Source organism: Variovorax sp. J22G73 (genome assembly GCF_030317035.1).
Classification (GTDB): domain Bacteria; phylum Pseudomonadota; class Gammaproteobacteria; order Burkholderiales; family Burkholderiaceae_C; genus Variovorax.
Genome location: NZ_JASZYK010000019.1, coordinates 55,170 through 111,128 on the forward strand (window position 1 = coordinate 55,170; position 55,959 = coordinate 111,128).

Annotated in this window: 54 protein-coding genes (2 of these 54 running past the window's edge); 23 read left to right on the top strand and 31 right to left on the bottom strand. The window is 69.4% G+C overall.

The genetic code is table 11. The annotated features are described in order from the left end of the window. On the bottom strand, positions 1–551 hold the 5' portion of the coding sequence (locus QTI51_RS36295) for a hypothetical protein (protein WP_286518059.1). It extends 250 nt beyond the left edge of the window; the window shows 551 of its 801 coding nt (coding positions 1–551); its start codon is at positions 549–551; the stop codon falls past the left edge of the window. 152 nt (positions 552–703) lie between these two features. On the opposite strand from QTI51_RS36295, the gene QTI51_RS36300 reads away from it, so the two are divergent. Genes QTI51_RS36300 through QTI51_RS36310 form a run of 3 tightly spaced genes read left to right on the top strand, consistent with a single transcriptional unit; the run spans position 704 to position 2,776 of the window. Next, entirely contained in the window at positions 704–1,303 is a 600-nt protein-coding gene (locus QTI51_RS36300; protein ID WP_207786841.1) for a LemA family protein, read from the top strand. Between the two features lie 12 nt (positions 1,304–1,315). Next, complete coding sequence (locus QTI51_RS36305; RefSeq protein ID WP_116913514.1) at positions 1,316–2,236, top strand: TPM domain-containing protein; 921 nt, start codon at positions 1,316–1,318, stop codon at positions 2,234–2,236. A 12-nt stretch (positions 2,237–2,248) separates the two neighbouring features. Beyond that, positions 2,249–2,776: a TPM domain-containing protein gene (locus QTI51_RS36310; protein ID WP_116913515.1), complete on the top strand. Its 528-nt coding sequence runs from the start codon at positions 2,249–2,251 to the stop codon at positions 2,774–2,776. Between the two features lie 135 nt (positions 2,777–2,911). On the opposite strand, the gene pdeM is transcribed toward QTI51_RS36310, so the two are convergent. Next, a complete protein-coding gene (pdeM, locus tag QTI51_RS36315) occupies positions 2,912–3,601 on the bottom strand; it encodes a ligase-associated DNA damage response endonuclease PdeM (RefSeq protein ID WP_286518061.1) in 690 nt (229 codons plus the stop codon). Positions 3,602–3,678: 77 nt separating this feature from the next. Here pdeM and trxC point away from each other — a divergent pair, with 77 nt between their 5' ends. Next, complete coding sequence (trxC, locus tag QTI51_RS36320; RefSeq protein WP_116913517.1) at positions 3,679–4,143, top strand: thioredoxin TrxC; 465 nt, start codon at positions 3,679–3,681, stop codon at positions 4,141–4,143. 5 nt (positions 4,144–4,148) lie between these two features. On the opposite strand, the gene QTI51_RS36325 is transcribed toward trxC, so the two are convergent. From QTI51_RS36325 to QTI51_RS36420, 20 genes are all read right to left on the bottom strand, one after another. Further along, positions 4,149–6,941 carry a ligase-associated DNA damage response DEXH box helicase gene (locus QTI51_RS36325; RefSeq protein WP_116913518.1) on the bottom strand — a complete coding sequence of 931 codons (2,793 nt, stop codon included), beginning with the start codon at positions 6,939–6,941 and terminating at the stop codon, positions 4,149–4,151. Further along, positions 6,938–8,617, bottom strand: a complete 1,680-nt coding sequence (locus QTI51_RS36330) for an ATP-dependent DNA ligase (protein WP_116913519.1) — start codon at positions 8,615–8,617, stop codon at positions 6,938–6,940. Before QTI51_RS36330 ends, QTI51_RS36325 begins: the two co-directional genes overlap by 4 nt. Further along, entirely contained in the window at positions 8,614–9,762 is a 1,149-nt protein-coding gene (locus QTI51_RS36335) for a ligase-associated DNA damage response exonuclease (RefSeq protein ID WP_116913520.1), read from the bottom strand. The genes QTI51_RS36330 and QTI51_RS36335 overlap by 4 nt, the downstream gene beginning before the upstream one ends. A 97-nt stretch (positions 9,763–9,859) precedes the next feature. After that, positions 9,860–10,399: a DUF3617 domain-containing protein gene (locus QTI51_RS36340; RefSeq protein ID WP_116913521.1), complete on the bottom strand. Its 540-nt coding sequence runs from the start codon at positions 10,397–10,399 to the stop codon at positions 9,860–9,862. A 100-nt stretch (positions 10,400–10,499) separates the two neighbouring features. Further along, positions 10,500–11,198: a phosphatase PAP2 family protein gene (locus QTI51_RS36345; protein WP_286518063.1), complete on the bottom strand. Its 699-nt coding sequence runs from the start codon at positions 11,196–11,198 to the stop codon at positions 10,500–10,502. A 25-nt stretch (positions 11,199–11,223) separates the two neighbouring features. After that, on the bottom strand, positions 11,224–12,387 hold the full coding sequence (locus QTI51_RS36350; protein WP_116913523.1) for a Gfo/Idh/MocA family protein: 1,164 nt from the start codon (positions 12,385–12,387) through the stop codon (positions 11,224–11,226). An 89-nt stretch (positions 12,388–12,476) separates the two neighbouring features. Further along, positions 12,477–13,439 carry a substrate-binding domain-containing protein gene (locus QTI51_RS36355; RefSeq protein ID WP_116913524.1) on the bottom strand — a complete coding sequence of 321 codons (963 nt, stop codon included), beginning with the start codon at positions 13,437–13,439 and terminating at the stop codon, positions 12,477–12,479. A 79-nt stretch (positions 13,440–13,518) separates the two neighbouring features. After that, positions 13,519–14,568: an ABC transporter permease gene (locus QTI51_RS36360; RefSeq protein ID WP_116913525.1), complete on the bottom strand. Its 1,050-nt coding sequence runs from the start codon at positions 14,566–14,568 to the stop codon at positions 13,519–13,521. Then, positions 14,525–16,078, bottom strand: a complete 1,554-nt coding sequence (locus QTI51_RS36365) for a sugar ABC transporter ATP-binding protein (protein WP_116913526.1) — start codon at positions 16,076–16,078, stop codon at positions 14,525–14,527. The genes QTI51_RS36360 and QTI51_RS36365 overlap by 44 nt, the downstream gene beginning before the upstream one ends. Continuing rightward, a complete protein-coding gene (locus QTI51_RS36370; protein WP_116913527.1) occupies positions 16,075–17,244 on the bottom strand; it encodes an ROK family protein in 1,170 nt (389 codons plus the stop codon). The genes QTI51_RS36365 and QTI51_RS36370 overlap by 4 nt, the downstream gene beginning before the upstream one ends. Positions 17,245–17,459: 215 nt before the next feature. Then, entirely contained in the window at positions 17,460–17,879 is a 420-nt protein-coding gene (locus QTI51_RS36375) for a F0F1 ATP synthase subunit epsilon (RefSeq protein WP_116913528.1), read from the bottom strand. Between the two features lie 18 nt (positions 17,880–17,897). Then, complete coding sequence (atpD, locus tag QTI51_RS36380) at positions 17,898–19,298, bottom strand: F0F1 ATP synthase subunit beta (protein WP_116913529.1); 1,401 nt, start codon at positions 19,296–19,298, stop codon at positions 17,898–17,900. A gap of 122 nt (positions 19,299–19,420) precedes the next feature. After that, complete coding sequence (locus QTI51_RS36385) at positions 19,421–19,822, bottom strand: hypothetical protein (protein ID WP_116913530.1); 402 nt, start codon at positions 19,820–19,822, stop codon at positions 19,421–19,423. A gap of 88 nt (positions 19,823–19,910) precedes the next feature. Then, the gene (atpG, locus tag QTI51_RS36390; protein WP_116913531.1) at positions 19,911–20,786 is read right to left on the bottom strand and encodes a F0F1 ATP synthase subunit gamma; all 876 of its coding nucleotides are present in this window, start codon (positions 20,784–20,786) and stop codon (positions 19,911–19,913) included. Between the two features lie 33 nt (positions 20,787–20,819). Further along, positions 20,820–22,373, bottom strand: a complete 1,554-nt coding sequence (atpA, locus tag QTI51_RS36395) for a F0F1 ATP synthase subunit alpha (RefSeq protein WP_116913532.1) — start codon at positions 22,371–22,373, stop codon at positions 20,820–20,822. 38 nt (positions 22,374–22,411) lie between these two features. Beyond that, complete coding sequence (locus tag QTI51_RS36400) at positions 22,412–22,942, bottom strand: F0F1 ATP synthase subunit delta (protein ID WP_116913533.1); 531 nt, start codon at positions 22,940–22,942, stop codon at positions 22,412–22,414. A gap of 8 nt (positions 22,943–22,950) precedes the next feature. Next, the gene (locus QTI51_RS36405; RefSeq protein WP_081266099.1) at positions 22,951–23,421 is read right to left on the bottom strand and encodes a F0F1 ATP synthase subunit B; all 471 of its coding nucleotides are present in this window, start codon (positions 23,419–23,421) and stop codon (positions 22,951–22,953) included. Between the two features lie 82 nt (positions 23,422–23,503). After that, positions 23,504–23,767, bottom strand: a complete 264-nt coding sequence (gene atpE / locus QTI51_RS36410) for a F0F1 ATP synthase subunit C (RefSeq protein WP_007830191.1) — start codon at positions 23,765–23,767, stop codon at positions 23,504–23,506. Between the two features lie 60 nt (positions 23,768–23,827). Next, positions 23,828–24,697: a F0F1 ATP synthase subunit A gene (gene atpB / locus QTI51_RS36415; protein ID WP_116913534.1), complete on the bottom strand. Its 870-nt coding sequence runs from the start codon at positions 24,695–24,697 to the stop codon at positions 23,828–23,830. A gap of 4 nt (positions 24,698–24,701) precedes the next feature. Beyond that, positions 24,702–25,187: an ATP synthase subunit I gene (locus tag QTI51_RS36420; RefSeq protein ID WP_116913535.1), complete on the bottom strand. Its 486-nt coding sequence runs from the start codon at positions 25,185–25,187 to the stop codon at positions 24,702–24,704. Positions 25,188–25,342: 155 nt separating this feature from the next. On the opposite strand from QTI51_RS36420, the gene QTI51_RS36425 reads away from it, so the two are divergent. The 5 genes from QTI51_RS36425 to lipA all read left to right on the top strand — a co-directional run bounded on the left by QTI51_RS36425 (position 25,343) and on the right by lipA (position 29,561). After that, complete coding sequence (locus tag QTI51_RS36425) at positions 25,343–26,263, top strand: D-amino acid aminotransferase (protein ID WP_116913536.1); 921 nt, start codon at positions 25,343–25,345, stop codon at positions 26,261–26,263. After that, positions 26,260–26,586: a YbeD family protein gene (locus QTI51_RS36430; RefSeq protein WP_116913537.1), complete on the top strand. Its 327-nt coding sequence runs from the start codon at positions 26,260–26,262 to the stop codon at positions 26,584–26,586. The genes QTI51_RS36425 and QTI51_RS36430 overlap by 4 nt, the downstream gene beginning before the upstream one ends. Next, entirely contained in the window at positions 26,583–27,821 is a 1,239-nt protein-coding gene (locus QTI51_RS36435) for an MBL fold metallo-hydrolase (RefSeq protein WP_286518069.1), read from the top strand. Before QTI51_RS36430 ends, QTI51_RS36435 begins: the two co-directional genes overlap by 4 nt. Before the next feature lie 95 nt (positions 27,822–27,916). Beyond that, positions 27,917–28,534, top strand: a complete 618-nt coding sequence (gene lipB / locus QTI51_RS36440; RefSeq protein WP_503011583.1) for a lipoyl(octanoyl) transferase LipB — start codon at positions 27,917–27,919, stop codon at positions 28,532–28,534. A gap of 7 nt (positions 28,535–28,541) precedes the next feature. Next, positions 28,542–29,561 (top strand): lipoyl synthase, encoded by a 1,020-nt coding sequence (gene lipA, locus QTI51_RS36445; protein ID WP_116913538.1) that lies wholly within the window; start codon positions 28,542–28,544, stop codon positions 29,559–29,561. A gap of 70 nt (positions 29,562–29,631) precedes the next feature. Here the strand turns inward: lipA and QTI51_RS36450 are convergent, their stop codons facing one another. After that, on the bottom strand, positions 29,632–30,339 hold the full coding sequence (locus QTI51_RS36450) for a response regulator (protein WP_116913539.1): 708 nt from the start codon (positions 30,337–30,339) through the stop codon (positions 29,632–29,634). A gap of 28 nt (positions 30,340–30,367) precedes the next feature. Beyond that, complete coding sequence (baeS, locus tag QTI51_RS36455) at positions 30,368–31,756, bottom strand: sensor histidine kinase efflux regulator BaeS (protein WP_116913580.1); 1,389 nt, start codon at positions 31,754–31,756, stop codon at positions 30,368–30,370. A 134-nt stretch (positions 31,757–31,890) separates the two neighbouring features. Here baeS and QTI51_RS36460 point away from each other — a divergent pair, with 134 nt between their 5' ends. Genes QTI51_RS36460 through QTI51_RS36470 form a run of 3 tightly spaced genes read left to right on the top strand, consistent with a single transcriptional unit; the run spans position 31,891 to position 37,859 of the window. Next, complete coding sequence (locus tag QTI51_RS36460) at positions 31,891–33,156, top strand: efflux RND transporter periplasmic adaptor subunit (RefSeq protein WP_286518071.1); 1,266 nt, start codon at positions 31,891–31,893, stop codon at positions 33,154–33,156. 12 nt (positions 33,157–33,168) lie between these two features. Then, positions 33,169–36,351: an efflux RND transporter permease subunit gene (locus QTI51_RS36465; RefSeq protein ID WP_116913541.1), complete on the top strand. Its 3,183-nt coding sequence runs from the start codon at positions 33,169–33,171 to the stop codon at positions 36,349–36,351. Continuing rightward, a complete protein-coding gene (locus QTI51_RS36470; RefSeq protein WP_286518072.1) occupies positions 36,348–37,859 on the top strand; it encodes an efflux transporter outer membrane subunit in 1,512 nt (503 codons plus the stop codon). Before QTI51_RS36465 ends, QTI51_RS36470 begins: the two co-directional genes overlap by 4 nt. Before the next feature lie 45 nt (positions 37,860–37,904). Here QTI51_RS36470 and QTI51_RS36475 read toward each other — a convergent pair whose 3' ends face one another. Further along, positions 37,905–38,396 carry a hypothetical protein gene (locus tag QTI51_RS36475; RefSeq protein WP_116913543.1) on the bottom strand — a complete coding sequence of 164 codons (492 nt, stop codon included), beginning with the start codon at positions 38,394–38,396 and terminating at the stop codon, positions 37,905–37,907. Positions 38,397–38,676: 280 nt separating this feature from the next. Between QTI51_RS36475 and QTI51_RS36480 the strand changes: the two genes are divergently transcribed. The 11 genes from QTI51_RS36480 to zwf all read left to right on the top strand — a co-directional run bounded on the left by QTI51_RS36480 (position 38,677) and on the right by zwf (position 51,356). Beyond that, positions 38,677–40,242 (top strand): class I adenylate-forming enzyme family protein, encoded by a 1,566-nt coding sequence (locus tag QTI51_RS36480; protein ID WP_116913544.1) that lies wholly within the window; start codon positions 38,677–38,679, stop codon positions 40,240–40,242. Positions 40,243–40,279: 37 nt separating this feature from the next. Further along, the gene (locus QTI51_RS36485) at positions 40,280–41,752 is read left to right on the top strand and encodes a sensor histidine kinase (protein WP_116913545.1); all 1,473 of its coding nucleotides are present in this window, start codon (positions 40,280–40,282) and stop codon (positions 41,750–41,752) included. Then, positions 41,737–43,152 (top strand): sigma-54-dependent transcriptional regulator, encoded by a 1,416-nt coding sequence (locus tag QTI51_RS36490; protein WP_116913546.1) that lies wholly within the window; start codon positions 41,737–41,739, stop codon positions 43,150–43,152. Before QTI51_RS36485 ends, QTI51_RS36490 begins: the two co-directional genes overlap by 16 nt. Before the next feature lie 173 nt (positions 43,153–43,325). Beyond that, a complete protein-coding gene (locus tag QTI51_RS36495) occupies positions 43,326–44,222 on the top strand; it encodes a CBS domain-containing protein (RefSeq protein WP_116913547.1) in 897 nt (298 codons plus the stop codon). 34 nt (positions 44,223–44,256) lie between these two features. Further along, positions 44,257–45,618 (top strand): MFS transporter, encoded by a 1,362-nt coding sequence (locus QTI51_RS36500; protein WP_116913548.1) that lies wholly within the window; start codon positions 44,257–44,259, stop codon positions 45,616–45,618. Beyond that, positions 45,615–46,796, top strand: a complete 1,182-nt coding sequence (locus QTI51_RS36505) for an SLC13 family permease (protein ID WP_286518073.1) — start codon at positions 45,615–45,617, stop codon at positions 46,794–46,796. The genes QTI51_RS36500 and QTI51_RS36505 overlap by 4 nt, the downstream gene beginning before the upstream one ends. A gap of 75 nt (positions 46,797–46,871) precedes the next feature. Further along, positions 46,872–47,450, top strand: coding sequence for a hypothetical protein (locus tag QTI51_RS36510; RefSeq protein ID WP_116913550.1), 579 nt, complete (start codon positions 46,872–46,874; stop codon positions 47,448–47,450). An 80-nt stretch (positions 47,451–47,530) separates the two neighbouring features. Then, a complete protein-coding gene (locus tag QTI51_RS36515; protein WP_116913551.1) occupies positions 47,531–48,259 on the top strand; it encodes a helix-turn-helix transcriptional regulator in 729 nt (242 codons plus the stop codon). Between the two features lie 198 nt (positions 48,260–48,457). Further along, on the top strand, positions 48,458–49,327 hold the full coding sequence (locus tag QTI51_RS36520) for a DMT family transporter (RefSeq protein WP_116913552.1): 870 nt from the start codon (positions 48,458–48,460) through the stop codon (positions 49,325–49,327). Between the two features lie 120 nt (positions 49,328–49,447). After that, positions 49,448–49,777, top strand: coding sequence for a hypothetical protein (locus tag QTI51_RS36525; protein ID WP_116913553.1), 330 nt, complete (start codon positions 49,448–49,450; stop codon positions 49,775–49,777). Between the two features lie 115 nt (positions 49,778–49,892). Continuing rightward, positions 49,893–51,356, top strand: coding sequence for a glucose-6-phosphate dehydrogenase (zwf, locus tag QTI51_RS36530; RefSeq protein ID WP_116913554.1), 1,464 nt, complete (start codon positions 49,893–49,895; stop codon positions 51,354–51,356). A 24-nt stretch (positions 51,357–51,380) separates the two neighbouring features. On the opposite strand, the gene QTI51_RS36535 is transcribed toward zwf, so the two are convergent. The 6 genes from QTI51_RS36535 to QTI51_RS36560 form a co-directional block, all read right to left on the bottom strand. Continuing rightward, entirely contained in the window at positions 51,381–52,424 is a 1,044-nt protein-coding gene (locus QTI51_RS36535; protein ID WP_116913555.1) for an NADP-dependent oxidoreductase, read from the bottom strand. Between the two features lie 154 nt (positions 52,425–52,578). Further along, on the bottom strand, positions 52,579–53,943 hold the full coding sequence (locus QTI51_RS36540) for a HAMP domain-containing sensor histidine kinase (protein ID WP_503011584.1): 1,365 nt from the start codon (positions 53,941–53,943) through the stop codon (positions 52,579–52,581). A 139-nt stretch (positions 53,944–54,082) separates the two neighbouring features. Next, positions 54,083–54,775 (bottom strand): response regulator transcription factor, encoded by a 693-nt coding sequence (locus QTI51_RS36545; RefSeq protein ID WP_165840518.1) that lies wholly within the window; start codon positions 54,773–54,775, stop codon positions 54,083–54,085. A 50-nt stretch (positions 54,776–54,825) separates the two neighbouring features. Further along, complete coding sequence (locus QTI51_RS36550; RefSeq protein WP_116913558.1) at positions 54,826–55,233, bottom strand: hypothetical protein; 408 nt, start codon at positions 55,231–55,233, stop codon at positions 54,826–54,828. Beyond that, the gene (locus QTI51_RS36555; protein ID WP_286518075.1) at positions 55,227–55,634 is read right to left on the bottom strand and encodes a DUF4260 domain-containing protein; all 408 of its coding nucleotides are present in this window, start codon (positions 55,632–55,634) and stop codon (positions 55,227–55,229) included. Before QTI51_RS36555 ends, QTI51_RS36550 begins: the two co-directional genes overlap by 7 nt. 94 nt (positions 55,635–55,728) lie before the next feature. Further along, positions 55,729–55,959, bottom strand: the final stretch of a protein-coding gene (locus QTI51_RS36560) for a Spy/CpxP family protein refolding chaperone (protein ID WP_116913560.1). 237 nt of this gene lie beyond the right edge of the window; only the last 231 of its 468 coding nucleotides appear in the window; its start codon lies beyond the right edge, outside the window; its stop codon occupies positions 55,729–55,731.

A 55,959-nucleotide genomic window follows, 5' to 3' on the forward strand; every position in this document is an offset into this window, starting at 1 on the left:
GCCGAGCGCACCAGGATCACGCGCTCGAAGCCGCAGGCCACCACCGCCTGCTCGTCGAGGCTCGCGAGCCCGCGCTTCAGCGCCTCGGGCAGCCGGCCCTGGTCGTGCGGCTGCACGATGGCCAGCGTCTGCACGCCGCAGGCTCGCAGCCAGCGCGCGAGCGCGGGCAGCTCGGCGGGGTCGGGCATCCACAGCGCGCGTTCGCGGTCGTGGTACAGCCGCGGCGGGTCGAAGGCGACGATGGCGGTGTGGGCCGAGGTGAGCGGCCATTGCGCGATGGGCAGCGCCGGGCTCAGGCAGGTCTCCACGCCGCGCAGCCCGTCGCGCATCGGCTCGCGCGCCAGCACGCGGGTGTGCGCATGGCGGTGGCTGCCCGCCAGCCGGCGCAGCAGCTCGGCGCCCAGCGCGCCGGTGGCCCCCGCGATCAGCAGCGTGCCGAAGGCCGTGGAAGCGGCGGGTGCTGCCGGACGGTGGGCAGCCTGCAGGGCTTGGAGCGGGCTGATCGGAGAAGACAGAGAAGACAGAGAGGACGCCATCGCAGTGGACACCATTGGGTTCTTTCAGCGGAACACCGTGGAACCGGCTTTGCCGGGCCGCAGGCGTTGCCCCCTGCTGCGGGTTGGCGCAGCGGCACAAGCGCGCGAAGCCTGGGGTCGGGCAACGTCCTATGCTACCTTCCGCCTCTTCTGTGGAGGTAATGCAAATGATGATGAAGCGCTGGTTCCTGATTCTTGCGGCGGCCGTGTCGCTGAGCGGCTGCGGCTACAACGACTTCCAGTCGCTCGACGAGGCCAGCAAGTCGGCCTGGAGCGAAGTGCTCAACCAGTACCAGCGCAGGGCCGATCTGGTGCCCAACATCGTCGCCACCGTGAAGGGCGAGGCCAGCTTCGAGCAGGACACGCTCACCAAGGTGATCGAGGCGCGCGCCAAGGCCACCTCGATCACGGTGACGCCCGAGACGCTGAACAACCCCGAGGCCTTCCAGAAGTTCCAGCAGGCGCAGGGCGAGCTGTCTTCCGCGCTGTCGCGGCTGATGGCGGTGTCGGAGCGCTACCCCGACCTGAAGGCCAACCAGGCGTTTCGCGACCTGCGCGTGACGCTGGAAGGCACCGAGAACCGCATCACCGTGGCGCGCAACCGCTACATCGAGAGCGTGCAGGAGTACAACGTGCTCGCGCGCAGCTTCCCGACCAACATCACGGCCAAGATCTTCAGCTACGCGCCCAAGCCGAATTTCTCGGTGCAGAACGAGGCGCAGATTTCCACGCCGCCTACCGTCGACTTCAGCGCGCCCAAGAAGTAACAAGCGCAACCGATGGCCGTTGCCTTCCTGTTCCGGCGCGCCTTTGCTGCGCTCTTTTTCGCGCTCTTTGCCTGCATGGGCCCGGGCGCGCTGGCGCAGGGCCTGCTGCCGATTCCCGCGCTCACCGCGCGCGTGATCGACCAGACCCAGACGCTCGACAGCGCGCAGCGCAACGGCCTGGAGACCAAGCTCGCGGCCTTCGAGCAGCGCAAGGGCTCGCAGATCGTGGTGCTGATGGTGCCGACCACCGCGCCCGAAGACATTGCCAGCTACACGCAGCGCGTGGGCGACACCTGGAAGATCGGCCGCAAGGGCGTGGGCGACGGCCTGCTGGTGGTGGTGGCCAAGAACGACCGCGCGATGCGCATCGCCACGGCCAAGACGCTGGAAGGCGCGGTGCCCGACCTGGCGGCCAGCCGCATCATCGACGAGGAGATGAAGCCGCGCTTTCGCAACAACGACTTCGCGGGCGGGCTGAATGCGGCGGTGGACCGGCTCATCGGGCTGGTCGACGGCGAGCCGCTGCCGGCGCCGGCAAGCGACACGGGTGAATCGAGCGGCTTCGGCAACGCGGGCATCTTCGGCTTCCTGCAGCACTTCGGCTTGTTCCTGTTCGTGGGCGTGTTCATCGGCGCGCCGATCGTGCGGGCCATCCTGGGCAAGAAGCTGGGCACGGTGGTGGTGGGCGGTGGCGTCGGGGTGGTTGCCTTTCTGATCACGGCCAGCATCGCCATCGCGGTGGTGGCGGGGTTGATCGCGCTCATCGTCACGCTCGTCACGGCCGCGGGGCGCGGGGGCGGTGGTGGTGGCGGCTGGAGTTCGGGCGGCGGCGGGGGCTGGAGCAGCGGCGGTGGCAGCAGTGGCGGCGGCGGGGGTTTCAGCTCGGGTGGCGGCGGCAATTTCGGCGGCGGTGGCGCCTCGGGAAACTGGTGAACAGGTAACACGATGACAACCGACGCAACCCTGTTCTCCAAGCTCGGACGCATCTGGCGCCATCGCTGGATCGACGAATCCGAGGTGCGCCGCGCGCTGCCCGAGGCCGTGATGCAGCGCCTGACCGGCCGCGTGGGCGCGAGCGAGCGGCGCCACAGCGGCGAGATCCGCATCTGCGTCGAGGCGGGCTTGCCGATGTCGTACCTGTGGCGGCATGCCTCGGCGCGGGAGCGCGCGGTGATGCTGTTCGGCAAGCTGCGCGTGTGGGACACGGCGCACAACAACGGCGTGCTCATCTACCTGCTGCTGGCCGAGCACGCGATCGAGATCGTGGCCGACCGCGGGCTCGATTCGCACGTCGACGACGCGGCGTGGGCCGCGATGACGCAGCGCATGAGCGCGGCGTTTCGCGACGGGCGCTTCGAGGACGGGCTGACGCAGGCGCTGGAAGAGATCTCGGCCTTGCTGGTGGAACACTTTCCGCTGGGCGAGGGCGAGCTGGATGTGAACGAGTTGCCGGACGAGCCGGTGGTGCTTTGACGGTTTGAATTGCGCCCTCCCCCGCTGGGGAGGGTTGGGGTGGGGGCATGACGGCGTCAACGACCACACAGTGCCTCATCGAACGCCGCTTGCCCCCATCCCGGCCTTCCCCCAAAGGGGGAAGGAGCAGGATCGTCAGTCCGCCGCGGGCAACGCCCACACGGCCGATCCGCCCACCGCATGAAAGCGCCGCCCCGGCGCCGCTTCCATCAACCAACCACCCGTGAACTCACCGAAGGCCGGCAGCACGGCCTGCTGCGCATCGCTCACGAAGCACGGCAGGCGCACGCTGTCGCGCCCTGGCCCGTACAGCTTGCATGCGGGGTGCAGGTGCCCCGCGAGCACGAAATGTGTGGCATGCGCCTGCGGGTGATGGCAGCACGCGAACGGCCCCAGCAGGTACGGCTCTTCCACCACGTCGATGCGCATCGCCTCGGGCGGATCGCCCGCGCGGCTGTCGTGGTTGCCGCGCACCAGCGTCATGGCGATGTCCGCATGCCGCGCGCGCCAGGCGGACACGGTCGCGAGCACGGTGCGCGCCTGCGCCGCGTGCAGGAAGTCGCCGAGAAACACGAGGTGCGTCGGCGCGTGCGCGGCGATCAGCGCATCGAGCCGCGCGAGGTTCTCCTGCGTGGTGCCGCCCGGCACCGGCTGGCCCAGCGCGCGGTAGGTCGCGGCCTTGCCGAGGTGCAGGTCGGCCAGGAACAGCGTGCGTTGCGCGGGCCACCATAGCGCGCGTTCGGGCAGCAACAGCAGGTGCTCGCCGGCCCACTGAACAGCGTGCGAAACCCCAGGCGAGGCCACGGAAGAAGAGGAAGTGTTCACTGCCCGCCAGTGTCGCAAAACACGCCCCGCGCGGCGCCCGCCTTGCAATTCGCCCCCGCGGCCCCCAGCTTTTTGGCATGACCGCCGAATCGACCACCGAATCGCCCCCGCTGCACATCGTCTGTCCGCACTGCCACACCACCAACCGCGTGCGCGCGGCGCAGCTGGGCAGCGCGCCCGACTGCGGCAGTTGCCACCGCGCGCTGTTCACCGGGCACTCCACCGCGCTGCCCGACGCGGCCACTTTCGATCGCCACATCGCGCGCAACGACATCCCGGTGCTGGTCGATTTCTGGGCGCCCTGGTGCGGCCCCTGCCGCCAGATGGCGCCGGGCTACGAGCAGGCCGCGGCCCAGCTCGAGCCCCAGGTGCGGCTGGCCAAGGTCGACACCGAGGCCGTGCAGGCGCTGGGCGCGCGCTTCAACATCCGCAGCATCCCGACGCTGGCGCTGTTCCGCGGCGGCCGCGAGGTGGCACGGCAGGCCGGCGCGATGAGCGCGTCGGACATCGTGCGGTGGGTGAAGGCGCACGGCGCGGGCTGAGCGCTTCACAGCGGCGGCAGCGGGCGTGACGGCTTGCGCCGCTCGCGCCCATTCCGCCCACCCCGCCCTTCCCGCCGCGGCGCCGCCGACTTGCCCGCCCCCTCCTGTCCGAAGGCCAGCGAGCCTTTCACGCGGTCCACGCCGCCGGCCGTGACGACTCCGCCCGCGGCTTTTTCCAGCTGCTCGACCATGCGCGCGATGCGGTCGGCCACGTTCTCGTTCGACAGCTTCTCGCGGAACAGCTCGACCATCAGCGGAAACGAAAACGGCGTCGGCCGCGCGAGCGGCTTCAGCACCAGTTGCTGGGAGGCCATGCGAACCAGGCTGGCACGCAGCCGGCCGATTTCGAGCTCCTGCGCCAGCAGCTCCTGCTCGGCCTGCTGCAACAGCCGGTTGCCCGGGTCGTACTTGCGGAACACCTCCCAGAACAACGAGGACGAAGCCTGCAGCTGCTTGCCGCTGCGCTTCTCGCCGGGGTAGCCCTGGAAGATCAACCCCGACACGCGCGCGATCTCGCGAAAACGCCGCTGCGCGAGTTCGCCCGCGTTGAGCGAGGCCAACACCTCGTGCAGCAGCGCCTCGCGTGCATCGGAGCTATCGGGACCATCACCGTCACCTTCCCCGTGCAGGCGCAGCACCTGCGGCAGCAGCACCGGCCAATCGACCGGCGTGGCGCTCAGCAGCTCGAAGCCGTAGTCGTTCACCGCGATGGAGAAGGTGCGCGCCTCGTGCTGCGCCACGCGCCACGCCAGCAGGCTCGCCAGCCCCAGGTGCACATGCCGCCCTGCGAACGGGTACAGGAACAGGTGCGAGCCTTCGCGCGTGGTCAGCGTCTCGGCCAGCAGCGTCTGCGGCGTGGGCAGGGCCGACCACTGCTGCTGCAGCTCGAGCAGCGGCCGCACGCATTGCAGCTCGGGTGAGTCGTAGCGGCCCTGGTCCGCCAGGGCCAGCTGCTGCACCACGGCGTCGGCCAGCGTGTTCGACAGCGGCATGCGCCCGCCGTTCCAGCGCGGCACCGCGGGGCGCTTGCCGCTGGCGCGCCGCACCCAGGCCGTCATGTCGTGGATGCGCACCAGCTCCAGCAGCCGGCCACCGAAGAGAAAGCAGTCGCCGGGCTTCATGCGCGCGACAAAACCTTCTTCGACGCTGCCGATCTTCGCGCCCGCGAGGTACTGCACCGTCATGCTGGCGTCGCTCACGATGGTGCCGATGTTCATGCGGTGGCGCCGCGCCAGCCGCGCATCGGGCACGCGCCACACGCCCTCGGCGTCGGGCACGGCGCGCTTGTAGTCGGGGTAGGCGGCGAGCGCGGCGCCGCCTTGCGACACGAAGTCGAGGCACCACTGCCAGCTTTCGCGCGACAGGTTGTCGTAGGCGGCCGTGCCGCGCACTTCGCGGTAGAGGTCGTCGGGCACGAAGCCGCCGCCGAGCGCCACCGTCACCAGGTGCTGCACCAGCACGTCGAGCGGCTGGTCGGGCGAGCGGCGCGCCTCGATGTGCCCCGCCGCAATGGCCGCGCGCGCGGCCGCACCCTCGACCATCTCGATGCTGTGCGTGGGCACCAGCGTGATGCGCGACGGCCGCCCCGGCGCGTGGCCCGAGCGCCCGGCGCGCTGCAGAAGCCGCGCCACGCCCTTGGGCGAGCCGATCTGCAGCACGCGCTCCACCGGCAGAAAGTCCACGCCCAGGTCCAGGCTCGACGTGCACACCACCGCCTTCAGCTCGCCGCTCTTCAGGCCCCGCTCTACCCATTCGCGCACCTCGCGGTCGAGCGAGCCGTGGTGCAGCGCGATGGTGCCGGCCCACTCGGGCTTGGCCTCCAGCAGGGCCTGGTACCAGATCTCCGACTGCGAGCGCGTGTTGGTGAAGACCAGCGTGGTGCTGCTGCCCGCGATTTCGTCGACGACCTGCGGCAGCATCGTGAGCCCGAGGTGGCCGCCCCACGGAAAGCGCTCTGCGCGCCCGGGCAGCAGCGAATCGATGACGAGCTTCTTGGGCACCTGGCCTTGCACGAGCACGCCGTCTTCATGGCCCAGCAGGGCATGCATCGCCTCGTGCAGGTTGCCCAGCGTGGCCGACATGCCCCAGACCGCGAGGCCTGGGTTCCAGCGCCGCAGGCGCGCCAGCGCGAGTTGCACCTGCACGCCGCGCTTGTTGCCGAGCAGCTCGTGCCATTCGTCGACCACGGTCATGCGCACGTGGCCGAGCACCTCGTGCGCGTCGGCGCGCGCGAGCAGCAGCGAGAGGCTCTCGGGCGTGGTCACGAGCACCGTGGGCAGGCGCTGGTTCTGCGCGCTGCGTTCGGACGACGAGGTGTCGCCGCTGCGCGCGCCGGCGCTCCAGGGGTGCACCTCGGCGCCCAGGGCTTCGAGCGGCTGCTGCAGAGCGCGCAGCGTGTCAGCGGCCAGGGCGCGCATGGGGGTGAGCCACAGCAGGGTGAGCGGCGGGGCCGCGGGGCGGGCCGTGGGCTTGCGGGGTTGCGAGAAGGCCTGCAGCGCGCCGAGCCACACGGCGTAGGTCTTGCCTGCGCCGGTGGTGGCATGGAGCAGGCCGGACTTGCCTTCGGCAATGGCCTTCCAGACCTCGCGCTGGAACGTGAAGGGCTTCCATTCGCGCGCGGCGAACCACGCGTCGAGCGCAGCCTTGACGTGGGTCTTGCTCCTTCCCCCTTTGGGGGAAGGCTGGGATGGGGGCACGCGGCCTTCGACCGATAGCTGGTCTTCGGTACGCCGCTTGCCCCCACCCCTGCCCTCCCCCGGAGGGGGAGGGAGAAGCTCAGCGTCCGACGGCGAGCTCATGACGGCAACAACGCAGCCAGCGTCTGCAAGGTATCCGCCTCCCCCACCGGCTTGTCTTCCCGCCACCGCAGCATCCGCGGAAAGCGCACCGCGATCCCGCTCTTGTGCCGCGTGCTGCGCGCGATGCCTTCGAAGCCCAGCTCGAACACCAGCGTCGGCTTCACGCTCTTCACCGGGCCGAAGCTCTCCACCGTCGTCTTGCGGATGACCGCGTCCACGCGCCCCATCTCCGCATCGGTGAGCCCCGAGTAGGCCTTGGCGAAAGGCACGAGCTTGCGGTCTTGCTGCTCGGGCGGGCCGTCCCACACCGCGAAGGTGTAGTCGCTGTACAGGCTCGCGCGGCGGCCGTGGCCGCGCTGCGCGTAGATCAGCACGGCGTCGATGCTCAGCGGCTCGATCTTCCACTTCCACCACACGCCCACGTCCTTGGTGCGGCCCACGCCGTACTGCGCGTCGCGGCGCTTGAGCATCATTCCTTCGACGCCCATGGTGCGCGCGGCCTCGCGCTGGCGCGCCAGGTCGGCCCAGTCGGTGCCCGTGAGCATCGGGCTCGGCAGCAGCGTCGGATGCTGCATGCGCGCGACCAGGTCGTCGAGCAGCGCGCGGCGCTCCGACTGCGGCAGCGCGCGCAGGTCTCGCCCTTCCCATTCGAGCAGGTCGTAGGCCAGCAGCACCACCGGAATGTTGCGCAGCAGCTTCGGCCCCAGCGTCTTGCGGCCGATGCGCTTCTGCAGCTCGGCAAAGGGTTGGACCTTGCCTTCGCCTTCCGGCGCTGCCTCGTCCCTGCGCCAAACGGCAATCTCGCCGTCGAGCACCGTGCCGTCGGGCAATGCGTCGCCCAGCGCGGCAAGCTCGGGAAAGCGCTCGGTCACCAGTTCTTCGCCGCGCGACCACACCCACGCCACGCCCGCGCGCTTCACCAGTTGCGCGCGAATGCCGTCCCACTTCCACTCGACCACCCAGTCGCCCGGCGGCCCCAGCACCGCGTCGAACTGCTCGACCGGCAGGTTGAACGGATGCGCGAGAAAGAACGGGTACGGCTGCCCGCTGGTCTTCTGCACCTGTTCGGCGCCCGACTCCGGCGCGATGAGCGCGCTGTAGTCCACGGGCTGCGGCCGCGCGCCGATGTGCGTGTAGCCCATGAGGCGCTGCGCGACGCGCTTGGCGTCGATGCCGCCCACCGCCGCCAGCGCCTGCGTAACCTGCAGCTTCGACACGCCCACGCGAAACGCGCCGGTGATGAGCTTGAAGTACACCAGCCGCTCCTCGGCCGCGAGCTGGCGCCACTGCGCGCGCAGGCGGTCGGCCAGTTGCTCGGGCGCGGTCTTCGCGGCGTCGCGCAGCGGCAGCAGGTGCTGCTCGACCCAGGCGGCAAGCCCGAGGTCGTGCGTTTCATCGGGCGGCGGCAGCAGCAGCGCGATGGTTTCGGCCAGGTCGCCCACGGCGTCGTAGCTCTCGTCGAACAGCCACTCGGGCAGGCCGGCGGATTCCTGCGCGAGCAGGCGCAACAACTTGGTGGGCACCAGCTGGCGCGGCTTGCCGCCCGCCAAAAAGTAGACGGCCCATGCGGCGTCGGCTGCATCGGCATCGCGCAGGTAGCGCTGCAGGGCGGCCTGCTTGGCAAGGTTCGACGTGCTGGCGTCGAGCTCGCGGTACAGCGCGGCAAACGCCTTCATGGCGTGTCTCCTTCCCCTTCCGGGGGAAGGTCGGGAAGAACTGGATGAGGGCGCCCGGCATCCCCCTCGGGCGCAGCCGGTGGCTGCACTGCCGCGGAAGCAGCGGGCGCTTCCTGGTCGTCTTCGTCTCCGTACTCGGTCTTGAAGCCGCGCGCGTCGAGCCCAATCTCCGACAGCCATCGCACCATGACCTGCACGCTGCCGTGCGTGACGAACACCCGCTCCGCGCCCGTGCCGGCAATCGCCTGCTGCAGCCCGGGCCAGTCGGCGTGGTCGGACATGACGAAGCCGCGGTCGACGCCGCGCCGGCGCCGCGTGCCGCGCAGCTGCATCCAGCCGCTCGCGAAGGCATCGGCGTAGTTGCCGAAGCGCTTCATCCATGGTGTGCCCTGCGCCGACGGCGGCGCGAGCACCAGCGAGCGTTTCAGCAGCGCCGCGTCGACGCCTTCGTCGCTCACGCGCAAGGTCGGCGGCAGCGCGACGCCCGCGGCGCGGTACACCGCGTTCAAGGGCTCGACCGCGCCGTGCACCACGATCGGCCCGATGCTCGCGTCCACCCCGTGCAGGATGCGCTGCGCCTTTCCGAAGGCATAGCAGAACAGCACCGACGCGCGCCCGGCCTGCGCATTGGCGCGCCACCATGCATCGATCTCCGCGAACAGCACGGCCTGCGTGGGCCAGCGATAGATCGGCAGGCCGAAGGTCGACTCGGTGATGAAGGTGTCGCACGGCACCGGCTCGAAGGGCGTGCAGGTGCCGTCGGCCTCGGTCTTGTAGTCGCCCGAGGCCACCCACACGCGCCCGCCGTATTCCAGCCGCACCTGCGCCGAGCCCAGCACATGGCCGGCCGGGTGCAGCGACACCCGCACCCCGTGGTGCTCGATGGCCTCGCCGTAGGGCAGCGTCTGCAGATTGATGTCCTGCCCGAGGCGCGTGCGCAGCGTGCCTTCGCTGTCGGTGTGGGCCAGGTAGTGCGCGTGCCCGACGCGGGCGTGGTCCGAATGCGCGTGCGTGATGACCGCGCGCGCCACCGGCCGCCAGGGGTCGATGTAGAAATCGCCCGGGGGGCAGTACAGGCCTTCGGGGCGGGCCACGACCAGGTTCGTGTCCAGGTGTGCGGCGAGGTTTTCTTGCGGTGCGGCCATGGCAGGCCATCGTAGGGCGGCCGCGGCTTTCGTGCGTCCGCGCCGCAGCCGCGATGCGCTGTGGGCCGGCGCCTACTTCGGCCGGCCCGGCCTGGGCTCAGGGCTTTTTCGGCCGGCCGCTCATCATGTCCAGCACGTTCATCTTCATGCCGTTGGACATGACCATGTCGCCCGGCTTCTGGTCGGCCTTGCAGGGGCCGATCCATTTGGCCTCCATCACGCTGGTGCCTTCGGCGCGGCCCATCAGCGGCGGGCTGTAGCTCGACTTGCTCTCCATGCGGTACGCGGAGCTGAAGTCGCCGCTCATCACCGCGTGCGAAGTGGCGGTGGTATTGCCGATCTTGCAGACCGAGTCCATCACCAGCTTGCCGCCGTCGGCGCGCAGCTCCTGCTTCGAGCACATGTCCTTGCCCATGCCCTGGCCCATGTCGCGCAGGGCCTTGTCGCTGGCGGCGTCGATGCACTGCTGCATGGTGTGGCCACCTGCGGGGCCATTGCCAGGGGCCTTGGCGGTGCCGTCACCGGTCTGGATTTCCCACAGGCCCGGCTTGCGCGAGGGAAAGTCGAGCGCGAAGGCGGGAGCGGCGATGGCGCCGGCCCCCATGCAGGCCGCGACGGCGAACAAACGGATCTTCATGGCGGCTCCCTCAGAGGTGAACGGGTGGGCGGGTGAACGGGCGGGCGACGGTCCCGGGGTTGTACCGCGCGTGCCGCCGCGGGGGAATACCGCAATCGGCCTAAGCCCTAGGCCGCGTGGCCACGCCCAGCAGCACGCCCAGCGCGAAGCCGCCCATCACGTCGATCAGCACATGCTGGCGCACCGCCATCGTCGAATAGACGATGCCCACCGCCCACGCCACGTTCACCACGCGCAGCCACGCCGGCGCGCCCACCTCGCGCAGCTGCCGCGCCAGCACCACGCAGGCGAACACCGAGAACGACACATGCAGCGAGGGAAAGGCGTTGCCGGCCGAATCCACCATCTTCAGGAACTGCAGCGACGTGCCCGGCAGCGTGTCGACCGTGAAGTTGGGAATGGCCGTGGGCATGAACCAGAACACCAGCAGCGCCAGCGCCGTCATGGCCGCGCAGCCGAGCGAGAAGCTCAGCAGCTCGCGCTTGTCCTTGGCCAGCAGCACGGGCAGCGCGATGTAGCCCCAGAGCGAGAGGTACACCGGCAGCAGCGCCGGCCAGAAGGCGATGAGCTGGTCGACCGCGGTGAGCGGCAGCACCCATGCCTGGCCCGCGTTCTTCATGATCCAGAAGTACAGCGGAAAGAAGCCCAGGGTGGCGACGGTGTTGCCGACCAGCTTCAGGGGGAACAGCGTGGTGCAGCGCCGCCAGAGGGCGGCGAGCCAGGGCCGGGCCGCCGAGGGAGAGACGTGAGAAGCGTCGGGAGAAGAATCGTCGGGGGAAGGAGGCGTCGGAGGCGTCATGGCGGCCCGTGCAGCGCGCCGCGCGCTACCAGGGCGTCCACTTTAATTCGCTTTTCGCCGAAGCCACCGTGCGCTCGATGAAGCGCACGCCGCGCGCGCCGTCCGCCACGCGCGGGTAGTCCGCGTCCAGCGGGTCGGCCACCTGCCCCGCGAGCCGGGCGCGAATGTCCGCCGCCACGCCCGCGTACACATTGGCGAAGGCCTCGATGAAGCCCTCGGGGTGGCCGGCCGGCAGCCGGCTCGCGCGCTGCGCCGATTCGCACAGCCACGGCGCGCCGCGAGTCAGCACGCGCTTGGGGCCGTCGTGCGGCAGGTGCACCAGCTGGCTGGGCTGCTCCTGGTGCCATTCGAGCGTGCCCAACGTGCCTGACACACGCAGGCGCAGGTCGTTCTCCAGCCCGGTGTTGATCTGCGAGGCGACGAGCACGCCGCGCGCGCCGCCCTTGAAGCGCAGCAGCAGGCTGCCGTCGTCGTCCAGCGTGCGGCCCGGCACCAGCGCGCCCAGGTCGGCGCACAGGCTGTCGATTTCGAGCCCGGTCACGGTGGCCACGAGGTTCTCGGCATGCGAGCCGATGTCGCCGATGGCGCCGGCCGCGCCGCTGCGCGCGGGGTCGGTGCGCCAGTCGGCCTGCTTGTTGGTGCCGCCTTCGACATGGCTCGCGAGCCAGCCCTGGTTGTATTCGACGACCACCTTGCGGATGTCGCCGAGCTGGCCCGAACGCACCATCTCGCGGGCCTGCCGCACCATCGGGTAGCCGGTGTAGTTGTAGGTCACGCCGAACACCGTGCCTCGCGCGGCCACGGTGGCGACCAGTGCATCGGCCTGCTCGCGCGTGTGCACCAGCGGCTTGTCGCACACCACGTGGAAGCCCGCTTCAGCAAAGGCCTGCGCCACCGGAAAGTGCACATGGTTGGGCGTGACGATCGACACGAAGTCGATGCGCTCGCGCGCCGGGCGCGCAAGCTCGTCGGCCAGCAGCGCCTGCCAGTCGCCGTGGTTGCGCGCGTCGGCCAGGCCCAGGTCGCGGCCCGAGGCGCGCGCCTTGTCCGGGCTCGAGGACAGCGCGCCGGCGACCAGCTCGATCTGCCCGTCCAGCGCCATCGCCTTGCGGTGCACGGCGCCGATGAAGGCGTCGCGCCCGCCGCCGACCATGGCGTAGCGCAGCTTGCGAAGCGGTGTATCGCTCATCGATCTCCTCGGTGGTCCTGTCTTGGGTAACTGTTCCCTCTCCCCGAAGGGAGAGGGAGCGATGCGATCGGCCACGGGGCCGATGGCATTCAGAAGGGCGAGTTCGGGTGGTAGAAATCCTTGGCGTTGTCCTTGGTGATCAGCACCGAAGGAATGATCGTCGTCGCCGGCAGCTTCTCGCCCTTCAGCCGCGCCTCGGCCGTGAGCTTGATCGCGTCGTAGATGAACTTGGGCGAGTAGCTCACGTCGGCGCCGATGCGCTTGTCCTTGCCGTCCATGATGGTCTTGACCATGTCCTTGGCGCCCGCGCCGCCGAACACGATCTTGATGTCGTCGCGCTTGGCCTGCGAAATGGCCTTGAGCACGCCCACGGCCATGTCGTCGTCGGCGGCCCAGATGGCGTCGATCTGCTTGAAGCGCGTGAGGTAGTCCTGCGTGACCTTGAAGGCGTCGTCGCGGTTCCAGTTGGCGTACTTGGCGTCCAGCAGCTTGATGTCGGGGCTGCCCTTGAGCACGGCGTTGAAGGCGTCCATGCGCTCGTTGTCCAGCGTGGTGGCAATGCCGCGCAGCGCCACCACGTTGCCCTTGCCGCCCAGCGTCTTCACGATGTACTCGGCCGGGATCTTGCCGAAGGCGGTGTTGTCGCCGGCCACGTAGGCGTCTTGCGCGCTGGTGTCGGTCAGGCCGCGGTCGACCACGGTCACGTAGGCGCCCTTGGCCTTCACCTGCGCCACCGGCTTGGTCAGCGCGGCCGATTCGAACGGGAACACGACCAGCGCGTTGATCTTGGTGACCGTCGACAGGTCTTGCAGCTGGTTGGCCTGCTCGGGCGCGTTGGCGGCCGTCTTGATGGTGATCTTCAGGTCCTTGTGTTCCTTCTCGAGGTCTTTCTTCGCCTGGTTGGCCCAGTAGTTGATGCCGCCCATGAAGCTGTGCGTGGCCGCGGGAATCGAAACGCCGAGGTTGACCTTTTCCGCGGCGAGCGCGGGCAGGCTGGCAAACGCCGCGGCCGCGACGGCCGTGAGTGCGATGCGACGGGTGAAAGTGGTCATGCTGGATGTCTCCTCTTGGTGGGTGGAACAGAACGAACGAACAACGAACGAGAAACGAGAAAAAAGCGAACCGAAGCGCCTAGCGCCTGCCGCGCTGCAGGAACGCCACGATGATGATCACGAAGCCCTGCACCGCCGCGTTCAGGTACACGCTGATGATGCTGGTGAGGTTCAGGATGTTGCTGATGACCGAGAGCAGGATGGCGCCCACCACCGTGCCGGTGATGCTGCCCGCGCCGCCCTTCAGCGCGGTGCCGCCGACGATCACCGCGGCAATCGCTTCGAGCTCCCACAGCAGCCCGGTCGTGGGCGACGCAGAGCCCAGGCGCGGCACGTACAGCAGCGTGGCAATGCCCACGCACACGCCCAGCAGCACGTACGTGAGGATCTTCACGCGGTCGACGTCCACCGCCGCGTAGCGCGCCACCTGCTCGTTCGACCCGATGGCCTGCACGTAGCGTCCGTAGGCCGTGCGGTTCAGGATGACGCCGCCGATGATCGCGACGATCACGAACACCCACACCGGCACCGGAATGCCCGCCAGGCTCGCGTAGTACACGGGCGCGTACAGGTCCGACAGGTCGTTGTCGAGCGTGAGCGCGCCGCCGTCGGCAAAGTAGGTGAGGTACGCGCGAAAGATGCCCAGCGTGCCCAGCGTCACGATGAAGGGCTCGATGCGCCCCTTGGTGATGAGCAGCCCGTGCGCCAGCCCGAACACCGCGCCCAGCACGATGGCCAGCACCGCGCCCATCACCACCGCCAGCAGCGGCGAGCCCGACGCGGGCCCGGCCCAGTTGATGAACATGATCACGCTGCCCGCGATGAGCGCGGCCATGGAGCCCACCGACAGGTCGATGCCGCCCGAGATGATCACGAAGCACATGCCCACCGCGATGATGCCGATGAAGGCGGTGCGCGTGAGCACGTTCATCGCGTTGTCCAGCGTGGCGAAGTCGCCGTTGAGCAGCGTGCCGGCAATGCACAGCAGCACCAGGCCGATGACCGGGCCGAGGCCGTGCAGCCGCTCGGTCCAGCGCGGCTTGGCCTCGCTGCGGTGCTGCGGCTGTTGCAGCGGTTGCGCGGCTTCAGGCTGCGGTGTCGATGGGGGTGTCTGCTGTTCCGGTGGCATGAGCGATGAGCTCCTCTTCTGTGAGACGGTCCGCGTCCAGCGTGGCAACCAGCCTGCCCGCGCGCATCACCGCGACGCGGTGGCACAGGCCGATCAGCTCCATCAGCTCGGACGAGACGACGATCACCGCGAGCCCTTCGCGGGCGAGTCGCTGGATCAGGAAATAGATGTCGCGCTTGGCGCCCACGTCCACGCCGCGCGTGGGCTCGTCGAGCACCACCACCTTCGGTTGCGGCTGCAGCACCTTGGCGAGCGCGAGCTTCTGCTGGTTGCCGCCGGACAGCGACGAGGCCTTCACCTCGAGAGAGCCGGTGCGAATGCCGTAGTCCTTCACCGCCTCGGCCAGCGCGCCGCGCTCGGCCTCGGGCTGCAGCCAGGGCTGGGCGTAGCGCTCCAGCGCCATCAGCGTGAGGTTCTGGCGCAGGCCGAAGTTGACGTGCAGGCCCTTGCCCTTGCGGTCTTCGCTGAGGTACGTGAGGCCGTGCCTGGCCGCGTCGCGCGGGTTGCGCCAGCCTCCGGCGCCGGGCACGGGCTTGCCGAGCATCTCGACCTTGCCGCTCGCGGGGCGAAGGCCGAGCAGGCCTTCGAAGAGTTCGGTGCGTCCCGCGCCCACGAGGCCTGCGAAACCGAGGATCTCTCCGGGGCGCACCTCGAAGCTCGCGTCCTGCGCCCAGCCGGGCACGTTGAAATTGCGCACGCGCATGGCGGGAGCGTCCGCGGCCACGACGAGGTCGCGCGGCGGATACAGGTCGGCCAGCTCGCGGCCCACCATCAGGTTGGCCATCTGGTGGCGCGTGACGTCCGGCGTGGGCGAGCGCGCGACGAAGCGGCCGTCGCGCATCACGATGACCTCGTCGGTCACCTGCTCCACCTCGTCGAGCTTGTGCGAGATGTAGACGATGGTCACGCCGTCGGCGCGCAGCTGCGCGATGAGCTTGAACAGGCGCTCGGTCTCGCCGGGCGTGAGCGTGGCGGTGGGCTCGTCCATGATGAGCAGGCGCGCGCGGCGGGCGATGGCCTTCGCGATTTCCACGAGCTGCTTCTCCGCGACGATGAGCTTGCGCACCTTGGTGCGCGGCTCGACCTGCAGGCCGACGGCCGCGAGCGCGGCGGCGGCTTCGCGCTCCATCGACACGTCGTCGAGCAGCCAGCCCTTTTTCTTTTCATGGCCCAGGAAGATGTTCTGGGCGACGCTCAGGTCTTCGGCAAGGTTGAACTCCTGGTGGATCAGCACGATGCCCAGCGCTTCGGCGTCGCGCGAGCTGCTGAACTGCTGCGGCTGGCCGTTGATGCGCAACGCGCCGCCCGTGAGCTGTTCGTAGCCCGCGAGGATCTTCATCAGCGTGGACTTGCCCGCGCCGTTCTCACCGAGCAGCCCGTACACGCGGCCGGGCGAAAGCGCGAAGCTCACGCCGTGCAGCACCTGCACCGGGCCGAAGGCCTTCACCACGCCGTCGAACTCCACGGCCACGCTGCCCTTGTTCGCGTTGCCTTTGTTGTCTGCGTTCATGGCGCCACTCCGCGGACCTTCAACGTTTCGTGCATCGCCAGCACGCCGGCGCCGATCAGCCCGCCCTGCATGCCCAGCGGCGTGTATTGGATTTCGAGGTGCCGCGTCGACAGCGCGAGCGAGCGCTGGTACACGCTCTGGCGCACGGCGGCGAGAAACAGCGGCCCGATGCGCGTGATGCCGCCGCCGATGAACACGTGCGACGGATTGAAGAAGTTCACCACCGACGCGAGCATCTGCCCGATGAGGCCGCCGGCGCGCTGGATGATGCCGTTGGCCGCGGTGTCGCCGCCGCGGCTGGCCTGGCCCACGTCGATGGCGTCGATGCGGCCGTGCACGCGCAGGCATTCGGCCAGCGCCGCGCTCTCGCCGGCTTCGGCCGCCTGCACGGCCATGCGCGTGATGGCGGGGCCGGCCGCCATCGCTTCGACGCAGCCGAGGTTGCCGCAGTGGCAGCGCGGGCCTTCCTGGTCCACGCAGATGTGGCCCACGTCGCCGGCCGAGCCGGCCGCGCCGCGGTACACCTCGCCGTGGCACACGATGCCGCAGCCGATGCCGGTGCCGATCTTGATGACCAGGAAGTTGTTCAGCGAACGCTTCAGCCGCCACAGCTCGCCGAGCGCCATGAGGTTGACGTCGTTGTCGACGAACACGGGCGCGGCGTAGTCCTCGCGCAGGTAGTCGCGGATCGAGAAGCTGTCCCACGCCGGCATCAGCGGCGGGTTCACCAGCTGGCCGATCTCGAAGTTCACGGGGCCGGGCACGCCGATGCCGATGCCCAGCACGTCCTTGGCGCTGGCGCCGCAGCGCGCGAGCAGTTCGCGCATGAGAGTGCGCACGCGGGCCAGCAGCACGGCCGGGCCGTCGCGCACGTCGGCAGGTTCGTCGTGCTGGGCGAGCACGCCCAGGTCGGGGCTGAGCACGGCCACGTCGAGGCTGGTGGCGCCGATGTCGATGCCCACGAGCACGCCGAGGGCGGCATTCAGCTGGAGGTTTTCGGCGCGGCGACCGCCCGAGGAACGTTGCAGGCCAGCTTCGGCCAGCAGGCCCTGGTCGATCAGGCCGGCGATGAGGCCGTTGGCCTTGCTCTTGGAAAAACCGAGCTGTTCGGCCATGGCATGGCGCGAGCCGCCGGCCGACCAGAAGGTCGTTTCCAGCAGGCGCATTTCATCGGCAGTGATGCCACTCCAACGTGCCACGCGTCTTGTCTCCGTGTTCTTTTGCTGTCTTCGCCGCGAATACTAGGGGCAGGGCTTCAGCCAGACAAGGCTGAACTTCGACCATATTCAGACCGAAGACGGTTTTGATTTCCCTGACAAAGCCCAGGCGCAAAAAAGCCGCCCGGAGGCGGCTTTTTAAGAAAGCAGAGCGTGTGCCGCTCTTACTTCTTCTGGCGGTACTTGCGCAGCGCGGCAATCTGCGCGGCCATCACGGCCAGTTCCGACTGCGCCATCGCGATGTCGATGTCGCTCTTCGCGTTCTTCAGCGCTTCTTCGGCAGCCGCCTTGGCCTGGTTGGCCTTTTCGTCGTCGAGGTCCTTGCCGCGGATCGCGGTGTCGGACAGCACGGTGACGGCGTTCGGCTGCACTTCGAGAATGCCGCCGGCCACGAAGACAAACTCTTCCTTGCCGTCGGCCGTCTCGATGCGCACGGCGCCGGGGCGGATGCGCGTGATCAGCGGTGTGTGACGCGGATAGATGCCGAGCTCACCGGCTTCACCGGGCAGCGCGACGAACTTGGCTTCGCCCGAGAAGATCGACTCTTCCGCGCTGACCACGTCGACGTGAATGGTGTTTGCCATCTGAGTTCCTATGTCGCCTTAGGCGATTTTCTTGGCTTTTTCGAACGCTTCGTCGATGCCGCCGACCATGTAGAACGCTTGTTCCGGCAGGTGGTCGGCTTCGCCGTTCACGATCATCTTGAAACCACGGATGGTTTCGGCCAGCGGCACGTACTTGCCGGGCGAGCCCGTGAACACTTCAGCCACGTGGAACGGCTGCGACAGGAAACGCTGGATCTTGCGAGCGCGGGCCACGGCCAGCTTGTCGTCCGGAGCCAGTTCGTCCATGCCCAGAATGGCGATGATGTCGCGCAGTTCCTTGTAGCGCTGCAGCGTGCCTTGCACGGCGCGGGCCACGTTGTAGTGCTCTTCGCCGACCACGTTCGGGTCGAGCTGGCGCGAGGTCGAGTCCAGCGGGTCCACGGCGGGGTAGATACCCAGCGAAGCGATGTCACGCGACAGCACCACGGTCGAGTCCAAGTGGGCGAAGGTGGTGGCGGGCGACGGGTCGGTCAAGTCGTCGGCAGGGACGTACACGGCCTGGATCGAGGTGATCGAGCCGACCTTGGTCGACGTGATGCGCTCTTGCAGGCGGCCCATTTCCTCGGCCAGCGTCGGCTGGTAGCCCACGGCGGAAGGCATGCGGCCCAGCAGTGCCGACACTTCGGTACCGGCCAGCGTGTAGCGGTAGATGTTGTCCACGAAGAACAGAACGTCACGGCCTTCGTCGCGGAACGACTCGGCGATGGTCAGGCCGGTCAGCGCCACGCGCAGACGGTTGCCCGGGGGTTCGTTCATCTGGCCGTAGACCATGGCCACCTTCGAGTCTTCGAGCTTCTCGAGGTTCACCACGCCGGAGTCGGCCATCTCGTGATAGAAGTCGTTGCCTTCGCGGGTACGTTCACCCACACCGGCGAACACCGACAAACCCGAGTGAGCCTTGGCGATGTTGTTGATGAGTTCCATCATGTTCACGGTCTTGCCCACGCCGGCGCCGCCGAACAGGCCCACCTTGCCGCCCTTGGCGAACGGGCACACCAGGTCGATCACCTTGATGCCGGTTTCCAGCAGGTCTTGCGAAGGCGACAGTTCGTCGTACGCGGGGGCCTTGCGGTGGATGGAGGCGGTGAGGTCCTGGCTGACCGGGCCGCGTTCGTCGATGGGCGAACCCAGCACGTCCATGATCCGGCCGAGCGTGGCCTTGCCGACGGGCACCGTGATGGGCGCGCCGGTGTTGGTCACGATCAGACCGCGGCGCAGGCCGTCGGACGAGCCCAGCGCAATGGTACGCACCACGCCGTCGCCGAGCTGTTGCTGGACTTCGAGAGTCAGCGCGCTGCCTTCGAATTTCAAGGCGTCGTACACCTTGGGCATCTGGTCACGCGGGAACTCCACGTCGACCACGGCGCCGATACATTGGACAATTTTTCCTTCAGCCATGGCGTTTCCTTCTGGATGGATCTCAATAAATTTGCGACAGGTTCTTGCAGAAGCGTCCTGGTGCCAAAACGGGCCGCTTTTGCAAGAATGCCGGACGGGCCGGCACCCTTGAATGGTTCAGATCAGCACTTCATGGCCGTGGCTTGCGCCGCGAAGGCGTCCGAGGCAGCCTTGCAGGCCTGGCCCAGCGCAGCCTTGTCGGCACCCATCGAAGCCCAGGTGGCCTTCGTCTGATCGAGACTCGACTTCATTGCATCGGCGGCAGCACCGCTTTGCGAAGAAACGCATGCCTGCACCTTGGCCAGGTAGTCGTTGCACTCTTGCGGCAGGTCGGCGGCCGAGGCCGTCGGGGCCGTTGCAGATGCAGCAGGGGTGGCCGGCGCTGCCGCGGGTTCCGGTGCGGCGGGAGCAGGCGCCGGCGCGGGTGCAGCGGCGGGAGCCGGTGCGGGCGCGGGCGCGTCTTCCTTCTTCGAGCACGCGGTCAACGCGGCGGCAATGGCCACCAGAGCAAGAATCTTCTTCATTTTTTTCGAGTCCCCTAAAAGTAGGCCTTGGATTACCGGGCGCGCAGAGCGCACCCGGCGGGCAATGCGGCCTGTTGCATCGCCTTGATCACACGCCTGCAGCAGCGGCCGCGCCGGACACGATTTCGGAGAGTTCCTTCGTGATGCCGGCCTGACGGGTCTTGTTGTAGACCAGCTTCAGTTCGCTGATCACGTTGCCCGCGTTGTCGGTCGCCGCCTTCATGGCCACCATGCGCGCCGAATGCTCGGACGCCATGTTCTCGGCCACGGCCTGGTACACCAGCGACTCTACGTAGCGCACCAGCAGCTCGTCGATCACGCTTTGCGCGTCGGGTTCGTAGATGTAGTCCCACGAATGATGTCCCGACTCGGTTTGCAGCGTCTCGGCCTTCAGCGGCAGCAGTTGCTCCACCATCGGCTCTTGCTTGATGGTGTTGATGAACTTCGTGTAGCACAGGTACACCGCCGACAGCTTGCCTTCGGCATAGGCGTCCAGCAGCGTCTTGACAGGCCCGATGAGCTTGTCGAGATGCGGCGTGTCGCCCAACTGCGTCACATGGGCCACCACGCGGGCGCCGATGCGATTCAGGAAGCCCAGGCCCTTGCTGCCGATGGCCACCGACTCGACCACATTGCCGGCAGACTGCGCTTCGCGCAGCTTGATCGTGACGGCACGCAGCAGGTTGGTGTTCAAGCCGCCGCACAGGCCCTTGTCGCTGGTCACGATGATGAAACCGACGCCCTTGGCCTCGGTCGTCTTCATGAACGCGTGGGTGTACTCCGGGTTCGCCTTGCCAAGGTTGGCCGCGATGTTGCGGATCTTTTCGCTGTAGGGGCGAGCGGCGCGCATGCGTTCCTGCGCCTTGCGCATCTTGGAAACCGAGACCATTTCCATGGCCTTGGTGATCTTCTTGGTGTTTTCCACCGATTTGATCTTGCCGCGGATTTCCTTACCAGCTGCCATGAGAGCTCCTTCTTGCGTCGATCAAGGCGTCGATCAGGCGAACGACTTCTTGAACGCGGTGACGGCGGCCGTCAGTTCGGCTTCCGCTTCCTTGTCGAGCGCCTTGGACTTCTCGATCTTCTCGAGCAGCGGGGCGTAGCTGGACTTCAGGAATTGATGCAGGCCATGTTCGAACGGCAGCACCTTCTTGATGTCGAGGTCGTCCATGAAACCCTTGTTCACGGCGAACAGCGTCGCGCCCATCAGCGAGATCGGGAGCGGGCTGTATTGCGACTGCTTCAGCAGTTCGGTCACGCGGGCGCCGCGGTCGAGCTGCTTGCGGGTGGCTTCGTCCAGGTCGGAAGCGAACTGCGCGAACGCAGCCAGTTCACGGTACTGCGCCAGGTCGGTACGGATACCGCCGGACAGGCCCTTGATGATCTTCGTCTGGGCCGACGAACCCACGCGCGACACCGAGATACCGGCGTTGATGGCGGGGCGGATACCTGCGTTGAACAGGTTGGTTTCCAGGAAGATCTGGCCGTCGGTGATCGAGATCACGTTCGTCGGAACGAAAGCGGACACGTCGCCGGCTTGCGTTTCGATGATGGGCAGTGCGGTCAGCGAACCGGTCTTGCCCTTGACTTCACCCTTGGTGAAGGCTTCGACGTAGTCGGCGTTCACGCGGGCTGCGCGTTCGAGCAGGCGGCTGTGGAGATAGAACACGTCGCCGGGGTACGCTTCGCGGCCTGGCGGGCGGCGCAGCAGCAGCGAGACCTGGCGGTAGGCCACGGCTTGCTTGGACAGGTCGTCATAGACGATCAGCGCGTCTTCGCCGCGGTCGCGGAAGTACTCGCCCATCGTGCAGCCCGAGTAGGCCGACACGTATTGCATGGCGGCCGATTCCGAAGCGGAAGCTGCCACCACGATCGTGTAGTCCATGGCACCGGCTTGTTCCAGCGCGCGCACCACGTTCTTGATCGACGAAGCCTTCTGGCCGATGGCGACGTAGATGCAGGTCACGCCCTGGCCCTTCTGGGCAATGATCGCGTCGATGGCCACGGCGGTCTTGCCGGTCTGGCGGTCGCCGATGATCAGTTCGCGCTGGCCGCGGCCGATCGGCACCATCGAGTCGATGGACTTCAGGCCGGTCTGCAGGGGCTGATCGACGGACTTCCGTGCGATCACGCCCGGAGCGACCTTTTCGATCACGTCGGTGAGCTTGGCGTTGACCGGACCCTTGCCGTCGATCGGCTGGCCCAATGCGTTCACCACGCGGCCGATGAGCTCGGGGCCCACGGGCACTTCCAGAATGCGGCCCGTGCACTTCACGGTGTCGCCTTCGGAGATGTGTTCGTATTCACCCAGAATCACGGCGCCGACGGAGTCGCGCTCGAGGTTCAGGGCCAGGCCGAACGACGGCGTGCCGTCGGCGCTCGGCGGGAACTCGAGCATTTCGCCCTGCATGGCATCCGACAGGCCGTGCACGCGCACGATGCCGTCGGTCACCGACACCACGGTGCCTTCGTTGCGGATGTTGGCGCTGACCCCGAGGCCCTCGATGCGGCTCTTGATCAGTTCGGAAATTTCTGCGGGATTGAGTTGCATGACTCTTTCCTTCTTTCTTTGTAAGGCGATGGAGACCGTCAGGCCGCCAGCGCAACTTTCATTTGTTCAAGGCGCGCTTTGACGGAGGTGTCGAGCACCTCGTCGCCGACCACCACACGAATGCCACCGATCAGTTCCGGCTCTTGCTGGACCGTGACCTGGAGCTTGCGGCCGAAGCGCTTTTCGAGCGCGGCCGACACGGTGGCCAGGGCCGCCGCGTCGATCGGGAAGGCGCTGTAGACCACGGCGTCGGACGAACCGCTTTTCGCGTTGGCCAGTGCCCGGAACTGCTTCGCAATTTCCGGCAGCACCGAAAAACGCCCGTTCTCGAGCAGCGCGGCCAGGAAGTTCTGGGCAGGAGCGGCCAGCGGTGCACCGAATGCACCGACGACCACGCCGATCACCTGTTCGGCCGTGGCCTTGGGGTTGTCGGCGAACTGCTGGAGCTCCGGATTGGCCGCGATGGCGGCAACCTTTTCGAGCCAGGCGCTGGTTCCGGCGACGTCGGACGACGACGCCTTGAAGAGCGCCTCGGCGTAGGGGCGTGCAATGGTGGCGAGTTCTGCCATGGCTTCTATCAGAGTTCGGTCTGCAGACGGGCGAGCAAATCGGCGTGGACGCCTGCATTCACTTCCTTGCGCAGAATCTGCTCTGCGCCCTTGACGGCCAGTGCGGCAACCTGCTCGCGCAGTGCTTCACGGGCCTTCAGTGCCTGCTGGTCGGCTTCTACGCGTGCGGCTGCAACGATCTTGTTGCCTTCCTCGGTCGCGCGGGCCTTGGCCTCTTCAACGATGGCCTGGGCGCGACGTTCGGCGTCGGCAAGACGCTGTGCGGACTCGTTGCGTGCCTGGCCCAGTTCGGCTTCCACGCGCTTGTTGGCGGCGGTCAGCTCGGACTTGGCCTTGTCGGCGGCAGCGAGGCCTTCGGCGATCTTCGCAGCGCGGTCGTCCAGCGCTTTCGCGATCGGCGGCCACACGTACTTCATCGTGAACCCGACCAAGATCAGGAAGACGATCATCTGAACGATCAGGGTACCGGTAATGCTCACTTTTCACCCTCTCTATGGGATTGAATCGAAGCCATTCGCTAGAGGCTCTAGGGAACGACGACGCAGGTCCGACGAGAAAGACTTACTTCGGCAGGTTGGCGATCTGAGCCAGGAACGGGTTGGCCGTTGCGAACCACAGAGCGATACCGGTGCCGATAATGAAAGCGGCGTCGATCAGACCAGCCAGCAGGAACATCTTGGTTTGAAGTTCGCCCATGAGTTCAGGCTGACGTGCGGCCGACTCGAGGTACTTGCTGCCCATGATGCCGATGCCGATACATGCGCCCACAGCGCCCAGACCGATGATCAGGCCGGCGGCCAGTGCAACAAAGCTAATAACTTCCATGATGACTCCTAGAGGACTTTGGTTGAAGAGAAAACAAAAAACAGAAACGAAAACTGATGATCAGTGGTGATCGTGGGCCTGGCCGATGTAGACCAGCGTCAGCATCATGAACACGAAGGCTTGCAACGTGATGATCAGGATGTGGAAGATGGCCCAGGCCGTGCCCGCGATGATGTGGCCGACGGCCAGGCCGATGCCGGTGGCCGACACGGACCAGGCACCGCCCATCAAGGCGATCAGCAGGAAGATCAGTTCACCGGCGTACATGTTGCCGAACAACCGCATGCCGTGCGAGACCGTCTTGGCGACGAACTCGATCATCTGCATGGCGAAGTTGAAGGGGTACAGCGCCCAGTGGTTGCCGAAGGGTGCGGTGAACAGCTCGTGGATCCAGCCGCCAGCGCCCTTGATCTTGATGTTGTAGTAGATGCAGATCAGCAGCACGGCCACCGACATGCCCATGGTCACCGAGAGGTCGGCGGTGGGCACGACGCGCAGGTAGGCGTGGTGCGGGTCTTCACCGGCGATGCCGAAAATCTTGGCCCAGATCGCCGGGAACAAATCCACCGGGAACAAGTCCATTGCATTGAGCAGGAAGATCCACACGAAGATCGTCAGCGCCAGCGGGGCGACGAACTTGCGGCTCGTGGCGTTGTGGACGATGCCCTTGGCCTGCTGGTCGACCATTTCGACGAGCAGTTCGACAGCCGCTTGAAAACGGCCGGGAACACCCGAAGTAGCCTTGCGGGCAGCCAGCCAGAGCAGCCAGCAACCCAGGATGCCGAGCATGATCGAGAAGAACAGCGAATCGAAATTGAAAACAGTCAGGTCCGCAACACCTCCAGGCTTGGAGCTTTGCAGGTGCGTCAAGTGGTGAACGATGTATTCACCCGCGGTCTGACCATGTTCCGCAGCGTTTTCAGCAGCCATTCCGTTACTCGTCTCTCTGTTTCCGGCGCCGGGGCGAGAACATCACCGCCAACCAGGCCGCCTTCATTGTCACCACCAGGCCGACCAGCATTGCTGGCCAGCTCAGCGCCGTAATCAGCCTTGGCGCAGCGATCAGCATCGCCACCGACAAGGCCATCTTGACCATTTCCCACAGGAAGAATCCGAACACCGCAGTGCCCGGATTCAAGGAAGAAAACCGGCCGGTCAGCCCGCGTGCAAAGACCGCCGATGGAACAACCACCGCGATCGCACCGTAAGCGGCGGACCAACCCAGATTTTGCCTCCCCGTCAGTCCCCAGATGGCCAAAGCCACCACCAGACCGACAGCCAACTGACCCGCGACCACCCGCCAGGGGGAGATCGAAGGGTTCTTTGCTCGCAGTTCACGCGCCTGCTCGGCGGTCAACGGCTTGAATTCTGCGTCGAGGTCTTCAGCGACCTCCGTGTCTTGTCCGGCGATTGTTTTCATTTCGAATGAAGCCCGGATGACGACCCAGAATCTACAAAGCCATTGATTATAAGTAAAAACCCAAGCGCTCCCGCCATCCGACGTGTCGCGCATGCAAATCGGCACCCGATTCCCTGACGCGAACCCGACGATGCACTGCCAACCATAATTCCGGCATGCACCCTATCACCGACGCCCTGCCCGCCACGCTTTGTTACCTCGACGGCGAATACACCGCCCTGCGCGACGCCAAGATCAGCGTGCTCGACCGCGGCTTCATCTTCGGCGACGGCATCTACGAATACGTGCCCGTCTACTTCGGCCAGCCCTTCTGCTTCGAGGAGCACATGGCGCGCCTGGCCCGCTCGCTTGCCGAGCTGCAGATCGACAACCCCCACACGCTCGACGGGTGGCGCGACATTGTCACGCACCTGGTCGCGACCGGCGGCGATGCGCCGCAGTCCGTGTACTTTCAGGTGACACGCGGCGTGGCCCCGCGCGACCATGCGATGGTGCGCGGCCTGCGCCCCACGGTGTTCGTCATGGTGAACCCGCTGCCGCCCATCGCAGACGCCGTGCGCGCCAAGGGCGTGGCCTGCGTGACCGCGGCGGACTTCCGCTGGCAGAAGGCCCACATCAAGAGCACCAGCCTGCTGGGTGCCGTGCTCGCGCGGCAGATCAGCGTGGAGGCCGGCGCCACCGAGACCATCATGTTCCGCGACGAGTGGCTCAGCGAAGCCTCGTCGAGCAACGTGTGGATCGTGCAGGACGGCAAGCTGATCGGCCCGCCCAAGAACAACCTCGTGCTCACCGGCATCCGCTACGGCCTGTTCGAGCGGCTGTGCGAAGAACGCGGCATTCCCTTCGAGCTGCGCCGCATCTCGCGCGACGAGGTGTTCGCCGCCGACGAGCTGCTGATCTCCTCGGCCAGCAAGGAGCTGCTGCCGGTGGTCACGCTCGACGGCAAGGCCATTGCCAACGGCCGTCCCGGCCCCATCTACCAAAGCTTGTACGAGGCCTACCAGGAGGCCAAGGTACGCAACGCAGAGAACGCGAAAAACGCCACGCACGCAAAGAAGCAAGGAGCCCCGGCATGACCGACACCACCACCCCCGGCACGACCCCTGTCGCTACCGAAACCATCGCCGTCCCCGATCCGCGCAAGGAATCGCTGATCGAGTACCCCTCGCAGTTCCCCATCAAGGTGATGGGCGCGAAGGTCGACGGCTTCGTGCATGCCATCACGCAGATCGCCGAGAAGTTCGACCCCGCCTTCGACGCCACCACCGTCGAGTTGCGCGACAGCAAGGCCGGCAACTACCTGGGCGTGACCATCACGGTGACGGCCACCAGCCGCGAGCAGCTCGACGACCTGTACCGCGCGCTGTCCGCGCACCCGATGGTCAAGGTCGTGCTTTGAACCTGCGCTGGCGGTCCGCCGCGGCGGCACTGTGCGCAAGCGGCCTGCTGGCCGCCTGCACGACGGCGCCCAACCCGTACTACGACGCCAGCCGCAAGCACCACCGGCCCGACGGCTTCCAGGACAACTACATCGAGTTCAAGCCGAAGAATTTCTTCACCGACGTGCTGCTCGGCTGGCAGCTGCCTTCATGGTTCAAGGGCCTGCCGCCCGCGCCCGAGGCACCGCCCCCGGTGGTCGCGCCCGACCTCGCGTTCATCCGGGCGAACACGGGCGAGTCCGCGCAGCCCGCGGCCACCTTCATCGGCCACGCCACGGTGCTCGTGCAGGTGCCGGTCGCCAACGGCGGCCTCAACGTGCTGATCGACCCGGTCTTCGGCGAGCGCGCCTCGCCCTTCTCGTTCGCCGGCCCCAAGCGCTTCCAGGCGCCCGGCGTCGCGCTGAAAGACCTGCCGCACATCGACCTGGTGCTCATCAGCCACAACCACTACGACCACCTCGATGAAGGCAGCGTGAAGGCGCTGAACGCGCAGGCCGGCGGGCCGCCGCTGTTCGTGGTGCCGCTGGGCATTGCGCCGTGGCTCGCGGAGCGCGGCATCGCCAACGCGGTGGAGCTCGACTGGTGGGACAGCGTGACGCTGCCAGCGACCGCGGCCGGGCCGCTCCAGGCGTCGCAGGTTCGCATCGAGCGCAACGGCGCGGGCATTGCCACCGGTGCGTTCAACACGTCCGGCACACCCAGCACGCCTGACGCGGTACAGGTGTTCCTCACACCCGCGCAGCACTGGAGCGCACGCGGCCTCGGCGACCGGATGCAGACGCTGTGGGGCGGCTTCGCGCTCCTCTCGCCCCGCATGCACGTCTTCTACTCGGGCGACACCGGCTACTCGAAGGACTTCGCCGACATCCAGGCCCGCCTCGCGCCGCGCCAGGGCAACGCGCAGGGCGGCGGCTTCGACCTGGCGCTGCTGCCGGTCGGCGCCTACGAGCCGCGCTGGTTCATGAAGGACCAGCACGTGAACCCCGACGAGAGCGTGCGCATCCACCGCGACCTGCACGCCAAGCGCAGCCTCGGCGTGCACTGGGCCACCTTCTCGCTGACCGACGAGGCGCTCGACCAGCCGCCCAGGGACCTGGCCGCGGCCCGCAAGGCCCAGGGCCTGGCCGACGACGCCTTCTTCACGCTCGCCATCGGCGAGACCCGCAAGCTGCCCGCGCGGCAGGCCACGCCATGACAGACACCACCGAAGACGCCACCGCGCAGGCCCCCACCATCGCCATCGAACGGCACCTGCTGGGTCGCGTCGACTACGCCACCACCTTCGCCGCCATGCAGCAGTTCACCCGCGAGCGCACGCCGGACACGCCCGACGCGCTATGGGTCTGCGAGCACGCACCGGTCTTCACACAGGGCATCGCGGGCCGGCAGGACCACATCCTGAACCCCGGCGACGTTCCCGTCGTGCAGACCGACCGCGGCGGCCAGGTCACCTTCCACGGCCCCGGGCAGGTGGTGGTCTATCCGCTGATCGACCTGCGCCGCGCGGGCTATTTCGTCAAGGAATACGTCTACCGCATCGAGGAATCGGTGCTGCGCACGCTGGCCCATTTCGGCGTGACCGGCCACCGCGTGGCCAGCGCGCCGGGCATCTACGTGCGGCTGGACGACCCGTTCTCCCACGCCGCGCTGACCGGCCCGCTGCCCGCGGGCGACCCGTTTCGCGGGCTGGGCAAGATCGCCGCGCTGGGCATCAAGGTGAGCCGCCACGCCACCTACCACGGCGTGGCGCTGAACGTCGGCATGGACCTCGAACCCTTCTCGCGCATCAACCCTTGCGGCTACGCGGGGCTGCAAACGGTCGACCTTTCTACAATCGGCATCCAAACCACATGGGAAGAAGCCGCCACGGTGCTGAGCCAGAAGCTCACCACCTTCCTGGCGCCTTGAACTACCAATGAGCACCACAGAAGTCGTCCGCGACGCCCAGAGCGCCGAAACCTACAACCCCCTGGCCAAGCAGAAAGCGGCGGCCAAGCTCTCGCGCATCCCCGTCAAGGTGGTGCAGACCGGCGAAGTGCTCAAGAAGCCCGACTGGATCCGCGTGAAGGCCGGCAGCCCGACCACGCGCTTCTACGAGATCAAGCAGATCCTGCGCGAAAGCAACCTGCACACCGTGTGCGAGGAAGCCTCGTGCCCGAACATCGGCGAATGCTTCGGCAATGGCACGGCCACCTTCATGATCATGGGCGACAAGTGCACGCGCCGCTGCCCGTTCTGCGACGTGGGCCACGGCCGCCCCGACCCGCTGGACAAGGACGAGCCCCTGAACCTCGCCAAGACCATCGCTAAGCTGCGCCTGAAGTACGTGGTGATCACCAGCGTCGACCGCGACGACCTGCGCGACGGCGGCAGCCAGCATTTCGTGGACTGCATCAAGAACATCCGCGAGCTCTCGCCGATGACGCAGATCGAGATCCTGGTGCCCGACTTCCGCGGCCGCGACGACCGCGCCCTCGAGATCCTGAAGGCCGCGCCGCCCGACGTGATGAACCACAACCTGGAAACCGCGCCGCGCCTCTACAAGGAAGCGCGCCCCGGCAGCGACTACCAGTTCAGCCTGAACCTGCTGAAGAAGTTCAAGGCCCTGCACCCGAACGTGCCCACCAAGAGCGGCATCATGGTCGGCCTCGGCGAGACCGACGAAGAGATCCTGCAGGTGATGCGCGACATGCGCGCCCACGACATCGACATGCTCACCATCGGCCAGTACCTGTCGCCGTCGGGCTCGCACCTGCCGGTGCGCCGCTACGTGCACCCCGACACCTTCAAGATGTTCGAGGAAGAGGCCTACAAGATGGGCTTCAGCCATGCGGCCGTCGGCGCGATGGTGCGCTCCAGCTACCACGCCGACCAGCAGGCCCATTCGGCTCAAGCGGCCCAGACGGCCCAGCAGGCGCACGCCGCCGGCGCCTGAGTGTCGCGCTCCCAAGCGCACCCAGAAAAAAGGCCCGTCGAGGGCCTTTTTCAATGGCGCCACGCGGCGCCTACACCACGTCCAGCCGGTAGCCCACCCCGTAGATCGAGCGGATCAGCTCCTGACCGCCGCTGGCCGCGTCCAGCTTGCGCCGCAGGTTCTTCACATGGCTGTCGACCGCGCGATCGGTCACCGCGCGCTGGTCGGCGTGCACGTGGTCGAGCAGCCTGTCGCGCGACAGCACGCGCCCGCGCGCATCGGCCAGCGCCTTCAGCAGGCGGAACTCGATGGGCGTGAGGTCCAGCGGCGCGCCCTGCCACGAAGCCTTGTAGCCCTGCGCGTCGATCTGCAGCGGCGACACCGCGCGCGCCGACTGCCCACCGAAGCCGCTGCGCCGCAGCAGCGCCTTCACCCGCGCCACCACCTCGCGCGGGCTGAAGGGGGTCTTGCAGATGTAGTCGTCCGCGCCGATCTCCAGCCCCATCAGCCGGTCGGCCTCTTCCACGCGCGCGGTCAGCATGATGACCGGCACGTCGCTGAACTGGCGCAGCTCGCGGCACACGCTCATGCCGTCCTGCCCGGGCAGCATCAGGTCGAGCAGCACCACGTCGGGCCGGCGCGCCTTCACGCTGGGCACCACCTCCCGCCCGTTGGCCAGCCATGCCGACGTGTAGCCCGAGGCCTGCAGGTAGTCGGCCAGCAGCGCGGCCATGCGCGGCTCGTCCTCGACGATCAGTACATGCGCGGTCGCGGGCGTAGAAAGTGGCTTGTCGCTCATCGTGGTGTGCCCTGTTGCCTGGCGTGTTTCAGGCACGGGGCAGGCGAATCGCGACCCACACGCCGCCCAGCGGCGAGGCCTTGGCCTCGATGGTGCCGCCATGCGCCTCCACGATGCTGCGGCAGATCGACAGGCCCAGCCCCGCGCCGCCGCTCGCGCGGTTGCGCGAGCCCTCGCCGCGGAAGAAGCGCTCGAACAGCTGCGGCAGCTGCGCCGCGTCCACGCCCGGTGCCGAGTCCATCAGGTCGATGGCCAGCAATGCGCCTTCTTCGCGCGCCTCGACGCGCAGCACGCCGCCCGCGTCGGTGTAGCGGCAGCTGTTGAGCACCAGGTTGCTGAACAGCTGCTGCATGCGCCGCTCGTCGGCGAACGCCACCAGCGGCTGCGCGGGCAGCGCCAGCTCGAGCCGCAGGCCCGCCGACGCCAGCCGCTCGCGGAAGGCGTCGACGCTCAGTTCGACCAGCTCGCGCAGGTCCACGTCGGCCTTGCGGTACGCGAGCGCCCCCACGTCGGCCAGCGACAGGTCGTACAGGTCGGTCACCAGCTTGTTGAGCATGCCCACCTCGTGCTGCAGCGAGCGCACGGCCTGCGCGTCGAGCCGGCGCACGCCGTCTTCCATTGCTTCCAGCTCGCCGTGCAGCACGCCCAGCGGCGTGCGCAGTTCGTGCGACACGTCGGCCATGAACTCGCGGCGCATGCGCTCGTTGCGCTGCAGCGTGTTCGCCAGCGAATTGAAGTCGCGCGCCAGCTGCCCGACCTCGTCGTGCGAGGCCACGGCCACGCGGCTTTCGTAGTCGCCCGCCGCCAGCCGGTGGGTGGCCGCGGCCACGCGCTTCACGGGCCCGAGCAGCACCCGCGCGATCCACCACGCGATGCCCGCGGCCAGCAGCACGCACAGGCTGCCGATGACCCAGCTCGCGCGCGCCTGGTTCTGCTGGAAGCGCTGGTCGCCGGCCTCGCTCACGCTCTGGAACGGCGTCATCACCACCCAGCCCACGGTCTTGCCGTCGACCACCACGGCGCGCTCGGTGGCGTTGTCGCTCACCTGCCTGAAGCCGGCGATCACATGGCGGTCGGCATCGCGCAGCGCGATGCGCAGCACCGCCCCCGTGAGGTCGGACACCGGCGAAGGCGAACGCCCCGGCTCGAAGCGCTCGCCGTTCGCCGACGGGCCGGGCCGCATGATCTCGAACCAGGGCCTGGGGTCGTCGCGCAGGAAGTCCCAGTTGCCATGCTGCCGGTAGGCCGCCACCGCGTTGGGCAGCACCGCGTCCATGCGCTCCACGCCCTGCTCGTTGAGGTACCCGACAAAGCCGCGCTCGAAGTTCCAGCGCGAGGCCGCGCCCATGGCGACCACGGCCAGCACGGCGGTGGCCAGCACGGCGAGAAAGAGCTTGGTGGTAATGCTGATCTTCATGAAGGCCCACAAGATAAGCCAGAAGACACCCGCGCGGTGCGCCGCGCGCGCCATGGCCGCGCGTGCCGGCGGACCTTCACATTGGCTCCACATTCGCTGAAGACCATGGATTCCAACCTGATTGGAACCCGCACATGCGAAACCCGCACACGTCTTCTCGCCTCACCCGCACCGGCCTCGCGTGCGCCCTGGCCCTCGGGCTGCTGGGCGGCATCGCGGGGTGTTCCGGCGCTTCGTCCGCGCCGCCGCAAGCCCCTTCCGATTCCGCTGTCGCGCAAGTCGGCGTGGTCACGCTGCAGGCGCAGAACCAGCCCATCACCACCGAGCTGTCGGGCCGCACGCGGGCCCGGCTGAGCGCCGAGATACGCCCGCAGGTCGGCGGCATCGTGCAGCAGCGGCTCTTCGAGGAGGGCGCGCTGGTCAAGGCCGGGCAGGTGCTCTACCAGCTGGACCCGGCCAGCTACAAGGCCGCTTACGCCAGCGCGCAGGCCAGCGTCGCCAAGGCCGAGGCCACGCTCAATGCCGCGAAGACCGCCGCGCGCCGCAACGCCGAGCTCGCCAAGATCGACGCGGTCAGCCAGCAGGCCAACGACGACAGCCAGGCCACGCTGCAGCAGGCCCAGGCCGACCTCGGCGTGGCGCGCGCCGCGCTGGACACGGCGCGCATCAACCTCGGCTTCACGCGCATCACCGCGCCCATCGCGGGGCGCATCGAGGCCTCCAGCGTCACGCCGGGCGCGCTGGTCACGGCCAGCCAGACCACGGCGCTCACCACCGTGCAGCAGCTCGACCCGATCCACGTCGACGTGACGCAGTCGACCACCGAGCTGCTGCGGCTGCGGCGCGAGCTCGCCAGCGGCGCGCTCAAGAGCGCGGACAGCGGCAATGGGAACGGCACCGGCAACGAAGCCACGGTGCAGCTGATGCTCGAAGACGGCACCGCCTACGCGCACCCCGGGCGCCTGCAGTTCTCCAGCGTCACCGTCAACGAAGGCACCGGCGCGGTCACGCTGCGCATCCTGGTGCCCAACCCCGAGCGCACGCTGCTGCCCGGCATGTACGTGCGCGCCGTGCTCGAGGAAGGCGTGGCCGAGCAGGCCCTGCTGGTGCCGCAGCAGGGCGTGAGCCGCACCGCGAGCGGCGATGCCTCGGCGCTGGTGGTCACGGCCGACGACAAGGTCGAGAAGCGCGCGCTGAAGGTGTCGCGCGCGGTGGGCAACCGCTGGCAGGTGACCGAGGGGCTGAAGGCCGGCGAGCGCGTGATCGTCGAGGGCTCGCTGAAGGTGAAGGCGGGCGACACGGTCAAGCCGGTGGCCGCCGCCGACACGGCGGTCGCCACTGCTGCCACGAGCACAACCACGACCACGACCACGACGGCCACCGTCGCCACCACCCGCTGAGGCCCCACGCACATGGCACGCTTCTTCATCGACCGGCCCATCTTCGCGTGGGTCATCGCCATCGTCATCATGCTGGCGGGGGCGCTGTCCATCGGCACGCTGCCGCTGGAGCAATACCCCGACATCGCGCCCACCAAGGTCTCCATCAACGCCACCTACCCGGGCGCGTCGGCCAAGACCATCGAAGACTCGGTCACCCAGGTCATCGAGCAGAAGATGAAAGGGCTCGACCGGCTGACCTCGATGTCCTCGAGCAGCACCTCCTCGGGCACCGCGCGCATCGAGCTCACCTTCGAGGCCGGCACCAACGCCGACGTGGCGCAGATGCAGGTGCAGAACAAGCTGCAGCAGGCCATGTCGCAGCTGCCGCAGTCGGTGCAGAGCCAGGGCGTGACGGTCACCAAGTCGGGCACCGACTTTTTGATGATCGTCTCGCTCACCTCGCAGGACGGCAGCGCCTCGGCCACCGACATCGGCGACTACATCTCCAGCAGCCTGCTCGACGTGGTGAGCCGCATCGACGGCGTGGGCGACGTGCAGGCGCTGGGCTCGGGCTATGCCATGCGCATCTGGCTCGACCCGTCGAAGCTGCAGAAGTACGCGCTGATGCCGTCTGACGTGACCAGCGCGCTCACCAGCCAGAACACCGAGGTGTCGGCCGGCCAGCTCGGCGCGCTGCCCGCCACCGCGGGCCAGCGGCTCACGGCCACCATCACCGCGCGCAGCAAGCTGCGCACGGCCGACCAGTTCCGCGAGGTGATCGTCAAGTCGGACAGCGCGGGCTCGGTGGTGCGCCTGGGCGACGTGGCGCGCATCGAGCTGGGCAGCGAGAGCTACACCATCAACACCCGCTTCGACGGCAAGGCCTCCGCCGGCATGGGCGTGAAGCTGGCCACCGGCGCCAACGCGCTCACGGTGTCCAACGCGGTGAAGGCCAAGCTCGCCGAGCTGGAGCCCTTCTTTCCGAACCGGATGACGGCCGTGGTCGGCTACGACACCACGCCCTTCGTGCGAATTTCCATCGAGGAGGTGGCCAAGACGCTGGTCGAGGCGATGGTGCTGGTGGTGCTCATCATGTACCTCTTCCTGCAGAACCTGCGCGCCACGCTGGTGCCCGCCATCGCGGTGCCCGTGGTGCTGCTGGGCACCTTCGGCGTGCTGGCGCTGCTGGGCTACTCGATCAACACGCTCACCATGTTCGGCATGGTGCTGGCCATCGGCCTGCTGGTGGACGACGCCATCGTGGTGGTGGAGAACGTGGAGCGGCTCATGGCCGAGGAAGGGCTCTCGCCCAAGGAGGCCACGCGCAGGTCGATGCGCGAGATCACCGGCGCGCTGGTGGGCATTGCGCTGGTGCTGTCGGCGGTGTTCATTCCCATGGCCTTCTTCGGTGGTTCCACGGGCGTGATCTACCGGCAGTTCTCGGTGACCATCGTGGCGGCGATGCTGCTGTCGGTGGTGGTGGCGCTCACGCTGTCGCCGGCGCTGTGCGCCACCTTGCTCAAGCCGCCCGCCGAGGGTGGACATTCACCGCGCTCGGGCCTGTCGGGACGCTTCTTCGGCTGGTTCAACCGCAGCTTCGATCGCAACGCCGAGCGCTACCGCTCGGGCGTGGGCGGCCTGCTGCGCCGCGGCAAGCGCAGCCTGCTGGTGTACGCGCTGCTGGCGGGCGTGATGGCGCTGACCTTCATGCGCCTGCCCACCTCCTTCCTGCCCGACGAAGACCAGGGCACGCTCATGACGCAGGTGAAGCTGCCCGCCAGCGCCACCGACGAGCAACTGCAGCAGACCATGAAAAGCTTCGAGGCCTACCTGGCCGCGCAGAAGGAGGTCAGCCACTTCATCACCCTCAGCGGGCTGAGCGGCGACCAGGCCACGGGCAACGCCTTCATCACGCTGAAAGACTGGAGCGAGCGTGGCGGCAAGGGGCAGGACGCCGCCTCGCTGGCGCGCCGCTTCACGCAGGAGATGTCGGCGCGCGCGGGCAACGCCAGCGTGTTCGTCATGCTGCCGCCGGCGGTGCGCGGCCTGGGCTCCAACGCGGGCTTCGATGTGCAGCTGCAAGACCTGGGCGGCATCGGCCACGACGCGCTGGTGAAGGCCCGCGAGCAGTTCCTGGCGCTCGCGCGCAAGGACCCGGCGCTCAGCCAGGTGCGCAGCAACAACCTGGACGACACGCCGCAGTTCGCCATCGACATCGACGACCGAAAGGCGGCCGCGCTGAGCCTCTCCACGGCCGACATCAACGACACGCTCTCCAGCGCCATGGGCGGCAGCTACGTGAACGACTTCGTGAACAACGGCCGTGTGAAGAAGGTCTACGTGCAGGCCGACGCGCCCTTTCGCATGCAGCCCGACAGCGTGGACAGCTGGTACGTGCGCAACGCCAGCAGCGAGATGGTGCCGTTCTCGGCCTTCGCGAGCAGCCGCTGGACCTATGGTTCGCCGCAGCTGTCGCGCTACAACGGCATGTCGTCGTTCGAGCTCATCGGCGACCCGGCCGCGGGCGTGAGCTCGGGCGCGGCCATGGCGGCGGTGGAGCGCATCATGAAGCAGCTGCCGCAGGGCATCGGCTACGAATGGGCGGGCAGCTCCTACCAGGAGCGGCTGTCGGGCTCGCAGGCGCCGCTGCTGTACGCGGTGTCGATCCTGTTCGTGTTCCTGTGCCTGGCCGCGCTGTACGAAAGCTGGTCGGTGCCGTTCTCGGTGATCTTGGTGGTGCCGCTGGGCGTGCTGGGCGCGGTGCTGGCGACGAAGTTCGCGGGGCTGTCGAACGACGTGTACTTCCAGGTGGGGCTGCTGGCCACGGTGGGGCTGTCGGCGAAGAACGCGATCCTGATCGTGGAGTTCGCCAAGCAGCTGCAGGACGAGGGCATGGCCCTGGTCGACGCCACGCTGCAGGCCGTGCGCCTGCGGCTGCGGCCCATCCTCATGACCTCGCTGGCCTTCATGTTCGGCGTGCTGCCGCTGGCGCTGAGCACCGGCGCGGGCTCGGGCAGCCGGCGCGCCATCGGCGTGGGCGTGCTGGGCGGCGTGGCGAGCGCCACGGCGCTGGGCATCTTCTTCGTGCCGCTGTTCTTCGTCGTCATCCGGCGCTTCTTCGCGCCGAAGGGCCAAACGCCGTTCCAACCCGGCTCCACTGCGGCGCAGATGCCGCCCTCACTCCGCGAAGCCCCCGAGGCGGGAACACCATGACCCTTGTGCACCTTCGACTTTGTGCGCCGGCCGCCGCCGCGCTCGCGCTGCTGGCCGGCTGCGTCAACCTCGCGCCCGTCTACTCGCGGCCGGACGCGCCGGTCGCCTCGGCCTGGCCCACTCCGGCGGCCACCAAGGCCGACGCGGCCACGCCCCTCGCCAGCCTCGCCGGCTGGCAAGACTTCATCACCGACGCGCGGCTGCGCCGCACCGTCGCGCTGGCGCTGGCCAACAACCGCGACCTGCGCGTGGCGGTGCAGAACATCGAGAAGGCGCGCGCGCAGTACGGCGTGCAGCGCGCCGAGCTGTTCCCCAGCATCGCGGCCACGGCCGGCGCCACGCGCCAGCGCACCTCGGCCGCCGCGAGCAGCAGCGGCACCTCGGCCATCGGCACGCAGTACAGCGCGGCGCTGGGCTTCAGCAGCTACGAGCTCGACCTGTTCGGGCGCGTGCGCAACCTGAACGAGGCGGCGCTGCAGAGCTACCTGTCGACCGAGGCCACGCGCCGCGGCACGCAGATCAGCCTGGTGGCGGAGGTGGCCTCGGCCTGGCTCACGCTGGCAGCCGACCACGCGCGGCTGCAGCTCGCGCAGGACACGCTGGCCAGCCAGCAGCGCTCCTACGCGCTCACCGGGCGCATGCACGCGCTGGGCGCCAGCTCGGCGCTGACGCTCGCGCAGGCGCAGACCACCGTGGACTCGGCGCGCGTGGACGTGGCCAGCTACACCGCGCAGGTGGCGCTGGACCGCAACGCGCTCGACCTGCTGGCCGGCGCCACGGTGCCCGACGACATGCTGCCCACCCCCGGCACCCCCGACACCCGCGGCGCCCCGGACACTCCAGCCGCCCCATCGGCCGCCACGCCGGCCAGCGCCCTGGTGGACGTGCCCGCCGGCCTGCCCTCGGCGCTGCTGCAGCAGCGGCCCGACGTGCTGGCCGCCGAGCACACGCTGCAGGGCGCCAATGCCGACATCGGCGCCGCGCGCGCGGCTTTCTTCCCGAGCATTTCGCTGACGGCGAGCGCGGGCGCGTCGAGCACGGCGCTGTCGGGCCTGTTCAAGGGCGGCAGCGACGCGTGGAGCTTCGCGCCCTCGCTCAGCCTGCCGATCTTCAACGCGGGCAGCAACCGAGCCAGCCTGGACGCGGCCAAGGCGCAGCGCGAGATCGAGCTCGCCACCTACGAGAAGACCGTGCAGACCGCGTTCCGCGAAGTGGCCGACGCGCTGGCCACGCGCGCCTCGCTGGGCGAGCAGCTGGCGGCGCAGCAGTCGCTGGTGGACGCCACGCAGAAGAGCTACACGCTGTCGAACGCGCTGTACCGCAACGGCAGCTACAGCTACCTGGAGGTGCTGGACGCGCAGCGCTCGCTGTACACGGCGCAGCAGACGCTGATCGGCCTGCGCCTGTCGGAGCAGAGCAACCGCATCACGCTCTACAAGGTGATGGGCGGCGGCGGCAACACCGCGAACGAGCAGACGCAGGCCGAGACCACGGCCTCGGCCCGCTGAACCGGACGCCGGGTGCCAGATGTCCGGCGCCCTATGCCCGGAACGTCAGCCTCGCGTGGCGTTCTCTTTCATCTTGGCCAACGCGATGGCGATGGCCGCGCCGCCCAGCGTCTTGATCAGCCCCGAGTGCTGCGCATAGAACTGGCTCACCTGGTCGATCACGCCGGCATGCTGCTGCTCGGCGTGCGCGGCAATCTCGGTGACCTGCGCGGGCGAGAGCTGCGAGGCCTGGTCGGGCGTGACCTGCGTCTGCCCCGGCTGCAGCAGGCGCCCGAGCACGCCACCGGCCAGCGCCGAGGCGGCCGCCGGGCCGAGCGTGGCCAGGATCTGGTTGAGCACGCCGGCCTGCTGCGTCGGCGTCGACTGGCCGAACAGCTTGCCCACGGTGTCGCCGAAAGGCGGCGTCTGGTCGGAGCGCATGGCCGCGGCGAGCCCCGCGCCGAGCTCGTCGGTGGAGGCGTGCTGCGCGACCTGGTCGATGTGGGCGTCGGCGTCGTGGTTGCCGATGGCCTGCTGGAGGATGTCGAGTAGCCCCATGGGAAAGCTCCTGGTTGGAATCGAGGTGCCGCGGGTGCACGTTGGCCTGCGGCGCGTGCGTTGCCCGTGTGTTGCCCGTGCATTGCCCGTACGTTAGCCGTCGTCGCAGCAAAAAGCGGCCACGATGCAAGCGGCTGCGCGCGGCCATGGTGGCGCCGCCTGGCTGAGCGGCAACTGACGCGTCGCCAAGGCGCTGGCCGAAAAACATGGCTCCGCTATCCTGCCGGCTGGCCAAGATGGAAGGACCGACTCTCTCATGCACCCCGTTTTTCAAGCCGCGATGGAACGCGAATTCGGCGCCATTGCCGACCTGGTTCGCCTCCACGCCCAACACACGCCCGAGCGCCCCGCCCTGGCCGACGCGCAGCACACGCTGGACTACCGCGCGCTCGACGCGCTGATGGACCGCATCGCCGCCAGCCTGCAGCGCGACGGCCTGCAACCCGGCGACGCCATTGCCGTGTGCGCGGCCTCGTCGGTGAACTACGCGGCCGTGTTCCTGGGCGCGCTGCGCGCGGGCGTGGCCGTGGCACCGCTGGCGCCCGGCTCCACGCCCGCCAGCCTGGCGCGCATGATGTCCGACGCCGACGCGCGCCTCCTGTTCAGCGACGCCTCGGCCGCCGAGGTCATCGGCCCCGCGGTGCCGGGCGGCATCGGCCGCATCGCGCTCGACGGCTCGCAGGTGGGCGCCGCGTTCGAGGCGTGGCTGGCACCGGCCGGCGCCCGGCCGGCACCAGTGGAGGCGCAGCCCGCGTGGCCCTTCAACATCATCTATTCGTCGGGCACCACCGGCGAGCCCAAGGGCATCGTGCAGGGCCACGGCATGCGCTGGGCCCATGTGCAGCGCGGCGCCAAGTACGAGTACGACAGCAGCACCGTCACGCTGCTGTCGACGCCGCTCTACTCCAACACCACGCTGGTGGTGTTCTTCCCGACCATCGCCTTCGGCGGCTGCGTGGTGCTGATGCCCAAGTTCGACGCGCTGGGCTACCTGCAGCTGGCGGTGAAGCACGGCGTGACGCACACCATGCTCGTGCCGGTGCAGTACCAGCGGCTGATGGCGCACCCGCGCTTCGGCGAACACGACCTGTCGAGCTACAGGTTCAAGTTCAGCACCAGCGCGCCCTTCAACGCGGCGCTGAAGGCCGACGTGCTCAGGCGCTGGCCGGGCGGGCTCATCGAGTTCTACGGCATGACCGAGGGCGGCGGCACCTGCATCCTGGAGGCGCACCTGCACCCGACCAAGCTGCACACCGTGGGCCAGGCCGCGCCGGGCAGCGACATCCGCCTGATCGACGAGGCGGGCAACGAGCTGCCGCGCGACCAGCTCGACGCCAACGGAGAGGTGGCGGGACATCCCGCCGGTGAGGTGGTGGGCCACTCCGCCGGCATGATGACCGGCTACCACCGCCAGCCCGAGAAGACGCGCGAGGCCGAGTGGTTCGACGCCACGGGCAAGCGCTTCATCCGCACGGGCGACGTGGGCCGCTTCGACGCCGACGGCTTCCTCACGCTGTTCGACCGCAAGAAGGACATGATCATCAGCGGCGGCTTCAACATCTACCCGAGCGACCTCGAGGCCGTGCTGCGCGGCCATGCCGCGGTGGCCGACGTGGCGGTGGTCGGCGTGCCTTCCGAGCAATGGGGCGAAACGCCGGTGGCCTTCGTGGTGCGCAAGGACGGCGACGCCACCACCGAGCAGGCGCTGTTGCAGTGGACCAACGACCAGCTCGGCAAGACCCAGCGCCTGGCGCGGCTGCGCTTCATCGACGAGCTGCCGCGCAGCGCCATCGGCAAGGTGCTCAAGCGCGAACTGCGCGAACTTCGCGAACGCGACCCCGGCTGACGCGCCGCGGCCCGAACACCGGGCACGATCGCGGCAGATGAAATCCCTGCGCGGTCAGTTGCTGTTCTTCTGGGTGCTGCTGTTCGGCATGTGCGCCGCGCTGGCGGTGGTGATGCTCACGCTGTACCGCAGCAGCGCCGGCGCGCAGGTGGCCGCCGGGCGCGGCGCCACCGAGCAGTCGTGCCGGGCCATCGCGGCGCGCTATGCCAAGTCGGCCGGGCCGCCCGCCCCCGCGAAGCCGCAGGTCGACCTGCTGCAGGTGCTGCTGCAGCTGGTGCTGATCGAGACGCCGCACGTGGAAGGCGGCGTGTGGCAGGCCGCCGGCGGGCAGCTGGCCTACGCCTACCCCACCTACGAAGGCAGCGGCGTGAAGCGCGACGTGCCCGCGGCCGAGCAGCCGCTGATCGTGGAAATGGCGCAGCTCGCCGCGCGCACGCAGCAGCCGCAGACCGACGTGGTGCGCGGCAGCCGCGAGGCGCTCATCGTCTCGGCCTGCCCGCTGGCCGCCCCGGGCAACGACCTGGCCGCCTGGACCATGACCCGCACCAACGGCGGCGCGCTGGCCGCGCAGGACAGCCTGCGCACCGGCCTGGGCGTGTTGCTGCTGCTGGTGCTGGCCTCGGGCCTGTGGCTGGGCTTCATCCTGCTGCGCGGGCTGCGCCATGTGCAGCGGCTGGAAAACCGGCTGGTCCGCGCCGAGGCCGAGGCCGCCGCCGACGGCGGCGCCATGCCCGAGCTGCCGCGCACCGGCGTGCGCGAGCTGGACCGCATCGTCGACGGCTTCAACCGCTACCGGCTGCGCTTCGAAGAGGCGCGCGCCCACCTGCGCGCGGCCGCCCAGCAGCGCAGCCGCGACCAGCGCCTGGCCGCGCTGGGCCGCATGACGGGCGGCATCGCGCATGAAATTCGCAACCCCATCGCCACCATGCGGTTGAAGGCCGAGAACGCGCTGGCCGCCACGCCCGAGCGGCAGGGCGCGGCGCTGCAGGCCATCGTCGGGCAGATCGACCGGCTCGACGGCCTGGTGCAGAGCCTGCTGGCGCTGGTGCAGCCGGTGACGCTGGCGCCGGTGGAGGTGGTGCTGCACCGCTGGCTCGACGAGCGCGTGGCCGCCGTGGCGCCCAAGGCCGACGCCGCCGGCGTGCAGGTCACGCTGCGCCACGACGCGCCCGCCAACGCCGTGTTCGACCCGGTGCACCTGGCGCGCGCGGTCGACAACCTGCTGGACAACGCGGTGCGCCATGCGCCGCGCGGCGGGCACGTGGTGCTGGCGGCTTTGCTTGCGCAGCCGAACCTGCTGGCGATTCGCGTGGACGACGACGGCGCCGGCGTGCCCGCGTCGCTGCAGGCCAGCCTGTTCGAGCCCTTCGCCACGGGCCGCGCCGACGGCACCGGGCTGGGCCTGGCGCTGGCGCGCGAGGTGGCGCTGGCGCACAGCGGCGAGCTGCGCCACGTGCCGCTGGAGGCGGGCACCCGCTTCGAACTGGAGCTGCCATGGCACATCTGCTGATCGTCGACGACGACGACGCGTTTCGCGACACCCTGGCCGAGACGCTGCAGGCCCTGGGCCACGGCACGGTGGCCGTCGCCAGCGGCGCCGAGGCCCTGAAGGCCGTGGAAGCAGTGGGAATGGCCACACGCGGGCGCTTCGACGCGGTGTTCCTCGACCACCGCATGCCCGGCATGGACGGGCTGCAGACGCTGGCGGCGCTGCAGGCGCGCGTGGTGCGGCTGCCGCCGGTGATCGTGCTCACCGCGTTCTCCAGCGCGGGCAACACCATCGAGGCGATGCGCCTGGGCGCCTTCGACCACCTGGCCAAGCCGATCAGCCGCGAGGCGGTGCGCGAGGTGCTGGAACGCGCGCTGCAGCAACGCACGGCGCACGGGCCGTCGGCTGCCTCGGCCGATGCCGCTGAAGAAGACGGCGGCGAGCTGATCGGCCCCAGCCACGCGATGCGCGAGGTGCACAAGCGCATCGGCCTGGCCGCGGCCAATGCGATGCCGGTGCTGGTGCTGGGCGAAACAGGCACCGGCAAGGAAATGGTGGCGCGCGCCCTGCACCGGCATTCGGCGCGCGCCGAGCGCCCTTTCGTGGCCGTCAACTGCTCGGCCATTCCGAAGGAGCTGCTCGAAAGCGAGCTCTTCGGCCACGTGCGCGGCGCCTTCACCGGCGCCACCGGCGAGCGGCCCGGGTGCTTTCGCGCGGCCGACGGCGGCGTGCTGCTGCTTGACGAGATCGGCGACATGGCGCTGGACGTGCAGGCCAAGATACTGCGCGCCCTGCAGGAAGGCGAAGTCACGCCGCTGGGCAGCCACCGCACGGTGAAGGTCGACGTGCGCGTGGTCGCGGCCACGCACCGCGACCTGGCCGCCGCCGTGCGCGAGGGGCGTTTTCGCGAAGACCTGCTGTACCGGCTAGACGTGCTGTCGATCCGGCTGCCGCCGCTGCGCGAACGGCTGGCCGACATCATTCCGCTGGCGGAGCACTTCCTGCGGCGCGCGGCCGGGGCCGATGCTGCCGCGCCACCGAAGGCGCTGTCGGCCGAGGCGGCGCAGGGGCTGCTGAGCCATGCGTGGCCGGGCAACGTGCGCGAACTGCGCAACGTGATGGAACGCTGCCAGGCGCTGGTGCGGCACCGGGTGATCGGCGGGGCGGACCTGGCCACGGCCCTTGGAACGACGCTGCGGGCTGGGTCCCGCGTGGACACGAGCGGTGCGGGCGGTGCGGACGAAAGGCTGCCCGCCGCATGGCTCGACGGCGAACTGCCCGCCGCCGTCGAAAAGCTGGAGCGCCTGCTGATCGCCCACGCGCTCGCGCAAACACAGGGCAACCGCGCCGAGACGGCGCGCCGCCTGGGCATTCACCGCCAGCTGCTGTACCGCAAGCTGGCGCAGTACGGGCTCGACTGAGCTGAGCCGCAGGGCGCCTGGCCGGCGCGGGTGTCCGTAAACCGGACACCCGGTGTACGGAAATCATCCGTAGCTCGCGGGCCAATCGCGCGCAAGTCGTTGATTTCAAAGGATTCAGGGGCTGGCACGTTGTGTGAGTTGTCTTTGGGCATACACCCTTCAAGGAGCCGCCCATGACACCCCGCATCACCTTCATTGCCGCCGCCTGCCTGCTGGCCGGCAGCGCCGCCTTCGCCCAGATGCCGCCGCCGCCCGCCAGCGGGCCCGTGCCACCGGCGCCGCTCGGTGCCACACCACCCGTGCCGCCCGTGCCTCCCATGGCTCCCGCCGCCGCGCCCGACGCCGGCACGGTCGCCACCGGCCGCGTGCAGCAATGGCTCATCAACCCCAACGGCGACGCCGACGGGCTGCTGCTGGCCGACGGCACGCAGGTCGCGTTTCCGCCGCACCTGTCGACGGCGGTGATGCAGGTGCTCAAGCCCGGCGACACCGTGCAGGTGAGCGGCTGGCGCGCACCCGGCGTGCCGGTGGTGCGCATGCAGTCGCTCAGCGCCAACGGGCGCAGCGTGGCCGACCAGCCGCCCGCCCCCGGCATGGCCCCACCCACCCCGCCCATCGCTTCCACCCCTCCCACCTCGCGCGCCCTGCGCGAGCCGGGCGCGCTGAGCGCCATGTCGGCAAGCGGGCGCATCGAGCGGCTGCTGTACACCGACCGCGGCGACGTGCGCGGCGTGCTGCTGGCGGACAAGACCATCGTGCGGTTCCCGCCGCACATCGGCGCCGCGTACGGCGCGCAGCTGCAACCCGGCGCGCAGCTCCATGCGCGCGGCTGGGGCACGCGCGGCGCGCAAGGCGCGGCGCTGGAAGCCACCAGCCTGGGCCCGACCGCGGACACGGTGCGCGAGCTGTTCAGCGGGCCGGGGCTGGTGCCTGGGGCCCGGGGGCCAGCAGGCCGAGGCCCGGGCGTTGCCCGGGGTGCAGGTCCGCGTTCCGCCCGGGATGCAGGCGGCCCCGGCGCCCAGCCGCCCGCCCCGCTGATGGCGCCGCCGGCCCCGGTGCCGGCGTCCTGAGCGTCCTGAGCGTCCCTCCCGAGCGCCCCACGCCATGACCACCGCATTCGCCCCCTTGCCGTCGGCGTCGGAGCCGTCGTCGCCCTCCCCGTCGCGCCGCAGCCTGCGCGCGCTGGACGCCCTGGCCTTCTTCGCGCCCGACATCCAGGGCGGCGTCGGCCCGTTCCTGATCGTGTTCATGGCCGGCACGCTGGCCTGGGACCCGCAGCGCATCGGCACCGTGATGTTCGTCTCGGCGCTGGTGGGGCTGGTGGTGCAGGCGCCGGCCGGCGCGCTGATCGACAGCGTGCCCAACAAGCCCCGCTGGATCGCGGGGGCCATCGCGCTCATCGCGGTGTGCCTGGTGGTCATGGCGAACTGGCCGGGCTACGGCGTGATCCTGGCGGGCCAGTCGCTCGTGGGCGCGGCGGGCACGCTGGTGGCGCCCGCCATCGCGGCCACCAGCCTGGGCATGGTCGGGCGCGCCGGGCTGGACGCGCGCGTGGGCCGCAACGCGGCCATCACCGCGGCGGGCACGGTGCTGTGGGCGCTGGGCACCGGCTGGGTGGGCCAGGCCTTCGGGCCGCACGCGATGTTCTTCTACGCGGTGGCGATGGCGCTGCCGACCGTGGTCGCGGCCATGCTGATCCGCCAGCGCGACGTCGACCCGAAGCTGGCGCGCGGCGCGGACCACGAGGCCGACGATCAAGCCGACCAACAGGCCGATACGCCTTCATCCGAAACGCACACCTCGCGCACCTCGCGCACGTCACGCACCCCGCAGACTTCCGCGCGCTGGTACGACCACCGCCTGGTCGTGCTGCTGGTCTGCGCCTTCCTGTTCCACCTGGCCAACGCCGCCATGCTCACGCTGGTGGCGCAGAAGGTGGGCACGCGCGCCGGCACCTCGGCCACGCTGTGGCTGTCGGGCGGCGTGATCGTCACGCAGCTGGTGACCATTCCCATCGCGCTGGCGGTCGGGCGCTGGGCGCCGCGGCTGCCGCGCAAGCCGATCTTCTTGGCCGGCTTCGCGGTGCTGCCGCTGCGCGGCCTGCTGTACCTGCTGGCCGACAGCCCGGCGGCGCTGCTGTCGCTGCAGGTGCTCGACGGCATCGGCGCGGGCATCTTCGGCGTGATGCTGACGCTGATGATCGGCGACCTCACGCGCGGCAGCGGGCACTTCAACTTCGCGCTGGGCATCGGCGCGGCCTGCGTGGGGCTGGGCGCGGCGCTCAGCAACCTGGTGGCGGGCACGGTGGCGCACCTGGCCGGCTACGGCACGGCCTTCGTGCTGCTCGCGGGCATCGCGGCTTGTGCGCTGACGCTGTTCGCGCTGGCCATGCCGGAAACTCGCGGCCGGCGCGCGCCGATGGCGAACGCGCCGGCCGACCCCGCACTGAACCCCGCCGCTCCATGAACAAAGACACCGCCTCCAGCGCCTCTGCAGCCTTGGCCTCCTCGACATCCGCAGCTTCGGCGGCGCCGGGCCACGACGTCCCCGCCCCGCACGAAGGCGGCGGCAACGGCCTGCTCTGGGTGCTGGTGGCGGTGGCGGTGCTGTTCGCCTTCCTGCGCCCGCGCGCGCCGATGGACTGGCTGAAGCTGGTCGACTGGCAGACGGTGGGCGCGCTGGCCGGGCTGCTGGCCATCACGCAGGGCGTGGAGAAGAGCGGCATGCTGCAGTCGGCCGCGCAGCGCCTGCTGGCGCGCACCACCGACCTGCGCCAGCTGGCGCTGCTGCTCACCGCCACCGCCGCCGTGCTGTCGGCGCTGGTGACCAACGACGTGAGCCTCTTCTTGCTGGTGCCGCTCACGCGCGTGCTGGCCACGCAGGCGCACCTGCCGCTGGCGCGGCTGGTGGTGCTGCAGGCGCTGGCGGTGAACGCGGGCTCGGCGCTCACGCCCATCGGCAATCCACAGAACCTGTACCTGTGGCACCGCACCGGCGAGAGCTTCGGCGGCTTCATGTGGATGATGGCGCCCACGGTGCTGGTCATGCTGTTCTGGCTGTTCGTGGCCGTGTGGCTGCTGGTGCCGCGCACCGCCATCGCGCTGAAGCCCGCGGCCGAGGCGGCGCCGGTGCAGCCGCGGCTGCTGGCGCTGTCGGGCGTGCTGTTCGTGGGCTTCGTGGTCGCGCTCGACCGGCACTGGCTGCTGGCCGGCCTGGCGGTGGTGTTCGTGGCCTACCTGCTGTTCCAGCGCCGGGTGCTGCTGGGCGTCGACTGGGCGCTGCTGGCGATCATCGCGCTGATGTTCGTCGACCTGCGCCAGCTGGCCGAGCTGCCCGCCGTGGCCTCGCTGGTGGGCCAGTGGCCCATCGCGGAAGGCTGGCGTGCGTACCTGGCGGCCATCGTCACCTCGCAGTTCATCAGCAACGTGCCGGCCACCATCCTGCTGGACCGCTACGTGCACGACCTGCCCGCGCTGGCGGCGGGCGTGAGCGTGGGCGGCTTCGGCTGCGTGCTGGGCTCGCTGGCCAACCTCATCGCGCTGCGGCTGGCCAAGGTGCCGCACGGGCTGCGCGAGTTCCACCGCATCGGCATTCCCTTCCTGGTCGTGTGCGCGGCCTCGGCGGCGCTGCTGCGGCTGGGTTGACGCGCGCTTTTCGGCTTCGCAAACCACTTCCTCACTCTTCACTCCCTCACTCTTCACTCTCACAAAGGACACGCCATGCCCCAACACCACGCACCCCACGAAACCCACGCGAAGCACGACACCCAGGACGTCTGGTCGGTCGAAGGCCGCTTCCAGCACCTGGTCTACAGCCCCAAGGGCGGCATCGAGGGCGTGCTGATCGACACCGACGGCGTGGCCACGCAGTTCGTGTTCGAGCGCCACGACGAAGGCGCCGCCACCGCCTTCGAGGGCCTGCAGGTCGGCCAGGCGCTGGTGATCGAGGGCACCGAGGAAGGGCCCTCGCCCAAGGGCGAGGCCGGCCACACGGTGTACCGCTTCGAGCGGCTCGCCTCCATCGACGGCGAGGCGCCCCGGCACGCGCACCCGGACGAGCGCATCGAAGGCACCGTGGTGCGCCTGAACTACGCACGCCATGGCGAGGCCAACGGCGTGGTGCTGGACACGGGCGACTTCGTCCACACCAAGCCCGACGGCTTCGCGCACCTGGGCCTGAAGGTGGGCGACAAGGTGCGCGCCGAAGGACGCGCGCAGCCGCTGGCCACGGGCGAAGGGCGCGTGGTGGAGGCCGTGCGGGTCAATGGGCGGGCGGTGCGGGAGGCGGAAGAAGGCTGAGGCCGGCAGCCTCCACCCGGTTGGCACGGTTGGCACCGAGGGCGGGCGCGCGGACAATTCGCGCCAGCCCATGACCCGCCATGATCCGTCCTGACTTGCCGCTGCCGCTGACCTTGCCCCTGCCAGAGCGGCACGACCTCGTGCTGCGCGACTACAGCGCCTCGCACGGCAGCCACGCGCACGACCACTTCCAGGTGCTGATCGGGCTGGAAGGCGTGCTCGAGATCGAGGTGGAAGGCCGGGGCGCGGGCATCGGCGCCGGCGAGGCGCAGGTGGTCTCGCCCGGCGACCGGCACGACTTCCAGGCCCGCGGCCGGCACAGCCGCTGCCTGGTGCTGGATACCTCGCACGCCGGCTGGGCCCGTTGCGCCGAGCGCGCGCCGGTCGACGCACCGCAGCTGCACTCGCTGGCGCGCTACCTGGCGCAATGCATGGCGCGGCCGCAGGCGTCGGCGCTGGCGCTGCTGCACGGGCCGGCGCTGCTGCTGGAGGCCTGGCGGCCGCAAGCGCCCGCTGCGTCGGACTCGCGCCGCCGGCGCATCGACTGGACCCTGCTCGCCGACTGGGCGCGGGCGCGGTGGCATGAACCCATGAGCGTCGCCGACCTGGCCGAAGTCGCCTGCCTGAGCCCCAGCCAGTTCGCGCAGCGTTGCCGCGATGAGCAGGGGATGGGCGCGATGCAATGGCTGCGCGCGATGCGGCTGGCGCATGCGCGCGAGCTGCGGCTGGGCGGGACGAGCGTGGCGGAGACGGCGCGGCGCACGGGGTACAGGTCGCCTTCGGCGTTGACTGCGGCGTTGCGGCGCTGATTGGGGGGTGTTGCTCCCTCCCCCTCTGGGGGAGGGTCGGGGTGGGGGCACGACGGCGTGCGAAACAACGCAGCGCTTAATCGAAGTCCTGCCCCCATCCCAACCTTCCCCCAAAGGGGGAAGGAGCATCCCCCCAAACCGTCGTTTCCCGACGACGCACCGTCATTGCCCGACGACCGCATCGCGTAGCCTCCTTGCATGTCATCGACCGCCTACGCCCTGCTCGCCATCGCGCTCTGGACCACCCTCGCCTCGCTGGGCACCGCCCTGTCGCACCTGCCGCCTTTCCTGCTCACCGGCCTGGCGCTGATCATCGGCAGCGTGCCGAGCTGGCCGCTGGTGCTGCGCGACCGGCGCGCCTGGAAGGTGCCGGCGCGCACGCTGGCGCTCGGCGTCTACGGCCTGTTCGGCTACCACTTCCTGCTGTTCATCGCGCTGCGCTACGCGCCGCCGGTGGAGGCCAACCTGGTCAACTACCTGTGGCCGCTGCTCATGGTGGTGCTGGCGCCGGTGCTGCTGCCGGGCGTCACGCTGCGCCCGCTGCACCTGGTGGCGGGGCTGCTGGGGTTCGCGGGCGCGGCGGCGGCCATCCTCGGCGCGGGCGGCGGTGGCGGTGGCGACAGTGCCGGTGGAAGCTCGACCTTCACCATGTACTGGGGCTTCCTGCCCGCGCTGGCCTCGGCCTTCGTCTGGGCCAGCTACTCGCTGGGAACGAAGCGCGTCGCGGCCTTTCCGACCTCGGCCATCGGGCTGTTCGGCCTGGTCTCGGGCGTGCTGTCACTCGCCTGCCACGCGCTGCTCGAACCCTCGGTGGCGCTGTCGGGGCGCGACTGGCTGCTGCTGGTGCTGTGCGGCCTGGGCCCGCTGGGCGCGGCCTTCTTCGTGTGGGACATGGCGCTCAAGCGCGGCGACGCGCGCCAGATCGGCATCCTGAGCTACATCACGCCGCTGGGCTCAACCGCGCTGCTGCTGCTGGTCACCGGCCGGCCGCTGACATGGACCATCGTGCTGGCGGCATGGCTCATCATCTCGGCGGCGGTGATGGGCACCCGCGCGCGGCGCGACTGAGCCGATCGGGCCGATCGGGCCGATCAGGCCGACGGGGCCGACTGAATCAGGCTGTGTCCGACGGGTTACCCACCCGTTTTCTGGCTAGAGTGGAGGTTCAGAAAAAAAGGAGCCACCCCTATGGACAACAAGAACAAGAACAAGAACGAGGATTTCGAAATCACCCCCAAGCTGGTGTTCGACCTGAACCTGGCGCTGTACCTCGACCTGGTGGCCGCGCTGGAAAGCGCGGGCGCCGTCACCTACCGCCAGATGGCGGCCCGGGTGCTGAACGTGAGCATGGACGCCCGCGCCGACGGCGAGGTCGGCCTGTCCACCGTGCTCGAAGGCGTCGCCAAGGGCTTTGCCGGCCAGAGCGACGGCATGTCCATCGAACTGCTGAAGGCCGCGCACGGCCTGCGCGACGACGAGGCCCTGGGCGACGTGCCCATGCGCCCCGCCATCGACTGACCCTCCCCCCGGGGTCCGCTCTCGCGCCTGCAGCGGCCTTCCAGCCTTTCGGGGGCCGCGCCCCCTGGCACCGAAATCGCTTGGGCCTTGGGCACAACAGCTCCAAGGTGACAACATGGCGAAGATCCCTCCCGGTGTCGGTCCGCGTTTTCCGCAGGTGGTGGTGCTGGTGGGCGCCACCGGCGACCTGGCCCGGCGCAAGCTGCTGCCGGGGCTGTTCCACCTGTGCAGCGCCGGCTTCATTCCGGGCTGCCGGATCATCGGCGTGTCGCTCGACGAACTCGACGTCGACGGCTTTCGCGACGCGGCCCGCTCGGCCCTCGACGAGTTCAGCAGCCGCAAGACCACCTCCGCCGACTGGGACACCTTCGCGGCCAACCTCGACTACGTGCCGCTCTCGGCCGGCGCCGCCGCCCTGCGCGCCGCGGTCGACCGCGCCGAGGCCTCGCTGGGCACCGAGTGCCGGCGCCTGCACTACCTGAGCGTGCCGCCCAGCGCGGCGCTCACCGTGGTGCGCACGCTGGGCGAGGCCGGGCTGGTGGAGCGCTCGCGCATCGTGATGGAAAAGCCCTTCGGCACCGACCTGGCGAGCGCCGTCAAGCTCAACGGCAAGCTGCACGAGGTGTTCCAGGAAGAGCAGATCTTTCGCATCGACCACTTCCTGGGCAAGGAGCCGGCGCAGAACATCCTGGCGTTCCGTTTCGCGAACGGGCTCTTCGAGCCCATCTGGAACCGCAACTTCATCGACCACGTGCAGATCGACGTGCCCGAAACGCTGGGCCTGGGCAAGCGCGCGGGCTTCTACGAGCAGACCGGCGCCTACCGCGACATGGTGGTCACGCACCTGTTCCAGATCCTGGCGTTCATGGCCATGGAGCCGCCCACCGCGCTGGAGCCCGCGCCCATCAGCGAGGAAAAGAACAAGGTGTTCCGCAGCATGGAGCCCATTCGCCCCGCCGACGTGGTGCGCGGCCAGTACAGCGGCTACCGCGCCGAGGAAGGCGTGGACCCCGACTCTGACACCGAGACCTTCATTGCGCTGAAGTGCCACATCGACAACTGGCGCTGGGCCGGCGTGCCCTTCTACCTGCGCACCGGCAAGCGCATGGCCGAGGGCCAGCGCATCATTTCCATCGCGTTCCGCGAGCCGCCCAAGAGCATGTTCCCGCCCGGCTCGGGCGTGGGCGCGCAGGGGCCGGACCACCTCACCTTCGACCTGGCGGACGCCTCGAAGATGTCGCTGTCGTTCTACGGAAAGCGCCCCGGCCCCGGCATGCGGCTGGACAAGCTGAGCCTGCAGTTCGCCATGCGCGACACCGGCATGGCGGGCGAGGTGCTGGAGGCCTACGAGCGGCTGATCCTCGACGCGATGCGCGGGGACCGCACGCTGTTCACCACGGCCGAGGGCATCGAAAGGCTGTGGGAGGTGTCGACCGCGCTGCTCGAATCGCCGCCGCCGGTGCGGCTGTACGAGCAGGGGTCGTGGGGGCCGAAGCCGGTGCACCAGCTGATTGCGCCGCACGCGTGGCGCCTGCCCTTCGAGCGGGCGTGGCGCGACCCGAACAAGTCCGGCAACTGAGGCGCGACGGCCCCGGCGTCGTGCTCAGGCCTCGGCCACCTGCAGCACCAGCTTGCCGAAGTTCTCCCCCGCGAACAGCTTGTTGAGCGACTCGGGGAAGGTGTCGAGCCCCTTCACCACGTCTTCCTTGCTCTTCATGCGGCCGTCCTTCAGGTAGCCGGCCAGCTCGGCGATGGCGATGGGGTAGCGGTCGGCGTAGTCGAACACCACGATGCCCTCCATGCGCGCGCGGTTCACCAGCAGGCTCAGGTAGTTGCGCGGGCCGGCCGCGGGCATGCTGTTGGCGTTGTTGTACTGGCTGATGGCGCCGCAGATGATGATGCGGGCCTTGCGCGCCAGCTTGGCCAGCACGTGGTCGAGGATCTCGCCGCCGACGTTGTCGAAGTACACGTCCACGCCCTTGGGGCAATGCTCCTTCAGGCCCGCGCGCACCGCGCCCTCGCCGGCCTTGTAGTCGATGCAGGCGTCGAAGCCCAGCTCCTTCACCACCCATTCGCACTTGGCGGCGCCGCCGGCGATGCCGACCACGCGGCAGCCCTTGAGCTTGGCCAGCTGGCCCACGGTCTGCCCCACGGCGCCGGCCGCGCCCGAGACCACCACGGTTTCGCCGGGCTGGGGCTGGCCGACGTCCATCAGGCCGAAGTAGCCGGTCATGCCGGGCATGCCCAGCACGTTGAGCCACTGGCCGATGGTGCCGACGTTCAGGTCGATCTTCACCAGGCCGTTGCGCTTCAGGTCTTCCTGCGCGACGAGCATGTATTCCTGCACGCCCAGCGTGCCGTACACGGTGTCGCCCACGGCGAACCTGGGGTTCCTGGAGGCGACCACGCGGCCCACGCCGCCGGCGCGCATCACCTCGTCGATGGCCACGGGCGGGATGTAGCTCTTGGCGTCGTTGAGCCAGCCGCGCATGGCCGGGTCCAGCGAGAGCGACAGCGTCTTCACCAGCACGCCGCCTTCGGCCGGCTCGCCGACGGGCTCGGTGGTGAACTTCCAGTTCTCGCGGGTGGCGGTGCCTTCGGGGCGCTTGGCGAGGCGGACCTGGTGGTTGGTGAGGGTGCTGCTCATGGTGTCTCCTTCTGGGGGGCCGAGGTAAGCCGATGTAGGCCGTTGGGATCTGCGTGGGCCGCTGCGGCCCCGGGAGGCGCATCGTAGCCGCGGGCCCCGGGCCGGCTGGTAGCGCAGGCGACAGCCCCGGGGCCCGTCGCTCAGCCCCGACCGCTCAGGTCAGCCGGACGATGATCTGCAGGCCCGGCCCGCCGTTGCGCACCGTGAGCTCGCCGCCGTGCGCCTCGGCGATCAGCCGGCACAGGTACATGCCCAGGCCCACGCCGCCGGTGGTGCGCGCCCGCGCGCCGTCGGTGCGGTAGAAGGGCTCGGTGAGCCGCTCCAGCTGTTCCTCGTCCACGCCGGGGCCATGGTCGCGCACCTCAATTTCCACGCCCTGCCTGCTGCCGTCGAGCACCGCGCGCAGCGACACGCAGGGCGGGCGCGGCGCGTCGGCGCTGTAGCGCAGCGCGTTGTCCAGCAAGTTGCGCACCAGCAGGCGGATGCGCATGCGGTCGACGGCATGCGGCGGCAGCCCGTCGGCCAGGTCCAGGTGCACATGCTGCGCGCCGGGCATCTCGGCCACGGTCTCGCGGATGAGCACGGCCAGGTCGACCGGCTCGCGCAGCAGCGCCACGTGCGGGCTCGCCAGGCGCTCGCTTTCGAGCAGGTCGCTGATGAGGTCGCGCATCTCGTTGAGGTCGCGCAGCAGCGCGTCGCGCTCGGCCTGGCCTTCGGGCGTGGCGGGCAGCAGCTCGGCGTTGAGGCGGGCGCGCGTGAGCGGCGAGCGCAGCTCGTGGCTCAGCGCCAGCAGCAGCCCGCGCTTGGCGTCGAGCATGGCCTGGATGTCGTCGGCCATGGTGTTGATGCGTTGCGCGAGGTCGCCCAGGTCGTCGTTGCGGCGCACGGGAATGGGCTGCGTGAACTCGCCGCGGCCGAAGCGCTGCGCGCCTTCGCGAATGTCGATCAGCGGGCGCAGCAGCCGGCTCACGTAGGCGTAGCCCAGCAGCACGCACGACAGCAGCAGCCCGAGCGTGGCCCAGCCGATGGCGCGCGGCGCCAGTTGCCAGAGCTTGGGCGCCCAGCCGAAGATCACCCGGTGGCCGTCGGCCGTGGGGCGTATGAACCACTTGTCGCCACCGAAGATGTCGTCGCGGTCGTGCATCCAGCCGCCGGGGCTGCTCGCGCCGCCGGGGTTGGAGTCCCAGTTGACGGTGGGCCCGACGATGCGGATGGTGATGGGCAGCCGGGCCACCAGCGCCTGCGCGCGCGTCACGTCGGGCGGCGTGCCTATTTCGGCGACCAGGCGGTCGGTGTAGTCGGTCAGCATGGGCTTGGCGGCCTCGGCCCAGCCGGTGGAGAACGACTTCTTCATGCCGCCCATGAACACGCCCGCCATCACCAGCGCGAGCAGCACGAACATCAGCACCAGCCGCACGCGCAGCGAGCGGCGCCAGCGGCGCTTGCCCTGCACCTTCTCGTTCCAGCGGGCGTGCCACTGCTTGCGCCACTCCTCGCGCGTCATGACCTCGCCGGGCATGTCCTCACGGCACGCCATGCGCCGCCGCATTTCGCGCATGGCGGCGCGGTGGTCCCTGCGGGCAGTGCTCATCGGCGTGCCTTCGCGCGTCGCACCGCGGCGCCAGCTTCAGCCTGCTGGAGGCGGCCAGGCGCTGCGCTCATGCCGGCTCGCTGCGCGCCACGGCCAGCGCATAGCCGGCGTTGCGCAGCGTCTTGATGCAGTCCAGCGGCTCCAGCTTCTTGCGCAGGCGGCTCACCACGATGTCGACCGCGCGCGTGTACAGCTCGGCCTCGTGGCCGCGCAGGCGGTTGAGGATGTCGTCGCGGCTGAACACCTTGCCGGGTTCGGCGGCCAGCAGCGCCAGCAGCTCGAACTCGGTGCCGGTGAGCTCCACGCGCTCGCCGTGGCGCAGCACCTGGCGCCGGTCGAGGTCGATCGACAGGCCGTCGAACACGCGCTGCTGCGTGCTGCTCGATGCGGGCGGCGCGCTGCGCTGGCGGCGCAGGATGGTCTGCACGCGCGCCACCAGTTCGCGCGGCTCGAAGGGCTTGGGCACGTAGTCGTCGGCACCCAGCTCGAGGCCGACCACGCGGTCCATCACCTCGCCGCGGGCGGTGAGCATCACGATGGGAATGTCGCTTTCCTTGCGGATCTCGCGGCACAGCGCAAAGCCGTCCATCTCGGGCAGCATCACGTCGAGGATGGCCGCGTCGTAGGTGAAGGCGCGCAGCTTGGCGAGGCCTTCGCTCGGGCGCACGGCGCTGTCGAGCGTGCAGCCGAAGCGTGCGAAGTAGGTGGTCAGCGGCGCGGCGAGGTGTTCGTCGTCGTCGATCAACAGGATGCGCGGCATGGCGGGATTGTGCCTCCTGGCAAGGAAATGGCGGATGACTTCGCTGACCATCAAACCTGCCGGCATCGCACCGCCCAGGTCAGGCCCATCACCAGCAGTGAGAGCAACAGCGCATGAAAGACCACGTCGGGCACGGTGTGCGGACCGATGCCCGCGACGATGGTGCCCAGCCCGACCAGCGTGCCCAGCAGCGCGAAGCCCTGCCCGAAGAGGGCGGCGCGGCGCGCGTCGTGGGGCCGCAGCCAGGTCTCGACGGCGGCGAGCACCAGCACGGTGGCGATCACCGCCTCGGCCGTGCGGGCCGCGGCGTGCGCGTAGCCCGGCACGAGGAAGCCGGCGTGCACCATCGACGCCGTGCCGAGCACGAGCGCCTCGGTCAGCAGCCAGGCGCGCGCGGCGCCCGGGCGCATCACCGGGGCGGGTGCGGAGGTGGGGGTGGGGGCGGAACGACTCACCATGGATCGGCCCGGCCGATGCGGCCGAGGTGCGTGAAGGCGAAGCCCGCGGCGTACTTCAGGCCGTAGCCGAGCGCGCGGTCCAGCCCGATGTGGGTCAGCCAGATCAGGCCGCCGGCCACCGCCCACGGCGTGGCCGCCAGCACGCCGAAGGCCAGCAGCAGCACCGGCCCCGCGTACGAATGCGCGGCGTTGTACAGCGCCGCGCCCACGCGCGCGCCGGCAACGTAGCCCAGCAGCGAGAGGTCGGGCGCCAGCAGCCAGAGCGCGAACACGCCCCAGCCCGCGCCGAACTGGGCGTAGGCGGCAAGCGCCACGCCGAGCACCACCGCGCCTTCGAGCCGCAGCAGCGCGCGCACGCCACCCGCTGCCGCGGCCTGTTCGGCGGCCCGTTCCAGGGACACCGTGGAACCGGCTTCGCCGGTCCACAGGTGTCGCCCCCTCGCAGGGGGTTGGCGCAGCGACACGAAGTGCGCGAAGCCTGGGGGTGAGTCAAGCTCAGCCACGATGGCTCCAGCGGCGGCCGCCGCGGTCCATGAAGTCGCGCACCTTCTGCTGCTGGGCGGCGTTCAGGTTGTCGTAGAAGTCGGCGGCGGCCGCGATGATCTCGGGGCTGCCGTTGCGCACGGCCGTGGTCTTCTCGTCGACCAGGCGCGTGGCGCCGGCCTGGTCGAGCTTGTTGCCCGCGAACAGCGCCTTGAACTGCGAGCGCGGGTCGCCCGAGCCGCC

Coding starts and splice junctions, on each gene's coding strand:
- QTI51_RS36360 (WP_116913525.1), bottom strand. CDS start 14,568: ATGCCACCGGAACAGCAGACACCCCCATCGACACCGCAGCCTGAAGCC.
- QTI51_RS36375 (WP_116913528.1), bottom strand. CDS start 17,879: ATGGCAAACACCATTCACGTCGACGTGGTCAGCGCGGAAGAGTCGATC.
- QTI51_RS36550 (WP_116913558.1), bottom strand. CDS start 55,233: ATGGTGAGTCGTTCCGCCCCCACCCCCACCTCCGCACCCGCCCCGGTG.
- QTI51_RS36515 (WP_116913551.1), top strand. CDS start 47,531: ATGATCCGTCCTGACTTGCCGCTGCCGCTGACCTTGCCCCTGCCAGAG.
- QTI51_RS36420 (WP_116913535.1), bottom strand. CDS start 25,187: ATGAAAACAATCGCCGGACAAGACACGGAGGTCGCTGAAGACCTCGAC.
- QTI51_RS36480 (WP_116913544.1), top strand. CDS start 38,677: ATGGAACGCGAATTCGGCGCCATTGCCGACCTGGTTCGCCTCCACGCC.
- QTI51_RS36485 (WP_116913545.1), top strand. CDS start 40,280: ATGAAATCCCTGCGCGGTCAGTTGCTGTTCTTCTGGGTGCTGCTGTTC.
- QTI51_RS36520 (WP_116913552.1), top strand. CDS start 48,458: ATGTCATCGACCGCCTACGCCCTGCTCGCCATCGCGCTCTGGACCACC.
- atpD (WP_116913529.1), bottom strand. CDS start 19,298: ATGGCTGAAGGAAAAATTGTCCAATGTATCGGCGCCGTGGTCGACGTG.
- QTI51_RS36465 (WP_116913541.1), top strand. CDS start 33,169: ATGGCACGCTTCTTCATCGACCGGCCCATCTTCGCGTGGGTCATCGCC.
- QTI51_RS36340 (WP_116913521.1), bottom strand. CDS start 10,399: ATGAAGATCCGTTTGTTCGCCGTCGCGGCCTGCATGGGGGCCGGCGCC.
- baeS (WP_116913580.1), bottom strand. CDS start 31,756: ATGAAGATCAGCATTACCACCAAGCTCTTTCTCGCCGTGCTGGCCACC.
- QTI51_RS36475 (WP_116913543.1), bottom strand. CDS start 38,396: ATGGGGCTACTCGACATCCTCCAGCAGGCCATCGGCAACCACGACGCC.
- QTI51_RS36460 (WP_286518071.1), top strand. CDS start 31,891: ATGCGAAACCCGCACACGTCTTCTCGCCTCACCCGCACCGGCCTCGCG.
- QTI51_RS36325 (WP_116913518.1), bottom strand. CDS start 6,941: ATGAGCTCGCCGTCGGACGCTGAGCTTCTCCCTCCCCCTCCGGGGGAG.
- zwf (WP_116913554.1), top strand. CDS start 49,893: ATGGCGAAGATCCCTCCCGGTGTCGGTCCGCGTTTTCCGCAGGTGGTG.
- QTI51_RS36370 (WP_116913527.1), bottom strand. CDS start 17,244: ATGCGCCTGCTGGAAACGACCTTCTGGTCGGCCGGCGGCTCGCGCCAT.
- QTI51_RS36510 (WP_116913550.1), top strand. CDS start 46,872: ATGCCCCAACACCACGCACCCCACGAAACCCACGCGAAGCACGACACC.
- QTI51_RS36400 (WP_116913533.1), bottom strand. CDS start 22,942: ATGGCAGAACTCGCCACCATTGCACGCCCCTACGCCGAGGCGCTCTTC.
- QTI51_RS36470 (WP_286518072.1), top strand. CDS start 36,348: ATGACCCTTGTGCACCTTCGACTTTGTGCGCCGGCCGCCGCCGCGCTC.
- QTI51_RS36495 (WP_116913547.1), top strand. CDS start 43,326: ATGACACCCCGCATCACCTTCATTGCCGCCGCCTGCCTGCTGGCCGGC.
- atpG (WP_116913531.1), bottom strand. CDS start 20,786: ATGGCAGCTGGTAAGGAAATCCGCGGCAAGATCAAATCGGTGGAAAAC.
- QTI51_RS36330 (WP_116913519.1), bottom strand. CDS start 8,617: ATGAAGGCGTTTGCCGCGCTGTACCGCGAGCTCGACGCCAGCACGTCG.
- QTI51_RS36350 (WP_116913523.1), bottom strand. CDS start 12,387: ATGAGCGATACACCGCTTCGCAAGCTGCGCTACGCCATGGTCGGCGGC.
- QTI51_RS36540 (WP_503011584.1), bottom strand. CDS start 53,943: ATGCCCGGCGAGGTCATGACGCGCGAGGAGTGGCGCAAGCAGTGGCAC.
- QTI51_RS36505 (WP_286518073.1), top strand. CDS start 45,615: ATGAACAAAGACACCGCCTCCAGCGCCTCTGCAGCCTTGGCCTCCTCG.
- QTI51_RS36310 (WP_116913515.1), top strand. CDS start 2,249: ATGACAACCGACGCAACCCTGTTCTCCAAGCTCGGACGCATCTGGCGC.
- lipA (WP_116913538.1), top strand. CDS start 28,542: ATGAGCACCACAGAAGTCGTCCGCGACGCCCAGAGCGCCGAAACCTAC.
- QTI51_RS36355 (WP_116913524.1), bottom strand. CDS start 13,439: ATGACCACTTTCACCCGTCGCATCGCACTCACGGCCGTCGCGGCCGCG.
- QTI51_RS36345 (WP_286518063.1), bottom strand. CDS start 11,198: ATGACGCCTCCGACGCCTCCTTCCCCCGACGATTCTTCTCCCGACGCT.
- trxC (WP_116913517.1), top strand. CDS start 3,679: ATGACCGCCGAATCGACCACCGAATCGCCCCCGCTGCACATCGTCTGT.
- atpB (WP_116913534.1), bottom strand. CDS start 24,697: ATGGCTGCTGAAAACGCTGCGGAACATGGTCAGACCGCGGGTGAATAC.
- lipB (WP_503011583.1), top strand. CDS start 27,917: ATGCAGCAGTTCACCCGCGAGCGCACGCCGGACACGCCCGACGCGCTA.
- QTI51_RS36300 (WP_207786841.1), top strand. CDS start 704: ATGATGATGAAGCGCTGGTTCCTGATTCTTGCGGCGGCCGTGTCGCTG.
- QTI51_RS36525 (WP_116913553.1), top strand. CDS start 49,448: ATGGACAACAAGAACAAGAACAAGAACGAGGATTTCGAAATCACCCCC.
- QTI51_RS36545 (WP_165840518.1), bottom strand. CDS start 54,775: ATGCCGCGCATCCTGTTGATCGACGACGACGAACACCTCGCCGCGCCG.
- QTI51_RS36490 (WP_116913546.1), top strand. CDS start 41,737: ATGGCACATCTGCTGATCGTCGACGACGACGACGCGTTTCGCGACACC.
- QTI51_RS36500 (WP_116913548.1), top strand. CDS start 44,257: ATGACCACCGCATTCGCCCCCTTGCCGTCGGCGTCGGAGCCGTCGTCG.
- QTI51_RS36430 (WP_116913537.1), top strand. CDS start 26,260: ATGACCGACACCACCACCCCCGGCACGACCCCTGTCGCTACCGAAACC.
- QTI51_RS36450 (WP_116913539.1), bottom strand. CDS start 30,339: ATGAGCGACAAGCCACTTTCTACGCCCGCGACCGCGCATGTACTGATC.
- atpA (WP_116913532.1), bottom strand. CDS start 22,373: ATGCAACTCAATCCCGCAGAAATTTCCGAACTGATCAAGAGCCGCATC.
- QTI51_RS36385 (WP_116913530.1), bottom strand. CDS start 19,822: ATGAAGAAGATTCTTGCTCTGGTGGCCATTGCCGCCGCGTTGACCGCG.
- QTI51_RS36305 (WP_116913514.1), top strand. CDS start 1,316: ATGGCCGTTGCCTTCCTGTTCCGGCGCGCCTTTGCTGCGCTCTTTTTC.
- QTI51_RS36425 (WP_116913536.1), top strand. CDS start 25,343: ATGCACCCTATCACCGACGCCCTGCCCGCCACGCTTTGTTACCTCGAC.
- QTI51_RS36365 (WP_116913526.1), bottom strand. CDS start 16,078: ATGAACGCAGACAACAAAGGCAACGCGAACAAGGGCAGCGTGGCCGTG.
- QTI51_RS36535 (WP_116913555.1), bottom strand. CDS start 52,424: ATGAGCAGCACCCTCACCAACCACCAGGTCCGCCTCGCCAAGCGCCCC.
- atpE (WP_007830191.1), bottom strand. CDS start 23,767: ATGGAAGTTATTAGCTTTGTTGCACTGGCCGCCGGCCTGATCATCGGT.
- QTI51_RS36335 (WP_116913520.1), bottom strand. CDS start 9,762: ATGGCCGCACCGCAAGAAAACCTCGCCGCACACCTGGACACGAACCTG.